The 57501-nt window shown below is 48.2% G+C and carries 57 protein-coding genes, 1 tRNA gene and 2 pseudogenes (1 of these 60 only partly in view); 36 read left to right on the top strand and 24 right to left on the bottom strand.

The annotated features are described in order from the left end of the window. A protein-coding gene (locus tag ACWGOO_RS16110) for a glycosyltransferase (RefSeq protein WP_452485026.1) crosses the window boundary here: on the top strand, positions 1-367 show its 3' portion. Its footprint begins 347 nt before the window's first position; the window shows 367 of its 714 coding nt (coding positions 348-714); its start codon lies off the left edge, out of view; it ends in the stop codon at positions 365-367. Continuing rightward, on the top strand, positions 354-1427 hold the full coding sequence (locus tag ACWGOO_RS16105; protein WP_452485024.1) for a glycosyltransferase: 1074 nt from the start codon (positions 354-356) through the stop codon (positions 1425-1427). The genes ACWGOO_RS16110 and ACWGOO_RS16105 overlap by 14 nt, the downstream gene beginning before the upstream one ends. Here the strand turns inward: ACWGOO_RS16105 and ACWGOO_RS16100 are convergent. Beyond that, positions 1424-1594 carry a hypothetical protein gene (locus ACWGOO_RS16100; protein WP_452485022.1) on the bottom strand — a complete coding sequence of 57 codons (171 nt, stop codon included), beginning with the start codon at positions 1592-1594 and terminating at the stop codon, positions 1424-1426. The two genes, ACWGOO_RS16105 and ACWGOO_RS16100, sit on opposite strands and share 4 nt — an antisense overlap. Positions 1595-1808: 214 nt before the next feature. Between ACWGOO_RS16100 and ACWGOO_RS16095 the strand changes: the two genes are divergently transcribed. The 6 genes from ACWGOO_RS16095 to ACWGOO_RS16070 all read left to right on the top strand — a co-directional run bounded on the left by ACWGOO_RS16095 (position 1809) and on the right by ACWGOO_RS16070 (position 7769). Further along, the gene (locus ACWGOO_RS16095) at positions 1809-2162 is read left to right on the top strand and encodes a hypothetical protein (RefSeq protein WP_452485020.1); all 354 of its coding nucleotides are present in this window, start codon (positions 1809-1811) and stop codon (positions 2160-2162) included. 187 nt (positions 2163-2349) lie between these two features. Beyond that, the gene (locus ACWGOO_RS16090; protein WP_452485018.1) at positions 2350-3009 is read left to right on the top strand and encodes a glycosyltransferase; all 660 of its coding nucleotides are present in this window, start codon (positions 2350-2352) and stop codon (positions 3007-3009) included. Between the two features lie 108 nt (positions 3010-3117). Further along, positions 3118-4047 (top strand): NAD-dependent epimerase/dehydratase family protein, encoded by a 930-nt coding sequence (locus ACWGOO_RS16085; protein WP_452485016.1) that lies wholly within the window; start codon positions 3118-3120, stop codon positions 4045-4047. 140 nt (positions 4048-4187) lie between these two features. Further along, entirely contained in the window at positions 4188-4310 is a 123-nt protein-coding gene (locus tag ACWGOO_RS16080) for a hypothetical protein (protein WP_452485015.1), read from the top strand. Positions 4311-4453: 143 nt separating this feature from the next. Continuing rightward, positions 4454-6181 carry a methyl-accepting chemotaxis protein gene (locus tag ACWGOO_RS16075; protein WP_452485013.1) on the top strand — a complete coding sequence of 576 codons (1728 nt, stop codon included), beginning with the start codon at positions 4454-4456 and terminating at the stop codon, positions 6179-6181. 292 nt (positions 6182-6473) lie between these two features. Continuing rightward, positions 6474-7769 (top strand): arsenic transporter, encoded by a 1296-nt coding sequence (locus tag ACWGOO_RS16070; RefSeq protein WP_452485011.1) that lies wholly within the window; start codon positions 6474-6476, stop codon positions 7767-7769. Between the two features lie 8 nt (positions 7770-7777). Here the strand turns inward: ACWGOO_RS16070 and ACWGOO_RS16065 are convergent, their stop codons facing one another. The 3 genes from ACWGOO_RS16065 to ACWGOO_RS16055 are packed head-to-tail and all read right to left on the bottom strand — an operon-like array spanning position 7778 to position 9157. Then, entirely contained in the window at positions 7778-8068 is a 291-nt protein-coding gene (locus ACWGOO_RS16065) for a hypothetical protein (RefSeq protein WP_452485009.1), read from the bottom strand. A gap of 16 nt (positions 8069-8084) precedes the next feature. After that, entirely contained in the window at positions 8085-8600 is a 516-nt protein-coding gene (locus ACWGOO_RS16060; RefSeq protein ID WP_452485276.1) for a glycosyltransferase, read from the bottom strand. 59 nt (positions 8601-8659) lie between these two features. Then, on the bottom strand, positions 8660-9157 hold the full coding sequence (locus ACWGOO_RS16055) for a hypothetical protein (RefSeq protein ID WP_452485007.1): 498 nt from the start codon (positions 9155-9157) through the stop codon (positions 8660-8662). 524 nt (positions 9158-9681) lie between these two features. On the opposite strand from ACWGOO_RS16055, the gene ACWGOO_RS16050 reads away from it, so the two are divergent. The 6 genes from ACWGOO_RS16050 (at position 9682) to ACWGOO_RS16025 (ending at position 14829) form a co-directional block, all read left to right on the top strand. Further along, positions 9682-10827 carry an ATP-binding cassette domain-containing protein gene (locus ACWGOO_RS16050; RefSeq protein ID WP_452485005.1) on the top strand — a complete coding sequence of 382 codons (1146 nt, stop codon included), beginning with the start codon at positions 9682-9684 and terminating at the stop codon, positions 10825-10827. Then, the gene (locus ACWGOO_RS16045; RefSeq protein ID WP_452485003.1) at positions 10824-11546 is read left to right on the top strand and encodes an ABC transporter permease; all 723 of its coding nucleotides are present in this window, start codon (positions 10824-10826) and stop codon (positions 11544-11546) included. Before ACWGOO_RS16050 ends, ACWGOO_RS16045 begins: the two co-directional genes overlap by 4 nt. A 5-nt stretch (positions 11547-11551) precedes the next feature. Next, positions 11552-12943: a GldG family protein gene (locus ACWGOO_RS16040; RefSeq protein ID WP_452485001.1), complete on the top strand. Its 1392-nt coding sequence runs from the start codon at positions 11552-11554 to the stop codon at positions 12941-12943. Further along, entirely contained in the window at positions 12940-13881 is a 942-nt protein-coding gene (locus tag ACWGOO_RS16035) for a DUF4340 domain-containing protein (protein ID WP_452484999.1), read from the top strand. The genes ACWGOO_RS16040 and ACWGOO_RS16035 overlap by 4 nt, the downstream gene beginning before the upstream one ends. 403 nt (positions 13882-14284) lie before the next feature. Continuing rightward, on the top strand, positions 14285-14647 hold the full coding sequence (locus ACWGOO_RS16030) for a sigma-70 family RNA polymerase sigma factor (protein WP_452485274.1): 363 nt from the start codon (positions 14285-14287) through the stop codon (positions 14645-14647). A 23-nt stretch (positions 14648-14670) separates the two neighbouring features. Then, complete coding sequence (locus tag ACWGOO_RS16025) at positions 14671-14829, top strand: hypothetical protein (protein ID WP_452484997.1); 159 nt, start codon at positions 14671-14673, stop codon at positions 14827-14829. Positions 14830-14910: 81 nt separating this feature from the next. Here ACWGOO_RS16025 and ACWGOO_RS16020 read toward each other — a convergent pair whose 3' ends face one another. Further along, positions 14911-16485, bottom strand: coding sequence for an esterase/lipase family protein (locus tag ACWGOO_RS16020; protein ID WP_452484995.1), 1575 nt, complete (start codon positions 16483-16485; stop codon positions 14911-14913). Positions 16486-16678: 193 nt separating this feature from the next. Here ACWGOO_RS16020 and ACWGOO_RS16015 point away from each other — a divergent pair, with 193 nt between their 5' ends. Then, the gene (locus tag ACWGOO_RS16015; protein ID WP_452484993.1) at positions 16679-17680 is read left to right on the top strand and encodes a YhcN/YlaJ family sporulation lipoprotein; all 1002 of its coding nucleotides are present in this window, start codon (positions 16679-16681) and stop codon (positions 17678-17680) included. A gap of 103 nt (positions 17681-17783) precedes the next feature. On the opposite strand, the gene nagA is transcribed toward ACWGOO_RS16015, so the two are convergent. From nagA to efeO, 6 genes are all read right to left on the bottom strand, one after another. After that, positions 17784-19004, bottom strand: a complete 1221-nt coding sequence (gene nagA / locus ACWGOO_RS16010) for an N-acetylglucosamine-6-phosphate deacetylase (RefSeq protein WP_452484991.1) — start codon at positions 19002-19004, stop codon at positions 17784-17786. Next, positions 19001-19729 (bottom strand): glucosamine-6-phosphate deaminase, encoded by a 729-nt coding sequence (gene nagB, locus ACWGOO_RS16005; protein ID WP_452484989.1) that lies wholly within the window; start codon positions 19727-19729, stop codon positions 19001-19003. The genes nagA and nagB overlap by 4 nt, the downstream gene beginning before the upstream one ends. A 2-nt stretch (positions 19730-19731) precedes the next feature. After that, entirely contained in the window at positions 19732-20598 is an 867-nt protein-coding gene (locus tag ACWGOO_RS16000; RefSeq protein WP_452484987.1) for a MurR/RpiR family transcriptional regulator, read from the bottom strand. 498 nt (positions 20599-21096) lie between these two features. After that, entirely contained in the window at positions 21097-22908 is a 1812-nt protein-coding gene (locus ACWGOO_RS15995; RefSeq protein ID WP_452484986.1) for an FTR1 family iron permease, read from the bottom strand. A 28-nt stretch (positions 22909-22936) separates the two neighbouring features. Further along, positions 22937-24322: an iron uptake transporter deferrochelatase/peroxidase subunit gene (gene efeB / locus ACWGOO_RS15990; RefSeq protein ID WP_452484984.1), complete on the bottom strand. Its 1386-nt coding sequence runs from the start codon at positions 24320-24322 to the stop codon at positions 22937-22939. A 4-nt stretch (positions 24323-24326) separates the two neighbouring features. After that, the gene (gene efeO, locus ACWGOO_RS15985) at positions 24327-25205 is read right to left on the bottom strand and encodes an iron uptake system protein EfeO (protein WP_452484982.1); all 879 of its coding nucleotides are present in this window, start codon (positions 25203-25205) and stop codon (positions 24327-24329) included. A gap of 303 nt (positions 25206-25508) precedes the next feature. On the opposite strand from efeO, the gene ACWGOO_RS15980 reads away from it, so the two are divergent. The 4 genes from ACWGOO_RS15980 to ACWGOO_RS15965 all read left to right on the top strand — a co-directional run bounded on the left by ACWGOO_RS15980 (position 25509) and on the right by ACWGOO_RS15965 (position 28148). After that, on the top strand, positions 25509-25736 hold the full coding sequence (locus ACWGOO_RS15980) for a helix-turn-helix domain-containing protein (RefSeq protein ID WP_007431813.1): 228 nt from the start codon (positions 25509-25511) through the stop codon (positions 25734-25736). A gap of 807 nt (positions 25737-26543) precedes the next feature. Next, complete coding sequence (locus ACWGOO_RS15975; RefSeq protein ID WP_452484980.1) at positions 26544-27026, top strand: hypothetical protein; 483 nt, start codon at positions 26544-26546, stop codon at positions 27024-27026. A 136-nt stretch (positions 27027-27162) separates the two neighbouring features. Continuing rightward, positions 27163-27654 (top strand): hypothetical protein, encoded by a 492-nt coding sequence (locus tag ACWGOO_RS15970; protein WP_452484978.1) that lies wholly within the window; start codon positions 27163-27165, stop codon positions 27652-27654. Between the two features lie 107 nt (positions 27655-27761). After that, a complete protein-coding gene (locus ACWGOO_RS15965) occupies positions 27762-28148 on the top strand; it encodes a hypothetical protein (protein WP_452484976.1) in 387 nt (128 codons plus the stop codon). Positions 28149-28223: 75 nt separating this feature from the next. On the opposite strand, the gene ACWGOO_RS15960 is transcribed toward ACWGOO_RS15965, so the two are convergent. The 3 genes from ACWGOO_RS15960 to ACWGOO_RS15950 form a co-directional block, all read right to left on the bottom strand. After that, positions 28224-29579, bottom strand: a complete 1356-nt coding sequence (locus ACWGOO_RS15960) for a dipeptidase (RefSeq protein WP_452484975.1) — start codon at positions 29577-29579, stop codon at positions 28224-28226. Positions 29580-29767: 188 nt separating this feature from the next. Beyond that, the gene (locus tag ACWGOO_RS15955) at positions 29768-29944 is read right to left on the bottom strand and encodes a YjfB family protein (protein WP_452484973.1); all 177 of its coding nucleotides are present in this window, start codon (positions 29942-29944) and stop codon (positions 29768-29770) included. A gap of 61 nt (positions 29945-30005) precedes the next feature. After that, a complete protein-coding gene (locus ACWGOO_RS15950) occupies positions 30006-31967 on the bottom strand; it encodes a methyl-accepting chemotaxis protein (protein WP_452484971.1) in 1962 nt (653 codons plus the stop codon). A 163-nt stretch (positions 31968-32130) separates the two neighbouring features. Between ACWGOO_RS15950 and ACWGOO_RS15945 the strand changes: the two genes are divergently transcribed. After that, positions 32131-32547 carry a hypothetical protein gene (locus tag ACWGOO_RS15945; protein ID WP_452484970.1) on the top strand — a complete coding sequence of 139 codons (417 nt, stop codon included), beginning with the start codon at positions 32131-32133 and terminating at the stop codon, positions 32545-32547. Between the two features lie 124 nt (positions 32548-32671). On the opposite strand, the gene ACWGOO_RS15940 is transcribed toward ACWGOO_RS15945, so the two are convergent. Further along, positions 32672-33385, bottom strand: a complete 714-nt coding sequence (locus ACWGOO_RS15940; protein WP_452484968.1) for a GT-D fold domain-containing glycosyltransferase — start codon at positions 33383-33385, stop codon at positions 32672-32674. A 211-nt stretch (positions 33386-33596) separates the two neighbouring features. Between ACWGOO_RS15940 and ACWGOO_RS15935 the strand changes: the two genes are divergently transcribed. The 4 genes from ACWGOO_RS15935 (at position 33597) to ACWGOO_RS15920 (ending at position 38105) form a co-directional block, all read left to right on the top strand. Then, a complete protein-coding gene (locus tag ACWGOO_RS15935; protein ID WP_452484966.1) occupies positions 33597-34304 on the top strand; it encodes a glycosyltransferase in 708 nt (235 codons plus the stop codon). A 19-nt stretch (positions 34305-34323) separates the two neighbouring features. Beyond that, the gene (locus tag ACWGOO_RS15930) at positions 34324-35307 is read left to right on the top strand and encodes a polysaccharide biosynthesis protein (RefSeq protein ID WP_452484964.1); all 984 of its coding nucleotides are present in this window, start codon (positions 34324-34326) and stop codon (positions 35305-35307) included. Beyond that, positions 35307-36656 carry a nucleotide sugar dehydrogenase gene (locus ACWGOO_RS15925; protein ID WP_452485273.1) on the top strand — a complete coding sequence of 450 codons (1350 nt, stop codon included), beginning with the start codon at positions 35307-35309 and terminating at the stop codon, positions 36654-36656. The genes ACWGOO_RS15930 and ACWGOO_RS15925 overlap by 1 nt, the downstream gene beginning before the upstream one ends. Positions 36657-36992: 336 nt before the next feature. Continuing rightward, positions 36993-38105 (top strand): glycosyltransferase, encoded by a 1113-nt coding sequence (locus ACWGOO_RS15920; protein ID WP_452484963.1) that lies wholly within the window; start codon positions 36993-36995, stop codon positions 38103-38105. Here ACWGOO_RS15920 and ACWGOO_RS15915 read toward each other — a convergent pair. Then, positions 38097-38975 (bottom strand): DUF72 domain-containing protein, encoded by an 879-nt coding sequence (locus tag ACWGOO_RS15915; RefSeq protein WP_452484961.1) that lies wholly within the window; start codon positions 38973-38975, stop codon positions 38097-38099. The genes ACWGOO_RS15920 and ACWGOO_RS15915 overlap by 9 nt on opposite strands. A gap of 231 nt (positions 38976-39206) precedes the next feature. On the opposite strand from ACWGOO_RS15915, the gene ACWGOO_RS15910 reads away from it, so the two are divergent. The 5 genes from ACWGOO_RS15910 (at position 39207) to ACWGOO_RS15890 (ending at position 43345) form a co-directional block, all read left to right on the top strand. Next, on the top strand, positions 39207-39950 hold the full coding sequence (locus tag ACWGOO_RS15910; RefSeq protein ID WP_452484959.1) for a class I SAM-dependent methyltransferase: 744 nt from the start codon (positions 39207-39209) through the stop codon (positions 39948-39950). 23 nt (positions 39951-39973) lie between these two features. Beyond that, positions 39974-40996, top strand: a complete 1023-nt coding sequence (locus tag ACWGOO_RS15905; RefSeq protein ID WP_452484957.1) for an MBL fold metallo-hydrolase — start codon at positions 39974-39976, stop codon at positions 40994-40996. 53 nt (positions 40997-41049) lie between these two features. Further along, positions 41050-41685, top strand: a complete 636-nt coding sequence (locus ACWGOO_RS15900; protein WP_452484955.1) for an NAD(P)-dependent oxidoreductase — start codon at positions 41050-41052, stop codon at positions 41683-41685. A 128-nt stretch (positions 41686-41813) separates the two neighbouring features. After that, positions 41814-42452, top strand: a complete 639-nt coding sequence (locus ACWGOO_RS15895; RefSeq protein ID WP_452484953.1) for a TetR/AcrR family transcriptional regulator — start codon at positions 41814-41816, stop codon at positions 42450-42452. 107 nt (positions 42453-42559) lie between these two features. Next, positions 42560-43345, top strand: a complete 786-nt coding sequence (locus tag ACWGOO_RS15890; RefSeq protein ID WP_452484951.1) for an SDR family NAD(P)-dependent oxidoreductase — start codon at positions 42560-42562, stop codon at positions 43343-43345. Between the two features lie 191 nt (positions 43346-43536). Here ACWGOO_RS15890 and ACWGOO_RS15885 read toward each other — a convergent pair whose 3' ends face one another. Beyond that, positions 43537-44094, bottom strand: a complete 558-nt coding sequence (locus ACWGOO_RS15885) for a phosphatidylglycerophosphatase A family protein (protein WP_452484949.1) — start codon at positions 44092-44094, stop codon at positions 43537-43539. 151 nt (positions 44095-44245) lie between these two features. Between ACWGOO_RS15885 and ACWGOO_RS15880 the strand changes: the two genes are divergently transcribed. The 3 genes from ACWGOO_RS15880 (at position 44246) to ACWGOO_RS15870 (ending at position 46791) form a co-directional block, all read left to right on the top strand. Continuing rightward, complete coding sequence (locus ACWGOO_RS15880) at positions 44246-45304, top strand: GerMN domain-containing protein (protein ID WP_452484947.1); 1059 nt, start codon at positions 44246-44248, stop codon at positions 45302-45304. Between the two features lie 93 nt (positions 45305-45397). Then, positions 45398-46159, top strand: coding sequence for a ribonuclease PH (rph, locus tag ACWGOO_RS15875; protein ID WP_452484945.1), 762 nt, complete (start codon positions 45398-45400; stop codon positions 46157-46159). Beyond that, entirely contained in the window at positions 46159-46791 is a 633-nt protein-coding gene (locus tag ACWGOO_RS15870) for an XTP/dITP diphosphatase (RefSeq protein WP_452484943.1), read from the top strand. Before rph ends, ACWGOO_RS15870 begins: the two co-directional genes overlap by 1 nt. A gap of 159 nt (positions 46792-46950) precedes the next feature. Here ACWGOO_RS15870 and asnB read toward each other — a convergent pair whose 3' ends face one another. Continuing rightward, positions 46951-48795: an asparagine synthase (glutamine-hydrolyzing) gene (gene asnB, locus ACWGOO_RS15865; RefSeq protein WP_452484941.1), complete on the bottom strand. Its 1845-nt coding sequence runs from the start codon at positions 48793-48795 to the stop codon at positions 46951-46953. 164 nt (positions 48796-48959) lie between these two features. On the opposite strand from asnB, the gene ACWGOO_RS15860 reads away from it, so the two are divergent. Next, entirely contained in the window at positions 48960-49319 is a 360-nt protein-coding gene (locus tag ACWGOO_RS15860) for a hypothetical protein (RefSeq protein WP_452484939.1), read from the top strand. 295 nt (positions 49320-49614) lie between these two features. Here the strand turns inward: ACWGOO_RS15860 and ACWGOO_RS15855 are convergent, their stop codons facing one another. Continuing rightward, a complete protein-coding gene (locus ACWGOO_RS15855; protein WP_044648330.1) occupies positions 49615-49908 on the bottom strand; it encodes a DUF4870 domain-containing protein in 294 nt (97 codons plus the stop codon). A 177-nt stretch (positions 49909-50085) separates the two neighbouring features. Between ACWGOO_RS15855 and ACWGOO_RS15850 the strand changes: the two genes are divergently transcribed. Next, positions 50086-50159 (top strand) — tRNA-Arg (locus ACWGOO_RS15850). Between the two features lie 125 nt (positions 50160-50284). Here ACWGOO_RS15850 and ACWGOO_RS15845 read toward each other — a convergent pair. The 5 genes and pseudogenes from ACWGOO_RS15845 to ACWGOO_RS15825 form a co-directional block, all read right to left on the bottom strand. Further along, positions 50285-50572, bottom strand: a complete 288-nt coding sequence (locus ACWGOO_RS15845; RefSeq protein WP_452485271.1) for a JAB domain-containing protein — start codon at positions 50570-50572, stop codon at positions 50285-50287. 154 nt (positions 50573-50726) lie between these two features. Then, on the bottom strand, positions 50727-51449 hold the full coding sequence (locus tag ACWGOO_RS15840) for a hypothetical protein (RefSeq protein ID WP_452484937.1): 723 nt from the start codon (positions 51447-51449) through the stop codon (positions 50727-50729). 4 nt (positions 51450-51453) lie between these two features. Next, positions 51454-51858 carry a hypothetical protein gene (locus tag ACWGOO_RS15835; protein ID WP_452484936.1) on the bottom strand — a complete coding sequence of 135 codons (405 nt, stop codon included), beginning with the start codon at positions 51856-51858 and terminating at the stop codon, positions 51454-51456. Further along, positions 51836-52684 carry a ParA family protein gene (locus tag ACWGOO_RS15830; protein ID WP_452484935.1) on the bottom strand — a complete coding sequence of 283 codons (849 nt, stop codon included), beginning with the start codon at positions 52682-52684 and terminating at the stop codon, positions 51836-51838. Before ACWGOO_RS15830 ends, ACWGOO_RS15835 begins: the two co-directional genes overlap by 23 nt. An 877-nt stretch (positions 52685-53561) precedes the next feature. Beyond that, positions 53562-54904, bottom strand: a pseudogene (locus tag ACWGOO_RS15825) (6-phospho-beta-glucosidase). Between the two features lie 177 nt (positions 54905-55081). Here ACWGOO_RS15825 and ACWGOO_RS15820 point away from each other — a divergent pair. Both ACWGOO_RS15820 and ACWGOO_RS15815 read left to right on the top strand, forming a co-directional pair. Then, positions 55082-56050: pseudogene (locus ACWGOO_RS15820) on the top strand (LacI family DNA-binding transcriptional regulator). A 127-nt stretch (positions 56051-56177) separates the two neighbouring features. Then, positions 56178-57501 (top strand): helix-turn-helix domain-containing protein (locus ACWGOO_RS15815; RefSeq protein WP_452484933.1); only part of this gene is annotated, 1324 nt, incomplete at its 3' end.

Here is a 57501-nt window from a genome sequence, read left to right as displayed (position 1 = left end):
CATCAATAACTACAGCCAGATTACAAGCCATCAGGCAGCGCCTGTGTTTCCCTCCCTGCCGGAGTTTTACCGTTTTTTCCAGAAAGGAAATCCGGTCAACGGATGCACGGTCATGTTTAAAAAGGAGCTGTTTGCGCATATCGGTCTGTTCGATGAGCAACTACCGTACACGCATGATCTGGATATGTGGTATAGAGTCATGCTGGCGGGCTACCCGTTTCCTTTTTTGAACGAACCGCTGGTCAACTACCGTTGGCATGATGAAATGGGGACGAAAAAGCACTGGAATGCTATTGAACACGAATACCACATCACCCAGTTGCGTTACAAAGATCGCTTCAGTCAGTTGTTGAATGGTCCTTCCTAATAAAGCCGGAAGTCTGTCAGGGGGGGACCCTCGCGTTCAGTTGATTACACTTCCTGAGAACAAAGGAGTACCCCATGTCCTCAACCGGGGGGTTGACGAGTTGTTCCAAGATCCTGCGATCACATATGTGACCTGGGTATCCAGTGACAATGTATATTATCCTTCATTTGTAGAACGATTGCGGCAGGAACTGGTGCAAGGGCCGGATTCGCTCGGCCTTGTATTCTCCACCTTCCGCCAGGTTGACGCCGGAGGGAACCCGCTGTATGACGAGCAGAACCAACAAGCGCTGATCCGGTATCAGAGCCAGTCGCATGAGGAACTACTGAACGCCAGCATTGTTGGGGTTTCATTTATGTACAAGAGTAAATATGCCCGCCGGATCAGCGGCTATCGGTTGCAACCCGTGGAGGATTATGATTACTGGCTGCGGCTGACCGAGACGTGCAGCATGAAATTCATCCCGGAGGTTCTTATGGATTACCGGGTGAATTCCGCTTTTAGTGTATCGGCCAGCTTGCACAGCCAGAAGGAACATCGACGCTGGCGGCACGCATTTCAAATCGCCAAGTATGAGGCGAGAGCGCGCCGGGGTATTCCGCTTGAAATGACCATTTTAATGCCTGTCATAGATATGACTCAAGCTGAGCCGTTGCTGGATAACCTGCTGGAGCAGCACTACAGCAATGGTATGATACGATTGCTGGATCTAACGCCGGAACAGGGAGCCGCCTCTTTCCTGCCAATGATGCTCGATCCTCGGCTAATTGTAACGCCGAGACCGCATTATTCTGTCACGGAAGCACTGGTTCAGGCCATTGGGGAAACGGTGACCCGCTTTGTTGTGTGCTACGGTGTCAAACCTTATATCGCTGTGACGGATCTGCTGTATCTGACCGATTTGCTGCGCCCGCTACAGGATACACATGCCTTTTCCTTTTATACAGATGACCATTCCACCATAGGCAGCAGCCGAGGCGTTCAGTCAGTGCCGCCGGAATGGAATCACGTGTATTACACCCACAGGCTGCATCAGGCTCTGGAACGGGGCTGCTTTTAGACAACTGGAGACAGAGACGGAATCGTGGTCATCTCCGACTGAAGCATACGATGCCCCTGTACGACATTGCCGAATGGGTCCAGTCCGAAGTTGGAAAGCACAACATTTGCGGGTGTAGCGGAGACTACATTGGAGCAGGCAGTACCAAAATCTCTGGTGTTTGTCATATAGCCGGTTGTAAAAGCCCAATGAATCATCCTTTCGAAAACAGAATATTGGAAAAACCCCAAAGGGATGCTCCTATACTATGAATCTACTGAATAGAAAGCTTGTATGCTTGACGGTAGGCTATGCCAAAAAAAGGTGCATTTTTGGAGATACCCATTCCATTATTACCCATTTGCAATGAAAGGAATGTTCATCATGCCTTTTAATTTTCAGATGACACCCAGCGGTTTGCCCGAGTTTGAGCCTAGTGTCGCCGTTAATTTGTTGGATCCCAATATTGTAGTGGCAGTCGCTGCTGACTTTAGTAGCGGGCCCCCTCTCATTGGTCTGTATCGTTCATTGGATGCTGGGGCGAACTGGACCGATACTTTACTGCCGCTTCCGCCGGGATATACAGGAGCTGAGGGGGGAATGGTAGCCTATCTGCTTCCAAATATTTTTATCGTATCAGCACATGTGTTTTCGGGAAATGAAAACAGGGCTGTCGCGATCTACCGCTCTACGGATAATGGAGCAACCTTTGCTCCTCCGGTGGTTTATTTATCTGGGCTTTGGAGATTACATTAGGGGATAACATGGGATACACCCGTGCTGCTTACCGCTGGCTCCAATCAGATTACACGGGGAGAAATCGCGGTGAACATCACGGGGGTTATGATCCGAGTCCGTTGTACGTGCCCGGCGTGATTAAGTTCGTGTACTACCCATCCAATATCCCTCTCTATAATTACACAAGGACCCCTGGGTGCAGACGGTGGAAAAGGACCGATATTGCATGGAACTGGCGGCGGCGTATTTTGGAATTGAACAGTATGACGTCATTCATACACAGGATGTCATTGCGACACGCGCCCTAAGCCGGGTCAAACGTAAGGATAGCGCACTCGTGGCCAATATTCACGGCTCGTTGGCCCGCGAGGTTATGATGGCGCTTGAACGAGATCAGGAGCCGGGATATCGAGAATCGTTGATGTGGAAATATTATTGGGCGCTAGAGCACTATGGCGCTATATCCGCTGATATTACAATTACATCTACGGAATGGATGAAGCAGACGCTCGTTCGTGAGTTTGAAGTGCCTGAGCAACAGCTTGCCACTTTCCAATATGGCCTGGATACTGAACATTTCTGGGAAATCGAGGAAAATGTAACGGACATGACACGACCCGTAGGAAAAAAGGTCATTATTTGTCCTTCACGGCTGGTATATATCAAAAGGCTGCATTACTTAATGAGTGCTCTTGGTTTGCTAAAAGACGCTGTATTCAGCCTGGGAGGACATGGCCTGCCTTCCATTCATCTGGATAAAAACGGACTGCGTCCGTATGCGGGACCGCTGGACTGGATGAGATGTGGCGCTGTATGCTGGCAAACGTCAGGCTGCACGTCTGAGCATCTGGAAGGTATGTCTTAGATTGTCTTTGGTGTCTGTGTTTGTGCCTGCGCTAAGCTGTAGAGCGCCGCATAACATGATGGGAAGGAAGGGAAGACGCTTGCTTCGGTTCAAAAGGAGGGTGCGCTAGTGAAGGCTTTGGTCACCGGGGGAGCCGGATTTATCGGTTCCCATCTGGTACGTGCGCTTGCTGATTCGGGTATCAGGGTGCATGTGCTGGATAATTTGACGACCGGGAATGTCGCAAATGTGGACCCGCGCGCGGTCATGCATATGGCGGATATTCGCAGCTCCGAGACCCGGACGCTGCTCATTCGGGAAAGCCCGGATATTGTGTTTCACTTGGCGGCACAGGCCGATATCCAGCAATCCATCCATCGACCAGATGAGGACGCAGATGTGAATGTGATGGGGACGATTCATCTGTTGCAGGCTTGTCATGAAGCCGGTGTATCCAAGCTGATATTTGCGTCCACATTCGGCGTATATGGTGAACTGCAAAAGCAATGTATTCACGAAGACGATCCCGTGGAGCCAATTTCGGGCTACGGGCTTTCCAAGCTGACCGCAGAATCGTATGTCCGGCTTTTTCATCGGTTATATGGCATAAATTACACGATTTTGCGTTACGGCAATGTGTATGGCCCCGGTCAGGCGGCGAAGGGAGAAGGCGGTGTAGTCGCTCTTTTTATGGATCGGCTGAAAAAAGGAAGCCCCTTACTCATTCACGGCGATGGAACACAAACCCGTGATTTTGTGTACGTCAAGGATGTAGTCAGAGCCAATATGGCGGCTATACGTGCAGCGGATCAACGTACGGTACATGTGAGTACGGGACGAACCACGTCCATCAATCGGCTGGCCTACGATTTGCTAAAGCTGCACGGTTCATTCGTTCGGCCCGTGTATTCAGCAGCGCGGGCGGGAGACATTCACCATAGCTGTCTTAGCAACGTAGTCGCGAGACATTGGCTTCGTTGGGAGCCGCTATATGGCATCTCTGCCGGATTGAAGGAAACGTACATGGGCAGTATGAGTTCAGGCAAAGAAGGCGTGTAGCGGGAGAGCGTGGGATTCAGGAAGGGGCTGGGGGGATCAGCCTCTTTTTTTGTGTATAGCATGGCAGCTACTTTAAGAATAATAGGCATAACACTGGTCACATGTACGTTATTGTTGGATATAGGGGGCCTTTTGCAATCATGACCCATACAGGTGCAGCGTCTTTCAAAGGGGTCAGCGACGATCTGAAAATGAAGCAGCAGTATTACCCGAAACTGGATAAACGCAATTTTTTCAAGCTGGGCTTCATCGCCTTCCTATGAGCCTTATGCTAAAACATACTTCAATTTTGATATGGAATAGGAAATATGGGGCGATTTAACTAAAAAGGATAGGCAAAAAGACATACTTGATATAAAATGATGTGAAATACATAAGTTGGATTATCTAAAGGAGTGTTGGCAGGTTGAACAGTCTGTTGTCACGTATGGTGTTGTTTTTTTCGGGTCTTATTGTCATCGGTGGAGCCATTCTGGGTTTTACCTCGTATCATTCTTCGAGCGAACTGGTGAAGAGCTCCATGGGCCAGCAGGCCAAAGCGGTGGCCGAAAGGGCCGCAGCAATGATTAACGTGGAAAAATATACAGACATTAAACCCGTTGTCGGGGGAGAGAACGTCTATTTTAATGAGCTGCGCGATCAGCTTAACAAGCTGAAGGAAGCTAACGGATTCAAGTATTTATACACCCTGGGTAAAGTGGTAAATGGGGGCCAAACGAGCTATGAGTATATCGTTGACGGCGTGGCTGCTTCCACGGTCAAAGAGGGCTATTCGTCGCTGGGCACTCCCGAAAAGAATGTGTACCCGGGGATGCTGCATACTTTTGAAACTGGCGAGGCTTCCATAGGCGATCTGACGAAGGATGAATACGGAGCGACCGTCTCGGCTTATGTTCCGATTAAAGGCAAGGACGGCAGCATCATAGGAGTTGTCGGGGCAGATTTGGATGCGACAGAAGTATACAAACTGATGGAGGCATCAAGGAGAACAATGCTTATTGTGGCTGGGGTTGTGCTGGCAGTATGTATTCTGCTGGTCTTTGCACTAGCCAAATATTTGACTCGTCCGTTATTAAGGTTAACCAGAGACGTTGCCAAGGTTGGTGAAGGCGATCTGACGGTCGTTATTGAAACGAATCGTAAGGATGAAATTGGCCGTCTGGCTTCGGCGTTCGGGGTCCTTGTAACGGATACAAGAACGGTAATTGAGGGTATCCGTAAAGGCTCGGACCAGCTTCTGTCTTCATCGGGGGATGTGTCCAGTCATGCCCACTCTACAGCAGAAGCCAGTCAGAATATTTTCACGCATATTAAAGAAGCTGAAGTGGGGGCAGAAACCCAGGTACTCCATGCCATGGAGATGAATAAAGGCATGGAAAACATGACCTCCAGCATGCATCGGATTGCACAATCTGCCGCGATTGTAGCGGACTTGTCGCAGGAAACTACCGAGAATGCGCAGCAGGGAAATGAAGCCATTGTCAGGGCTGTGGATCAAATGAAATCCATTGTAGGCTCCACAGCGGCGATGGTCGCCGCCACCAAACAATTGGAGGAGCATTCCGGGGAAATCGGAGAGGTACTTTCCCTGATGACGGATATTGCCGGACAAACCAATCTGCTCGCGCTGAATGCAGCGATAGAAGCGGCCCGGTCCGGAGAGCATGGGCGTGGTTTTGCTGTGGTAGCCGACCAGGTAAGGAAGCTGGCGATTCAATCCCAGTCGTCCTCGGCGGTTATCGCAGGCATCATCACCTCGGTTCAGCAGCAGACTTCCGAGCTGTCCAAACGGATGGAAGGAAGCGCCCTTGAAGCCAAGGCCGGAATGGACATTGTAAATGTGGCTGGACAATCCTTTGGCCATATCCATTCCGGTCTGGAACGGATCACGACACAATTGCAGGAGGTATCGGCTGCCTCGGAGGAGATCACTTCTGTTTCTGAGGAAGTCGCAGCTTCCGTGGACCAGATGGAAGGAATTTCACGGCATGCAGCCGAACACTTCCACCTGATTGCAGAAGCCTCGGACGGGCAGCTAACCTCCATGGAAGGCGTCAGCCAATCGGCGGATAGTCTGAAGGGGATGTCCGCCGAGCTGCGCCAGTTGATTGGACGGTTCAAGGTGACGGGATAATCAATATCAATACACGGAAAGGCGACAGCTTCCTGATGGGAGGCTGCCGCCTTTTGCCATTCTTGAAAGGATGTCTACACGTGTTTTCATTAAATAACAATTTCTGGATTCAGAAGAATTTGCTAATGGATAAGGCATGCTTTTAAATAAAGAAGAAACAAGCTTGCGGACCTGATTCGAATTCTTGCTCCTGCTAAAGACCCGATTGAAAAGTTGTTTCTGTGAGCATATGCTTATAAAATGATTTAATATGATTTAATATGATTATACATCCTGAATTGGAGGTTTGAGCGTGTTATCGGTTTTCTTGGCATGTACTATTTTTCTGTTAACTTTGACACTGGTGATCTGGCAGCCCAAGAATCTGTCTATTGGATGGTCAGCCTGTGGAGGAGCCATTTTAGCTCTGCTTGTTGGCGTGGTTCATATTGAAGATGTATGGGAAGTAACCCGAATCGTGTGGAATGCCACGCTGACTTTTGTAGCTATTATTCTCATTTCATTAGTGCTGGATAAGATCGGGCTATTTGAATGGGCTGCTTTGCATATGGCAAGGGCTGCGAAGGGAAAAGGGATTAGGCTGTTTATGTATGTGACTTTGCTGGGAGCGGTAGTATCTGCTTTTTTTGCAAATGATGGTGCCGCTTTGATCCTGACTCCCATTGTGCTGGCGATGGTACGGGCGCTCAAGTTTGAAGAAACAAGGGTGTTCCCTTTTATCATAGCCAGTGGCTTTATTGCAGATACGGCTTCGCTTCCGCTCGTCGTCAGCAATTTGGTTAATATCGTGACGACCAATTTCTTCAACATCACATTTATGGAGTATGCAGGCCGCATGATGATTCCGGATTTTTTTTCAATAGCTGCGAGCATGTTAGTGCTGTATCTCTTTTTCCGTAAAAGCATTCCAGAGAAGTTTGATGTTGCTCATGTAACGGCTCCTGCTAAAGCGATTAAGGATGCGAAAATGTTCCGGCTTTCCTGGATCTTCCTGACCCTCCTGCTTACAGGTTATCTGATCAGCGAATTTTTCAACATTCCAGTATCTGTAATTGTGGCAATCATTGCTGTGATTCTCTTATTTATAGCTCGTAAAAGTCCTGTCGTACCTGTCAAAGAAGTCTTGAAAAGCGCGCCATGGGCCATCGTATTTTTCTCCATCGGGATGTACGTCGTAGTATACGGGTTGCGTAATGTGGGTTTGACAGATTTGCTGTCTCATCTTATTCAAGCGGCAGCAGACGAGGGGATGTTTGTGGCTACGATGGCTATGGGTTTTATGGCTGCGGTCATTTCTTCGGTGATGAACAACATGCCTACGGTCATGATTAATGCACTGGCGATCCATGCTACGAACGCAACGGGAATGATCCGGGAGGCACTTGTTTACGCCAATGTAATCGGGTCAGATTTAGGGCCCAAGATGACACCCATTGGCTCCTTGGCTACGCTGCTCTGGCTGCATGTGCTTACTTCTAAAGGCATAAAGATTCGTTGGGGAACCTACTTCAAAACAGGTGTACTTCTGACCTTGCCTACGCTTTTTTTCACGCTTTTGGGTTTGTATTTGTGGTTGAAGATATTATGATTTAAACACTAAAGGATACGATCATCATGGATAAAAAGGGTACCGAAGAAGAAAAATGATGTGGAAAATACCGATTGCGGCATGGCCGCTTTTCTGAGAGCCGGGTTATCCTTTGGATTGAGCGGCTTCACGTAGCTGGAGCCACGATATTGGCGGTTTTGCAAAAAAAGTCCGAAAGAGCCGTGGCAGGCATCCGTACCCGTGGTGGCGGAAGTGGTGTTTGAAGCGGTCAACGGACGTATTGCGGCAACTGCTGATGGAGTACAGACGGCAACATGGAAGGTGACTTTTTCGGACATTCATTAAAATAATAGCTTACCTCACGCCCAGCGCATTCATCATTTGCCGGAAGGATTGCACATATTTATCCGGTGCCAGCAGGTCGACGATCCTTGTCAGCCCCTTCTGGCGAATGGATTCGCGGTGGGGCACGTTGTTCATCAGATCCAGTCCCTCCAATACCGCCTGCAAGATATCTCCTTGTGCATAAAATTTACCCGTTATGTTGTGGTCGATGAAGGCTCGGACTCCGTCAGAATCGGAGCTGAGTACGGGACAGCGGCAAGCCATGGCCTCAGCTACGGCGTACCCAAATCCCTCTACCAGCGAAGTGGACAACAGATACCCGCCTGAATCGCCAATCATGGAGTAATACATAGGCATTTTGGCATGAGGCACGTTGTTGAAACGTTCTACAATCGAGGACAAGCCAAGCTGTGTAACCATGTTCTCGAATTGTATCTTATCCTCTGGCTGTGAAAGAGTATCATCATAGAACATCCAGATGCGAAGATCCGGTCGGTTTTGCAGCATCCAGTAAGAGATATCGATAAAATGCCTCCAGTTTTTGTTCGGCTCTAGTCGCCCAATCCATGCAATGACCGGGCTGGTCAGGTGGGAACATAGTGAAACACGCTGGTATCCAGCACATTGGGAAATACATAACGATCAAGCCAAGGGCACATGCTGGAAAATAGTTCGACCAGATGGGTAGTGGTGGGTAGCAGCACTGCATTGGCGTATCTTTGAAGAAACGGTGTGGCTTCGCCTACAACCAATGCAGCTTCCACGTGCAGACCGAAGCCCTGTGATTCATAGATTAGCACACCCTGATAGCCTAACATGCGCAGTTTGGCAAGCATCTGGTAATCTGACGAGACGACGATGGCATCGTAACAGTGAGTGTGTATCAGACTACGAATATCTCCCTCGGAGGACGTCATAAACACCGGAATATCTCCATGCAAGTTTTGCATCCCCGAACCCTGCTGATAGTAGAGAAGATGGCATTCAATCCCGTCTTGGCTGAGCACCTTGCAGCGTTGGCGGTTCAAAGGTTTCCACGCCGCCGCTGGGTATATAAAAGGTAAATAGAACTTTGATAGCAATAACCCCCTTCGGCAATCGAAAGCTGCTTATATACCAAGTCATTCCAGAAAAAGGACGGGGTGTGGGTATCTATGGAGGCCTGGATTGAATCAGCATATAATTGTGGCTGAGGCGGGAATCCTCGGGGGAGCGCTCCACTGCTTCTCTGGCAAAACCACATGCTTGGCGCAGTAGTCCCAACTCATAACAGTAAGGCTCATGCAAATGAATATTTGGACAAACCGTACAAGTTAACGAGTATAAAAGCACATTCTCTCGTTCACATTTTAGACATATTTTCTTAAGCTTATATTTAAGTAACTTTAAGCTGGAGTTATATGTGAAGGATTAACATTAGAGTTCAAAAGTGTTGCGTGAGGCGCATGAGGGGTAAGCTGAACTAGAGAAATGAACATTAAAAACGGAGTAAACGGAATGATGCTGTACAAGCGAAGCACCATCTGTCTGCGTAGTGGCGTTATATGTAACTTTTTTAGTTCAGGGACGAATGGGTAGTTACAGTGAAAGACTATGATTTTGCCATATGATAAAAGAAAGGGTGAAGCGTGTGCTCAAGGTGCAGCAGGTGAGCAAGTGGTATGAGGGCAATCGGGGCGTGCATAAGCTGGATTTTGAAATGCAGCGTGGTGAGATTGTCGGGTTTCTGGGGCCAAACGGTGCAGGCAAAACGACGACGATGCGCATGATTACAGGGTATCTCCAGCCGAATGAGGGAGTGATTACGATTGACGGCATCCCGATTCAGGATCAGGGCAGACAGGCCCGTTCCAAAATCGGTTATTTGCCGGAAACGCCCCCTCTGTATGGAGATATGTCCGTTCGATCCTATTTAAAGTTTGTGGCGAGCATTCGAGATGTGCCTGCGAGAGAGCAAAAGCTGCGCATTTCCGAGATGATTTCCCGGCTTGGGCTGAACGGGCGTGAAAAGCAACTGGTACGCAGTCTGTCCAAAGGTTATAAGCAGCGTTTGGGGCTGGCGGGAGCGATTATTCATAACCCGGATTTGCTGGTGCTGGATGAGCCGACATCAGGTTTGGACCCGAATCAGATTTTGGAAATTCGCCAGCTCATTCAGGAGATTGGAGAGAATCATACGGTGCTGCTCAGCACGCATATTTTGCCCGAGGTGGACGCTTTGTGCAATCGGGTTCTTATCATTCATGAGGGTGAATTGGTGCTGGATGGACGGCCTGACGCGCTCGGGGGTTCGATGGAGGACGGATTTAAGGTGAAAGTGGAGGTAAAAGGCAGCCGTGAGCAGGTGTTGGACGTTCTTGGTGCCTGGGGAAAAGTAGAGGTGGAGCTATTAACATCTGGCTTGCCTCAAGCTGACACAAAGCTGACTGCAACGGAGCGAAATTTGACCGGACTGTTACTGACAGGCGCTTCCAGTGAGGATTTCCGTGAGGAGCTTTTTTATGTGCTGTCTGGTGCGAAGCTTCCGATTTTGGAGTTGAAAAAAGAAAGCCTTAGCTTGGAAAATATATTCCAGCAGTTAACCACTCGCGAGTCGAAAGCAGGTCAGGCCGATCAAGTGAATGTAGTGGAACAAGTCGAACAATCGACGGAAAGTGAAATTTCCGCAGATGTTACGGAGGACAGCGAGAAGGCTGCGTCCAGCAACGACAAGGCCGGGCAAAACAAAAGTACAGGAGGTGAACGGCCATGAGGCGTTTGTTCGCGGTCTGTCAAAAAGAGCTGCAAGCCTATCTATGGACGCCGACAACGTATTTTGCGCTTGCGGTGTACATGCTGCTGACGGGACTACTCTTTTACACGAATTTTGTCATGTATCAGCCAAGCATCTTGGATTACCGGCTGGTACTCGGTGATACGCTGTCCATGCTGGTGTTTGTCGTCCCACTGCTCACGATGAGGCTGGTTGCGGAGGAATTCAGGCAGGGTACGGATGAGCTGTTACTTACCTCGCCTGTGAGTGTGACGGAAATGATTGTGGGTAAATTTTTGGCATCGCTGGGCATGCTGCTCATTTTGGTGCTGTGCAGCCTGGCCTATCCGGTCGTAATGTCCTTTTACGGGGCGTTGGATTGGACACTGGTATTTACGTCTGTGATCGGTCTATTTATGCTGGGTGCAGCCATGATGGCCATTGGTCTGTTCGCTTCGACGCTTTCGCAGCATCAGATGATGTCCGCGGTCGTCAGCTTTATTATTTTGCTCGTGTTTTGGATGCTGGATTCGTTTGGTGGCCAAACGGGCGCATCTGCGGCCTTGCAGCAATGGCTGGAGCCTTTTTCACTAACCGCACGGTTTGACAGCTTCACCAAAGGATTGCTGAACGGAGCCGATGTGCTGTATTACGTGACGGTGGCGGCGCTCTTTTTGCTATTCAGCATCCAGGTGGTCGAACGGAAACGGTGGAGGTGATGAACATGAAAAAATGGCTGGGTCATACAAACAGTGTGGTATTGTCGGTTGCTGCTATAGGTATTTTTATTTTGCTGACGCTGTTTCTGCGTTCGCTGGGAGGCTTTCAGCTGGATTTGACGGCAGGCAAGCAGTATACGTTGTCTGATCAGACATTGACGGCCATTCAGGGAGTGAAGGAAGACGTGCGGCTGATTGCTTTTACTGTATCGACTTCGCAAAATCAAAAGCTGAACCGGGACGTTACGGATATGCTCAGTGAGTACGCCAAGCGTAACAGCAAGCTCAAGGTCGAGCAATATGATCTGAATCAGGAGCCGCTGCTGGCCAAGGAATATGGTGTCACCGAAGCATCCATCGTGCTGGTTCAGGGTGAGAAGAAACGTGTTATTGATATAGGTAGTCTGTTTACGCAGGCACAGGGAAGTAGCGAGGGGGCGTACCAGTTTACCGGAGAGGAAAAGCTGACCAGCGGACTGCTGGGGCTATCATCTACCCGTCAGGGAAAAGTCGGTTTCCTGACCGGGCATGAGGAAATCCCTTTGTCCCAAATGACCGGATTGAGCAACTCACTGGCGCAGGATAATGTAAAAACCGAAGAAGTGCAGCTCAATCAGGCCGGTAGCGTGCCTAAAGATGCATCGGTGCTGGCTATTGTGGGGCCACAACGAGATATCAGCGTGACGGAGCTGAAAAGCATTCGCACCTATTTGGAGGGTGGTGGAAAGCTTTTTCTGGCGTTGGGCTTTCATCCGAACATGCAATCGGACTGGAAAAACCTCGACGCACTGGCGGCTGATTACGGTGTGAAGGATACACATGCGATCGTGGTGGATCAGGAGCAGACGAATACGCTTGGGCCTCTGTTTACAGTGCCTACCTTTGGTAGTCATGCGATTACGGATAAGCTGGCGGCCTCCAATCTGTACCCGGTTCTTTCGCTGTCTATTGCTTTGCAAGCGGGGGAGCAGAAGAATGGGAAGACTACGGCCTTGCTCAAATCTTCTGCCGCCAGCTATGGCGAAACGAATATTCAGGGGCTGCTGAACAACGAAACACAGAAGGATGATAAGGACCTGCAGGGGCCGCTTGATCTGGGGTACGCGGTAGATGGCAAAGACGGCAAGCCCAAAGCGATTATTCTTGGAACGTCGGCCCTTCTGAGCGACACCGAGATCAGCACAGGAGGCAATCGAGATTTTGTGCTGAATAGTCTGAATTATGTGCAGGAACAATCTGACGGGCTTACCATTCGCCCTCGTCAGGAGCAGGATTATAAGGTGGTTTATTTAACTCCTGCGCAAGCGAAGGCTATATTGACCCTATCCGTGATCGGATTGCCGTTGTTGTTCACGGCGGCCGGAATCTTATTATGGTGGAGGCGAAGAAGAGCATGAGAAAATGGATACCCACCGTGCTGCTGTTAGTTGTATTGGGAGCGGGTATAGTCTATGCCAAGAGCCAAAACTTTTTTCGTGAACAAGCTCCTGCGGCTCGCCAACTGGTTCAGCTTACGCAGGGGGACATTACGTCATTCGCTATAACGGGGAAGGACGGCAAGTCAGTGGAGCTTAATCAACGTGACGGCAAATGGAGCATGAGCAAGCCGCAGTCTTATCCGTTAAACGGCTATACGATTGACAATTGGTTAGCCGCTATTCAAAACGTGAAGCTCGGTGAGGTGGTGGAATCTTCTCCAAAAGACATAGCCAAATACGGAATCAGCGCCACCAACAACCAAATTCAGATCAAGAACAAGGATGGAAGCGTGCATACCTTTGCTTTTGGCGAAACGTTGCCTTCCGGCGATGCTGTCTATGTGCTGTCAGATAAAAAAGAGGTAGCTTCCGTACCTGTGGATACCCTTTCCGGGTTGCTACTGGGTACGGCCGATTTTACGGATACGACGCCGTTCGACTGGGATGATGACAAGCTGAGCGGACTGGAGTGGGAAGGCCAGTCGGCATCCTGGATGCTTAAGTCATCCGGTGATGGGCAAACCGGGGAAAGCTCTTCCACAGCTTGGACGCTGAATGGAAAGTCGGTAACCAGTGATACGGCGACCTCCTTATCGCAGCAAATCAAAAATTTGGCCAGCAGCCAGTCCTTGCGCAAAGCCTCCGAGCTGAACAAACCTGTTCACCGCTTTACGCTAAGCGTATCGCTGGGCCAGCAGGATGAGTCGCAGCAGGTGTATCAGGGCTGGACGGTGAACGGTGACCCGGATACCGTATGGGTCGTGCCTCCGCAAAGCAACTGGGCGTATGGGCTGTCGGCATCTGATGTGAAGCGTATTGAACAGGCTGGACATGACCAAGCTCAAACTAGAAAATGATTTACAGAAATATAAATACGCGAATGAACGGAAAAAAGGCTCCATCGGCGGATCATCGTCGATTGGAGCTTTTTTGTGTTCGTTATTCGTCAGGCTTGCCGCATCGAGCTTATCCAGCTTTTCTTCCATAGTGTGCAGGATATGCCGCAACAAAATAAAACAAAGTCCAGCCGGAAAGCCTACGTTGGTAACTAGAGAAAGAGCGTCATCCATTTGCGATGGTTTCCCCCTTTTCAGCATATACGAAGGAAGGTAAATAAAAATCGTCGTATACAACCGGTTCAAAAAATTGTATAATAAATAAGAACAAATGTTCTTTTTTTGGTTGTAACATGTGTTCTCAAATTACCCTATAATATGAGGATTTCGAAAAGCCAAATCCAAAGAGAAAGGGTAGTTTATGATGAATAAGTCTCAGCTAACATTGGTCGAACAATATCGTAAGAAGCTGTACCGCATTGCATGGAGAATCCAGTATCGTGCCCGGGTGCAAACCAATCATGAATTTGTCATGGAAAAGAACGAAGCCGTCGCTACTCCATCTTTTACAGACTCTGCAAACTCTAAAATGTACACTCTACAGCTCATTAACTCTCTACCATCTGAGATCGGAAAAGCCATCATCTTTGACCTTTACATACTAGACAAAACCGAAGCACAGATTGCAAGAGAGCTGAAGCTATCCCAACAGGCGGTGAATAAATGGAAAAAGAAAATGCTGAATCAATTATCTCAGATGCTGAGTTCATCAAACTGCTCCAATTAGCACGAGGCGGAGATCAGGAAGCCATGAGCAGGATACTTCGTCTGTTCGAGGAAGATATTCAGAAAACCAGTCGATATATCCGTATGTCCCGGGAAGATGCCGTTCAAAGTATTGTGACTGATTTTATAGAAGATTTGAAGCGTGACGATATTGAAGTAATTAAAACGGACGCCATTATATGATACAGAAAAGAGAAGGTGCAGGCTTTTAAGAGCCTGCACCTTCTCTTTTATAAAATGATATCAATGAATACGTGGGATGATTTAATTCACATACTTATTCCCGTTAGCGTCAATATAGACGGATTGAACCGCTGTACGGCGGTATGGATAGCCAGCCTCTGTGGTGCCGTTAATTTCATAGGTTACGGAATAGATGCCAGGCTTGTCCGCTTTGGACAGTTCGATTTGTCCAGTGGGGTTAACGGTTTTTTGCTGTACCGTCAGACCTTTGGCCGCAGGAGTAATTCCTTGCTGTGGATCACCGTAATATTGAACCTGATACGTGACTTGTGTAACGCTTTTAGGGGAATCCTGTGGTTGCAGATTCAGCTTCGGACCTACAGCATTTAGATTATATTTCAGCTCAGGAACCTGAGCGGCCTGATAGCGGGCGATCAGGAGATAGGCTCCTTCGCCGGGAATCGTGGCATTCAGTTTATAGATGCCCGGTTTTGGATTTTTAATAACTGCATTATGATGCCAGGTTCCATTAAAAATTTCATTATCATAGCTCGCTTTCAGATTTAGATCCTCGCTGGTACCGTCCGGCTTGGTCAGCTCGAGTTTACTCACACGTTTATCGCTGATCCAGTCCAGATTAATGGATTTAACACTATTTTCAACGGTAAGAATTTCTGAGGCTTTTCCGTTATAGTCGCCACCTCGGATAAAGTAGGAGTTGTCGATCTCACTATAGGTGGATTGTACAGCGGAAGCAGTCAAGGAAGATGCTGAAAGTGCCTCAGTTTCCTGATTCAATGCTGGAGTGTTCGCTTGGAGGTAGGGTTGGATCAGGGAGAAGACGTAAGAGCCGGTACGAACCTTGGCATGATCCCAGGGTCCGACTTTAACTACACGTCCACCGGGAAGCTTTGCGTTGTCGACCGTGACCACTCCATCATTCTTGCCAAAGGATGAGAGGTAAAGGCCGCCCATTATGTAGGAAGCGCTACCATCAGACCAGTTATCACCGGCAAAAGTGAAAAAAGGAACGGTAGTTGCATTGCTGAGTGAATCAGTCTTGGATCGGAAATACTTCATATAAGATGTTTGTAAAGTAGAGGTACCGGGATTCTGTGAGCCGACGAGATCTGCCAACCATCCGGCCCAGCTGCTGTAGGCGAGATCTGCAAGTTGTGAGCCATGATGGGGACTGCTGAGGGTAATGACACGTTGTACATAGGGAGCGGCTCCGTTATATACGAGAGCGGTTTGAGTGTCCACTCCACCTTTGCTGTGGGCGATGACGATGAGCTTTTTTCCAAATTGTTTACTAATGACCTTGATTTTGTCGGCTAGAAGCTTACCATTTTCCCACATATCCTGTGATGTGCCATTTGCATCGTAAAGATTAATGGTGGCCGTCTGGTATCCTGCATTACGCGCAAGTTGGAGTATGTCGTTGTTTTTGGTCCAAGCCTCGGAGTTGCTGTTCAGACCATGAACAAATAGGAGTGCGGGTTTAGCAGGATCAGTGCGGTCGGGCAGAGGGCCTTCTGACCAACTTCCGGCGGCTTCTTTCGGGGGTTGGGGTGTAGTGGAGCCTGCAAAAGCACCAACGGGGACGAGAGTGACGGATAACAAAAAAATGAGCATCAAAACGGTGATCTTTTTCAAGCTTGAAATCCTCCTTTTGTAAAATAAAGTATTTTTCAATCTTATTATACATGACATCTTGTGGTAAATCATCAATTGCATTTTGTATTTACATTAAAATTTTATTTTTAGTCATTTTTTAGTCAGCATAGCCCTGAGAATCATAGTGCATCCTAACCTCGTCACACATTTTATATGTATGGAGGATGAGTTCATGCCAGGGACTAAGAAGGTAATCAGTTTAACGATTTCTGCTGCTTTGCTCGCCAGTATGGCTGCTTTGACAGGGTGTGGGAATGCAGATCATAACGTTCGCACGAACAGTACCCGCTACAACGCACAAAGCACACATCATATGGATGGTGTGAACCGTATGGATGGTATGAACCGTATGGATGGTGTAAACCGTTATGGGGTTAAGTCCAACGGTATGGACGGGGTGCCATTAAACCCGAGAACCAATGTTACCGGACATCCAGTTCGTCATTTGCAAGTCGATCGTAATTTGTCCAAACGCATAGCCGAACTGCCAGGGGTAAAATCTGCGACAGTGCTGGTCGGTGATCGTAATGCTTATGTAGCGGTTTCCTTGAAGGACCAAGCCAACGGAACAGGGACTGGCACTTCAGGCGTTAAAGGTACTGGGCATTCCATGAATACACATGGCACGACTACACATGGCATAACTACGTATGGGGTGGATGGTACAAGAGGCAACTATACCACCGATGGCATAGCGCCAGGAATTACAGATAATGGAATGAGCCGACCCGCAACACCTCCGCGTCGTGGCGACGGATTGTACGGCACGATGGGTACTGGTTCTTATGGTATGATTCGTGGCTTGACGGACGGTACCGGTACGAATATCGGACGCACGGATGGAACTACAATGGAAGGCGCAAGAACTGCATATGAGCCTAACACGCTGACGGAAGCTGTCAAAAGTCGTATCGCCAACAAGGTGAAGCAATTTGCACCTTCGATTGAACAAGTGTATGTATCGGCTAACCCCGATTTTGTAAAGCATACCACTGATTTTACACGCAGTGTGCAAAGCGGTCATCCGATCAAAGGAATGAGTGCCCAATTGGTGGATATCATTCACCGGGTATTCCCGACTCCTGCTGCGGGTGCAACTCATCCTTCACAAGGATCAACAACGGCACCCACTCGTCCACAAAATCATACCCCTGCACCTATGAATCATCGCTAATTCACCACATCTGTGTGTAATGCCAAAGAAAGAGCTATCCATCTCGGCGAAATCGCTGAGGGATAGCTCTTTGATTTGATTTAGGGGTAATCATAATACTGAATTATGTTCGTACTCCTTTGATCCATACGCCTTGCAGCTTCAAGTCTGCATCCAGTAACAGAACGTCTGCTTGTTTGCCTGCTGCAAGCGAACCTGTCCGATGCGCAATGTTCAGGGACTTAGCCGGATTCAGGCTGGCGGCTTGGGATGCCTCGGGAATGGTCAGACCCACATGATGAACCAGATATCGGAAGCCTTCAATCATTGTCAACGTGCTTCCTGCCAGAGTGATGCCATCCTCCAGCCGTGCCACGCCGCCCTTCACGATTACTGGTAAATCGCCGAGTGTGTAATGTCCGTCCTTCAGCCCGGTGGCAGACATGGCATCGGTGATGAGAATGAGATTGTGCTCCCGTTTCAGCTTGGCGAGCAGGGAGACAGCAGCGAGATGCACGTGGATACCGTCAGCGATCACCTCCGCTTCAATGCGCGAATCAGCAAGCACGGCTCCGGCGGCTCCCGGCTTGCGGTGATGCAGCGGAGTCATGGCATTGAACGCATGCACCGCATGGTTCAGGCCCGCCGCCGCTGCGCGCTCCACCTCTTCATACGTGGCATCCGTATGACCGAGAGCCGCAGTAATGTTATGGCTGCGCAGCCATGCAATCAGCTCCAGTGCGCCTTCCCGTTCGGGCGCAAGCGTTAACTGGCGGACAAGGCCCGGGTAGCGCTGCTCCCATTCCTTTGCCCAGTCCAGATTCGGCGGTTGAATGTGCTCCGGGTTTTGCGCTCCCGGCCAATTCGGGCTAATGAACGGCCCTTCCAGATGTACGCCCTCCAGTTGTGCGTAGGGCATAGGCTGCGCCATGTAGGCGTAAACCTCACTTAGCACCTGGTCGATTCGCTCTTTTGGTGCGGTCATGGTGGTAGCCAGCATTGCGGTTGTTCCTTGAGAGCCGTGAAAAGAGGTAATCGTATCCAGTACCTGCGGATTGGCGTCCATAAAGTCCTCGCCGTTACCGCCGTGAACATGAATATCAATAAAGCCTGACAGCAGGTAGCCGCCTTCCAATCGCACGATGTTTGCCCCCACCGCTACACCATCATCCTGATTTTCCGCTACTGCTGCAACTAGATCAGCAGGCAAATCATCCTCTGCACCAGCATATACGATGGATTGTCCCTCAATAGCGACAACCCCTTTTTCAATCATGTGATCCCCAATGACGACTTGTCCATACAGTAGTTGGGTTATATTACCATTCGTTTCATCCGAGTTCAATTCAACCAGCCTCCCGCTTCCTGATCCAGTAAAACCAGCACGTTGGGATGGCATTGCAGCAGGGAAGCCGGGCATTCTGTGGTTACAGGTCCGGTGAAAGCCTGCTTTACAATGTCTGCCTTATCCGCGCCAAAAGCTACCAGTATAATTTGCTTCGCCTTCAGAATCGTGCCTACTCCCATCGTGACTGCTTGCTTGGGTACAGCATCTATATTGCCAAAAAATCGGGCATTCGCTGTGCGCGTTCCCTCTTCCAAATCTACCACATGTGTGGCCTTGGTCAGGCTGTGCCCAGGTTCATTAAAGCCGATATGGCCGTTGTGACCAATGCCGAGCAATTGGAGATCGACGGGCCCGTGATCTAGAATTGCCTGCTCGTGGGCCGCACATTCTGCTGCCAGATCGGCCGCATTACCGTCAGGTACGCGTGTATGGGCAAGAGGAATGTCGATATGCTGAAACAAGTGCTCATTCATAAAGCTGCGGTAGCTCTGCGGATGTTCCGGGGGAAGACCAATGTATTCATCGAGATTCACGGAGTAGGCTCGTGCAAAGCTCACCTGTCCCTTACGGTACATTTCTGCAAGGTGACGGTAAATGCCAAGGGGTGAACTTCCGGTAGCGAGTCCAAGCATGGCCCGTGGCTTGTTCAGCAGTAAGCTGGCGATCACAGCCGCAGCGGTAGCGTTCAGGACTTCACGGCTGTTCAAAATACGTATGTTCATCTTCAGTGACCCCCTGGTTGTTTTTTGAGCTTGCTTACGTGTTGATACGAACCTTCCAATCTCGGAATATATTTGTCAAAATCCGCGCTGACCATACCTGTAAACAGGATATCAATGATATGAAGCTGGGCAATGCGGGACGCCATATCTCCACGCCGCATCCCTTCTTCCAGCGAGGAGGAAAATAGCGCAATATCCGCAATACCTGCCAGCGTGTTATTTCCGAAGGAGGTCAGGGATAATGTTCTGGCCCCCTGTTCCTGTGCGCAGCGCAGTGCCGCGATGGTTTCCTGTGTTTCCCCCGAGTAGGAGACGGCAAAGGCAACATCTCCCGGCCCGAGCGAGGAGGCAGAGGTAATCTGCATGTGCGAATCCGCGAAGGCGGTACTATTTTTGCCAATACGAATGAGCTTCTGATAAAAATCTTGTGCCACAATCGATGAGGTCGCCATGCCGTACAGATCAATGCGACTTGTGGCGGCCAGCCATGCAATCGCCTGCTCCAGCTTGCTGAAATCCAGTAGTCGGGTCGTATCTGCAATGGATGCGGTATGATTCGCCTCAATAGCTTCCACGATTCGAGAGAGCGAATTTCCGGCGACGATGTCCTGATAGGAGGCTTCACCGTCACCGTTCGAACGGGGCAGCTCGGCGGCCAGCTTCATTTTGAAATCGGGATAGCCTTTAAAATGCAGTGATTGGCAAAACCGCGTAACGGTCGCTGGACTCACGCCACAACGCTCCGAAAGCTTCCGAATCCCCAGATGCAGTACATCTCCCGGGGATTGCAGAATGGATTCCGCCAGCTTGCGCTCTTGGACGGGAAGTTGCTCCAATCTGTGGGTTAAGGTATGAAGAATGGGGGACATGAACTGCGCTCCTTTGGTTATAGAATATTTTGTTTTGCTTGAAAATAAGTATCGTTAAAATAAATAATATAAAGAAAAATATTTTCATATGATTTTATGTGTATTGTAAAATAATCCTGTCGCACATGCAAGAAGATGGCAGCAAGATGATGTGAGCTATATAAATCGAACTCGAAAAATGAACATCAAAACGGAGTAGGCGGAATGGTGCTGTACAAGCGAAGCGGTCGCTTTAAAAGCTTTCCGTAGGAAAGCTCGCTTCGGAAGCGTCACCTCCCCGGATTTCTACCTGTAGCTGTCGAGCTAAGATTAGGGAAGGCCGCAGACCGGATAGGGTAGCTTCCGCCGATTCAGGAGGGGGATTATATTGTCATTCCGAATGCGGGAGCTTATCGTGACTAAAAAAAACGCCAAAACCGTCGGAGCCGATAGAGATCGGACCTGCGTTTTGACATTTTTTTTCGTTATTTTTGCATTATATATGTTGCGGTTTGGACTTTAACGTTGTTTGGAGCTGCGTATTTCCTGACGCACAAGCTGCCACACCATGAAGATCAGCACAGCGACTTGTGGGATAAACGTTTCCCAAGTAGGATACATGCCCAGCCAGCTAATGGATGGCAGCGAGGAGGCCGTGTGCCCCGGAAGCTTGCCAGCCACCTGAAGCGAATGAATACTTTCGCCCAGAAACCGGAATACGATATAGTAAATCAGTACAGTGGCCGTCAGGAAAAAGGCGCGAATCGGCAACCGTACGCTAAACTTGATGATCGCAAATGCCAGTACAACCAGCACGACAGTTGCCGAGCCAATACCAATCAGCAATTGAGAGGTTTCGATGGCCGGGGCCATACCGATATAAAAGATAGCCGTCTCAGCGCCTTCACGCAGAATCGCGAGCGCAGAAACTGCGAACAGCGACCACAGACTACCACGCGCCAGCGCGCTGTCTACGCTGTTCTCAACAAAGCGGTTCCACGCGGCAGCATTGGATTTGGAATGCAGCCAGCTACCGACAGTCAGCATAAGCACAACCGCGACCAATCCAGTCACACCCTCTAGCAGCTCACGTATGCTACCCGATGCGGCGGCCGCGACCAGTGTGGTGAACAGCACTGCCAGGATTCCGCTCAGTACCAGACCCGTTCCGGCACCAGCCCATATCCAGCGACCAGCCACAGCTTCGCCGCTTTTTTTGGCATATGCCAGCAGAGCCGCGAGCACGAGAATGGCTTCCAGCCCCTCACGCAGCAAAATCAGTGCCGCATCCCAAGCGGTGTAGGAACGTTTTTCCGTCAACGGACGGAGCCTTTCCAGCATCTGATCAAGGGTCTGGATGGCTTTGACTGTGTTGGGTGGAGAAGACAGCAGATAACCGGAAGTCTCGGTCATTTCATTTTCAATCGCGGTATAGGACGCCGGATCGGAAATTTGCACAGGTCCTTCCACCGAAGGCCACAGGGCGATAAACTGCCCTACCTTGTCAGTCGCTTGCTCAGGCTGATTGGCTGCCACATCCTGCCGTGCGAATTCGAGGAGCTTGACCGCATCACTTAGCGAGCCTACTGAGCCCTTCGCCGCGTTGTTTGCTCCAGCTTCTTGACCCGTATTTACCCGTTTGCCTTGACTGTAATCCGACAACAAAGTCGTTAGCTCCTGCATTTCCTTGAGAGCCTGCTCTTGTCGTATGGGCTCGGATTGCATGGAGATGCGAATCAGGCTGATTTTAGTTTCCAGCGCACTGTATACCGGAAAATGGTCGGAACGAATCGGTGTCTCCACCTGATACCATGCTTTTACGATCCGGCCGTAATCAGCGCGGGCCGCAGTCCAGTCGCCTTTTTGCATGGCAGCGAGACTTCCCTTGGCCATGGGGAGCAGCTTTTCCGCTGCTTTGGCTCCAGCCGGGACGGGTTTGTCGCCTTCGGCAGCAGTCACGAATTCGTTGACTGAGCGAGCCAGCACGGACAGTGCGGCCTTTGCTGGTTCTCCGCCGCCAGCAAGTGCTTGATCTGCATCCGCGAGAGCCTTGTCCACCGCTGCGATATGGGCTGCATCACCACCTTTTGCTTTGGCGGCTTCCCACAGCTTACGGAATTCTTTGACGTACCTGGAGGCTTCTGCCCATTGGGATTGTCCCGCCTCCACCAGTGCGCCACCCACCACAGGCATGAGCTGATCCTTGGGAACAGCCTTAGCATCTGTTTGTGCGAAAGCGACCGACCCGGAGCCGGATATGAATGGAGTTACAGTCAGCAGCAGAGCCACCAGCAGAAACATCCAGCCTAAGCTTTTATTGTGCCGATTCATATAAATCCCCTTTCTTCCTGGCCTGCTGCTAAAATAACGTATCCCCGATGTAGCCGCCTTGCGATACACCTGGAAAGCAGGCGAACACCGCACTGCCTTTGTGTACAATGTATTCGTTCAGCTTGTCATTACGCGCAAGTTTTTCCTGAATATGGACGAACTGCTTGAATAGATCACGTTGGTAGCTGATGAACAGCAGTCCGGCATCGAGCTGTCCTGTTTGCTTGTCCAATCCGCTCGAATAAGAATACGACCGCCGCAAAATATTAATGCTCCCGTCTCCGTGAGCCAATGCCACATGAGAGGTGGGGGGCGTAACCGGCTTGCCATTCGGACTTGTGGCTGCCAGATCGAGCTTGTCGAACTCCTTGGCCTTGCCCAGTGGGGCCCCGCTGCTGCGATGGCGTCCAAAGGTATCCTCTTGGTCGCCCAGTGTTGAGCGATCCCATACCTCTACCCGCATGCGTACACGGCGTACCGCCATATAGCTGCCGCCGCCCATCCACGCGGGGCCATCACTGGCCTGTGTCCATACCAGTCGGTTCATCTCGTCTGCCTTGGACGTATCCGGGTTCCCCGTACCGTCCTTGAAGCCGAGCAAGTTACGCGGCGTGCTTCCCGCCGGATCGGCCTGTGCTGTCCGCTGGAAGCCTTCCTGTGTCCAGCGAAGCACCGCTGTTCCTCTGGCGATACGCGCCAAATTACGCAGGGCATGGAAAGCTACCTGCAAATCATTGGCACATACCTGTACCCCGATATCGCCGCCGCACCATTGATCGTCCAGCGCATCCCCTTGAAAGCGGGGCAGCTCACGAAGTCCGGCAGGTTTAAGCCCTGCCAGACCGAAGCGCCCATCAAAAAAAGACGGACCCACACCAAACGTAATCGTCGTCCGTGACGGCGACAGCCCCGCCGCTTCGCCCGTATCGGACGGAGGCAGATGGAGGTTTTCGTTATCGTTGCCGATCAGCGCGCCGGAAGTCATCGTAGCGGTGGCTTCTGTCCAGGCTTTAAACAGGCTGCGCACCCGTTCCTTGTCACTCGTCGTCAGATCGAAGGCGGCGAAGCAGATGAAATCCTGTGCCGGAGTCACAATACCCGCCTGATGTTTCCCGTAAAAAGGAACCACATCCTTGGTATCCGCATCCGTCATCATGCTTTCGAGCCGTTGGCTGGCTGTCAGCACAGCCCCCACGCCACCGCCGCCGAGCAGGAGACCCAGTCCCCCGACCCCGGCCAGCTTCAATAGATCCCGGCGTGATACAGATTTACTCTTTTCCGACAGCACATCATTTTCTAGCAGAACATCCTCTGACTTAGCATCCTTTTTGACCAGATCAACCTGTTCTTTACGGGCATCTGTGCGCTGCTGCGGTTCCTGTCGCGTTCCCTTTTGCCGCTGGAAGCCTTTCATATCGTTACACTCCTAACCATTTTCCCATTTGGGACAACGGCTCTGCCAGGGCATCAAGGTTTTGGCTCAGCTTTTTAATTTCTTCCGGTTTCAGCTTCGTATAAGATACATAGCCTTCGCCTTCTTTGAAAGGAGCCAATTCCTGCTGCAATGCCTCAAAGCGCTCGCCAATTTGCGTTTCCAACGCCGCATCTTTTTGGTTCAGATCTGTTTTCAAAATCTCATATATTTTTTGTGCGCCCTCTACATTAGCTGCAAAGTCGTACAAATCCGTGTGGGAATAACGTTCTTCTTCACCCGTCACCTTGGAGGTGGACACTTCGTTCAGCAGCTCGACTGCGCCCGTTACCATCAGGCTGGCGTCAATGTTGACCGTCTCCACCTTGGCACGCAGCAGCTTTGCATCACTCAATAGGCGGTCGGAAACCTCGTCCAATCCTTTGGTGGTGTTTTCATCCCATAATGTCTTTTCAATACGGTGAAAGCCGCGCCAATCCGCTGCATCTACATCACCGTCACGCGCATCAATATTCGGATCAAGATCGCCCAGCGCTTCTGCAATCGGTTCAATCCGTTCATAGTACATACGTGCAGGAGCATACAGCGCCTTGGCTTTGTTCAGCTCGCCAGCTTTGACCGCGTTCGTGAATTCTTCTGTCTTTTTCACAAACGTATCGCATTGCTGGGTAGCATAGGCACGGTAAGCCGCTACCGCTTGATCAAAATTGGGGGCAGAGGCTGCAGGGGTCGTTGTCCGTGTTGTTGCTCCTGCAAATTGGGTCGTTGCAGCGGGCTGCTGAGTAGCAGTTCCGGTTTGTCCACAACCTGCGAACAGAATAGAAGAAACCAGCACTCCGGCCGGTACAGCATAACGTAATTTCATAATGAACACCCTTTCTGGCCAAGCAGCCGATGAACAATAATCTGTTGCACGATATTTATATTGAAATTATTATTTTGATAATGATTATCATTCGCGCTTTTTCTTATCATAAGGGTACCCCATATGCCTGTCAATACATAAAATTAGACGTAGAGTCTAACAATTCAGCAAAGGCTGAAAATAAGTGCCTAGGCCCATTTTTATCTGCATATTGAACCATACCTGAGCACATGACATAAAATGTGTTGACTGTATCCCTTAACCTTGTTACACCACACAAAACCCGAGCAAGGAGGGGTGAAATTGACGAAGGGTAACGACCACAAAAACAAGTTTTTGTTAACTCACCGTGAACGTGAAGTATTTGAACTGCTCGTGCAGGACAAAACAACACGTGACATCGCCGGACAACTATTTATTAGTGAGAAGACGGTGCGTAATCATATTTCTAACGTAATGCAGAAACTGAACGTAAAAGGTCGTTCACAGGCGGTCGTGGAATTAATCAGGCTTGGAGAATTAAAAATTTGACCTCTTGTTCCTTGCGGGGTGCAAAGTCTTCTCGATGATCCTTCAACAGTGAGGATGGTTGGGAAGACTTTTGTTTTGTAGGTTAGCTATTCTTGATAGCTCCGATTTGGGATAACCTAGTCTTTTTGTTTTTCTACTGCACATCCAGCAGGAACAATGGATTTTTCCTTTGGAGAATGCACCATTGAATTTGACGATCCATCCCCGGTATGCTGATAGACGTTTTTTACGGCGAATAACCCGTTTTCTGGAAAGTGGGGAGTAAATCTTCATTAAATCAAAGTCAGCTGTTAATTTCGCTTTTAGCATAAAATCAATGCCTAATATGCAGTCAAAGCCATACGGCTCTTAGAGCTTAGTTGAATAGGAAAGGATGAAAAATCACCTGTGATTAATTACGTTACCAAAATGCAAAAAATCCTTAGCACTTATACGTTCAAGGATTTTTTTGTACTTCTATTTTATAAGTAAGGTGACGAAAAAAAACGCTTAATCGCTGAAATATGTGGGAATTTGTATTCAAATGTTGTATTATATATAGGAGGAAGAAACTACCATTAGATTATGAGGGAACTCACATGAATAATCTATGCAGAAGGCTGTATCACAAAGTTATACAAGGATAGAAATGCATTTAGTGGTAGTGTAAGAATGCAAATGTCAATATTACAGGTTTTGAGTTATACTTATATAAGGTGTTGAAGAAGAATCACAAGGCAGAAAGGCTCGTTGCTCCAGGTAGCAGTAAGTAACTTTTCCTTAGATCTACCTGTGGTATATTTTTGATCGGAGGTGAACGGGAGACATATGACACAAAACCAACACTTGATGACGTATACGCTGAACAGCGGCATAAAGGGAACAGTCGACCTATCCAGTAAGCAGGTTCAGGAATGGATAAAAGCATATCGAATTGGCAGCAAGTTTGTAACGGTAGTCGGTAAACAGTATTTTGGTTTGAATCCTGAATTGGTAGCAGATTTTAAGGTACATAATGAATACTCGGAGCAGCGGGATCATATATCCATGATACAGCCTGCAATGCTAAGTAGAGCTGTAGACGTAGACCCGTTGGTAGAGGCGTACAGTCAGTATAAAACGTTAATTCAGGTAGAGTGCAAATGCGGAGCTTCCTATATAGAAGAGTCGCCGCACAAAAGAACCAAGTGGTCATGCAAGGAATGCAATAACATTGTGTTTCTGGATCGTAAAAAGGGCATGGTGGATACGGAAAAAGGTAAGGCGTGGTATATGACCAACAAATATTATGTGGAAAGACAAAGCAATTGACCTAGGTCAGTTGCTTTTATTCTATATGTCCATTCCCTGAACTTTATAAATCAGCTATAACCTTTTGCCAAATAATAAAATTGATGTTTTTTGCGCTTTGTAGTACATTATCAAGTGTATTATAAGGAGGCTTCTCATGTACGGACATAGACAAGATGATACTTTATACATCATGACTTACACATTGAATAGCGGTATCAAGGGCACAGTGCCTTTGTCTAATCAACAGATACAGGAATGGCTTGAGTGTTACAGAATCGGTAAGAAATTTGTAACCGGGATTGGCAAAGAGTACTTTGGGCTGCATGCGGAACTGGTGGCTGATTTTAAAGTTCATAATCAATATTCAAGCTATCAGGAAGTCATTATCCCGGTTCAACAGCCGGATACTGGCTTGAAAGAGCTGTCCCAAGCTTATAAATCAACAGAAACCTTGATCAAAGTAGATTGCAAATGCGGCACCTCGTATGTAACGGAATCTCCCTTTAAGCGGACCAAGTGGTACTGCACCAAATGTCGGGAAATTGTTTTTCTGGACAATAAAAAGGGAATGGTCGACACTTCCAGAGGCAAGGCTCATTTTATGACCAATAAGTATTTTGTGGAACGGGAAACAACTGGCGTATAAGCCGGTTGTTTTTTTGTACATGATTGAATCATACTCGATAAAATGATAACGATCGTCAGGTGGTGAGCGTCATCCGGGAAAATCATATGAACGGCGGAAGGAATCGCATGAGCACGAACGGTGTGTACATAAACGAAACGCGTCATCTGGAACAAATCATAAGTGACCTGCGGGTGATGGGCTATGTGGCCTTCCATCATCATCCGCAAATTACAGGTGAGCTTGAAAAGCTGAAAGAACTGAAAAAGCAACTATTATCGTTTTTTCAACAGCATCATGTATTGTGGATTGAGCTTGACCCGCTAACGCAATATGCGGTGGTAAACAACATGGGGAAGGCCACGGTGTTGAAACTCATGGGGCGGAAAATGAACCCGCTCCGTGATCTGAGAGCGAACGCTGCTTTGGCCGGGCAACCGCTTCACGAGTTGGATCGAGAAATAGAGCGGTTGAATCGACTGGTTCACCTGTTGCGCTATACCCGTTTTTCTTAAGCGACGGCAGCTACATAAAAAAGCATTCACGAAGCATGGTTGATCACATGCCGTGAATGCTTTTTGGGTATCAGCTTACACAGATTTCAAAAACTCCACGATGGTCAGCAGACCCTTATCGAAATTATCCAAATTAAAATGCTCGTTCGGCGCATGCAAGTTCTCATCCGGCAAGCCGAAGCCCATCAGTACGACTGGAGCAGTCAACACACGGGAGAAGGTTTCCACAATTGGGATAGAACCGCCGTCCTTGGTAAACAGGGCGCGTACACCGTATACCTTTTCAAAAGCATCCGCCGCTGATTGCAGAAATGCGTGTGACGGGTCAATGTTAAAGGCGTTCGCTTTTTCACCCTGCTGGATATCCAGCGTGGCACCAGCCTGAACATGAGCGCGTAGATGGCGCTCGATTTTATCCAGAATGTCCTGCGGATTCTGGTTGGCAACCAAGCGGCACGTAATTTTCGCATGAGCTTCCTTCGGAATGACCGTTTTCGTGCCTTCGCCCTGGAAGCCGCCATACACGCCGTTCAGCTCCAGCGTCGGACGTGCCCCGACACGCTCGACGAAGCTGAATCCTTCTTCGCCGTACAGGGAATCAAGCGCAAGGTCCTTTTGCAGCTTGCTCTCATTGAAATCTTGCTTGACGAATTCTGCTCTCATCTCCGCCGATAGCGGCGCGACATCGTCATAGAAGCCGTCGATGCTGACGCGTCCCTTGTCATCATGCAGTGTTGCCAGCAAGGACACGAGAGCATGTAGCGCGTTCGGTACGCCGCCGCCGAAGGAGCCGGAATGCAGATCCGTATTGGCAGTGTGAATCGCAACTTCCAATGAGCATAATCCGCGCAGTCCTGTGCAAATGGCAGGCTTGCCTTTTTCGATCAGGGAGGTGTCGGATACCAGTACAGCGTCCGTAGCCAGACGGTCGGCACCTGTTTGCAAAAACTCAAGCAGATTCGGGCTGGACACTTCTTCTTCGCCTTCGATGCAAAATTTGATGTTCAGCGGCAACTTGCCTTCTTGCTCCAAAATGGCTTCGACCGCCTTAATGTGCAAAAATACCTGACCCTTATCGTCTGTAGCTCCGCGCGCATACAGCTTTCCGTCACGGATCGACGGCTCGAACGGTGGCGTTTCCCACAGGTGAAGCGGGTCGACTGGCTGTACATCATAGTGACCGTAAACGAGAATTGTTGGTTTACCGGGGGCATGCAGATAATCCGCATACACCAGCGGATGGCCTTTAGTCGGCATGATTTCAACGTTTTCCAATCCGGCAGACGTCAGTTTGGCAGCAAGCCAATCGGCTGCTTTGTTAATGTCTCCTTTGTGCTCGGATAATGCGGAAATACTTGGAATGGACAACCATTCCTTCAGCTCATCAAGCTGCTGCTCTCTGACCTTTTCGAAATATGCGGAATAACTCATGTTCGTGCATCCTCCTCTTTCATTGTGCGGTTTTTGCTCTATCCTCTGAACCAAAGCCGTGGACGATATGTATAGTTTACTACGTTTTGTGCTGAACGAAAAATCATGATGGTAGATGTGTTAAAAAATGGGCGATCTGTTCGGGTCTAAACAGACCCGAACAGATCGCCCATCGAATAGCGGTGAAGCTACGCTCGAAGGTCCAGTTGGCCTCCGAGATGAGGCTGTACGCTTTTTTCCATCATCTGGATCAGTGCTTGCCCCTGTTCACCAGCTTGATCCTTAGCCATAGAGGCGACTTTCACACTCACAGCTTGAGCCAGACTAGCCTGATTCATAACTGTTGATAATGCCGCGAAATCCATGTGTTCATTCCTCCTTTGTCGTGAAGACTCTTACTATTTATCGGTCAGAATCGTTATTTGTTTAATCCAATTGGAATTGTGTCAGCAAATCTTGAAGCTGTTCTGCCAGACGGGTCAAATCTGCGGCAGACGAACCGATTTCTTCCATAGAGGCGAGCTGTTCCTCGGCTGCTGCGGATACCGTCTCGGTATGGGACGCTGCTTCTTCGGCAATACGTGTAATTTCCTCCATGCTGCCAACGACTGCATTCGTTCCATCGGCTACTCCGGCTGTAGAGGCTGCCACGTTGTCGAGTTGCTTCGCCGATTTGACGATCGCTCTACGGATACGGGAGAAGGAGCGGCCGGACAGATCCACGGAATTGATGCCTTCGCTTACGCGCTCTTTGGCAGATTCCATCGCGTTCAGGGCCTCGGATACGCCGTTTTGAATCCCTTGAATCTGCTCACGGATTTGTTGTGCCGAATGAGCTGAGTTTTCCGCCAGTTTGCGGACTTCAGTCGCTACGACAGCAAAACCTTTGCCATGCTCTCCGGCGCGTGCTGCTTCAATAGAGGCGTTCAGGGCGAGCAGGTTGGTCTGGCTGGCGATTTCGGTAATGACCGTAACAATGTTTCCAATTCGTCCGGATCGTTCACTCAATGCGCCGATAATCGTGTCCAGCTCTTCCACCGTAGTACGAATGCCGTCAATGGAGACGACGCTGTTACTGATATGTTCACTGCCTGCATCCGACGCTTGAATGGCCTGAGAAGAGAATGCGGTCATTTCAGTCATGACCTCGGTCATAGCCGCGATATCTGTTGACATACCTGACACACGATCCTGATTTTCTTTGGCGCTGTGGGCTTGTCTTTCGCTGCCTGCGGCTACATCCTGAATGGCTACGGTCACATGCTCAATCGCGCGGGTTGTTTGTTCTGCACCTGCGGCGAGCTCTTGCGAGGATGCCGACAGATTGCCTGTCATAGCTTGGATTTCTCTAATCATGTTACGCAGATTATCTACCATTTGCTGAAAATATCTCGATAAGTCGCCAATTTCATCCGTGCTGGTCGTAGCCACATTAATGGAAAGATTGCCTTGGCTGATGGCATCCATAGAATTACGCAATCTTTGGATCGGTTTGAGTATACTGCTGATTAACCACAGCGCCAGCGCACCGATGATGATAACTGAAATGACCAGCACCACGATGGTCGTGATGAGGATCGGTTTGGCGGAGGCGCTCGTTTCCGACTTGTCCATCGTTCCGGAAATTTTCCAGCCTGTTAGCGCGTTGGTTTTGAAAATCAGGTTTTTGGCTACGCCATCCAGTTTGTAATCAAAGCTGCCTTCCTTGGAGGCAAACAGTTGTGGCAACATTTCTCCCAATTTCGTACTTCCGCTGACTTCTGTCGGGTGGGTAACGATATGTTTGGTGCTATCTAATATGGTGACATAGCCCTTTTGTCCGATTTTTAAATTCGTAATTCCCTTTAAATTATTCAGGTTCAGGGAAAGACCGATAACACCTCTATTGTCAGGAAGCGTACATGAAATGTACACAACGGGTATCTTGTTGGGATTCAGTCCGACCGGGCTGATTACCGTTTGTCCGGGTTTCTCCATAGCCTGTTTATACCACGGGCGCTCACGAGGGTCGTTGTTCAATCCAATGGCTTTACCAATGATGAGCTTTCCTTCGGGAGTACCTACGAATATATCGAGGGCTTCCGCATGCATTTTCAAATAGATTTGCAGCTCCGTCAGGAGTGCTGCATTTGCTTCTGGAGTGTTGTCACTGACCGTCAATGTAGTAGCGTAATATTCGATATCTGCAATTTTGGCTTGAATCGTCTGGGTGATTGCGCGGTCGGCTGCGGTAACGCTAGTTGTCGCACTGTCCATTAATTGATGGTCTGTCTGATTATATGCTGCCTGATAAGAAAAAGAGCTGACAATAATGCTAGGAACAAGCATGACCAGTAGGAATGCTGCTGTCAATTTTTTTCGAAGCGTTAAGGTTTTTAGTCGTTTCATCAAACCCCTACTTTCTTTGTGCATTTCAATTCCGAAATTTATATCGTATGCATTTACTATCGGTTATTTTAAGCGGATTTAATAGATTTATTGCTAATTTGTCCAAGTCAGTCAAGAATTTTTTGCATAGTATGGAGTATCTTGCAATTTGGAGGGATAAGCAATGGGTTTTTTTCTGGATATGAGAAGTTCAACAAATTCATCAAAAACAGGTGAGGGTCCCCATATCCAACTGGGTCCTGAACCGGAGCGGTTCGGCCTGATCAGGCTGCGAACCTATCTCGTACCGGGCCCGGTAGTGACCTTTAGCGGTTCCATTGGTCTGATCGGTGAACTTGGTGATACGTATGCGATTGAAATCGTGCGTGGCGCCGATTACGATCCGAATGAGGTTATCTACCGGGCAGAGGGTGTGCTTGGTGTCACAGGAGTCAATGAAACGCAAGCTTTTAATGCACAGGATCTTTCCGCGCCATGGGCGATACAAACGGTGTATTCCTCTTATATTTCGGGGGTATCGACGACCGTTCGTAACGGTCCGGAGGTATTTAGCGGCATCGCATCGACTCCTTTTTTCTAAAAGATTGAGAGAGTATTGCTGAGCACGAAATCATACACACGTATGAACCAAAGAACCTTCAGCACCACAACCATGTGGGTTGAAGGTTCTTTACATTTTAAAGACTATCTTTATTTCTTACTCGTCAGTTGGCCTTGCCGAACATGACGATGTTAATCGCTTTTCCGAAGTCTATCCCTGCCTTGCCCGTTAGCTCTGCCGTTTGTTGTGCCAGTACGACCGCATTGACCCCGCAGGAGAATAGCGCAATATCAAAGTCATCTCTATGCACTGCGATCCACTGGAGCGTTGCATCCATTTGTTCATATTGATGAAATGCAAGCGTGTACGGGATATGCAGTTGATACGGCTCGGCTTCAAGGACGGGCTTCACTTCGGCGGCTATTCGGGTGACGAGCAGTATGCGCCGATTTTTCAGCATGTCCCAGAAAGCGGGTGTCTCAGCCAAATACCGGTTCAGGCAGGCATGGCAGGTCAGCGCGGGAGAGAGACCGTAATGGTTCAAAACCTGGTCGGTCAGCTCCCGCTTCATATAGGATGGCGCTTTGATAGATTTGTCATCATAAGGCAGGATGCCAACAATGTTGGCTTTGCGTACCGCCTCGGCCACCGCATCTCGCAATTCCGTATTCGGTAGAAACAGTCCCTTTTGTCCGAGATTGGCTTTGACCGCCCATCGTTCCTGCAACACCTTTTCTATAGGCCAGACGGTGTCCTGGGACAACACCAAATTTTCACCATCCCCGATACGAATGAGCGAAAAGGGATACTGTTGATCCAGTGCCAGTTTCAGGTGATTCAATACCTCGTCGATCTCCAGATACTTTGGCTTAGACATATATGTTTCCTCCCTGTCTATCTTTCTTCAGTGTTTAGAATGGTACAAAAAACTCTGTATTCTATCATATGTCGAAAGCGGCAAGGTTTTTGTATGATCAGCTATTCTTTTTAGATTCTACCTATTTTTGAAAGAGTTGATGCATTTGTACGTGCCGTTTCCCCGGCAGTTCCATAACTTGTGAGGAGACGGTTGAAAGGGAGGAAGATGAATGAATCGCAAGATTGTTATTGAGATTAATTTTAATAACTACGGGATGAATCCCAATCGACTGACACGGGAGTGGATCAGCGAGCGGCTGGATGTATTCAGAACCTTTACGCTGCGCAGCTTGCTCAGTCAGACGAATGCGGATTTCTTGTCTGTCGTCAAGCTGGCAGGCGGATGCAGTGACATCGTGGAAGAGGAGCTGGCCCAACGTGAGCCCATTCCCGACCACATTCGCTTCGGCACGAGCATCGAAAGTAAACGTCGTATTCATGCGTACATCGAAGGCGCGGACGAATTGCTCCTTGCTCGAATTGATTCCGACGATCTGTATCACCAGTCATTTGTACAACAGTTGCATGATTACGAGTTTCAGTCGGATACGGTTGCGCTGGTGAACCAGATAGGTTACCTGTGGGATGCGGTTGAGGGCCAGATGGCACCGGTATTTCACCGTTCGCCATCCTTTTATGTGTTCCGCTATCAAGTGAAGGATTTTCTGGATGATTATCGTGTCGTCATTCCCGGCAAGGGTACGCATGGTTATGTAACGGAGCTGCCGCATGAGGTCATTCCGCTTCGTAACTATGTGAACGTCATTCACGCCGCAAATACCTCGGTGAAAAAAGTGCCGGCGAAGGATCGGCTGACAGAGGATGACATGAAGGCCGTGCTGGCTGAATTTCTGGGAACGGGCACTGCCAATTCGTAACGGTCAGGAGGAGATTATATTGTTCAAAGGAAAAAAACTGCTGGTGACTGGAGGAACGGGATCTTGGGGGCAACGCCTAACGGCGGAATTACTCAAGGAAGGGCCAGCGGAAATTCGTATTTTTTCACGCGGTGAATTTGCACAGATTGCCATGCAGCGTCAATTCCAGTCTGATCCCAGATTGAATTTCGTTATAGGTGATATTCGGGATCTTCAGGCATTACAAGAGGCATGTCGCAGGGTGGACTATGTATTCCATCTGGCGGCGTTGAAGCATGTCCCTGTATGTGAGAGACAGCCGGAAGAGGCTTTCAAGACGAACGTACATGGTACGCAAAATGTAATCCGGGCCAGCATTGAGCAGGGAGTCGCCAAGGTTATTGACGTCTCTACAGACAAGGCAGTAGACCCGGTAAATGTATATGGCATGACGAAGGCGATTGGCGAAAGGCTGATGATTCGTGCCAACGCTCTGAGTGAGCGCACCCGTTTTGTGTGCATTCGCGGCGGCAATGTGCTGGGTACGAGCGGAAGTGTTGTCCCGCTGTTCAAGCGCCAGATTGCGGAAGGGCAGGACTTGACGCTGACGAGTCCCGATATGACCCGCTTCTTCCTCACGCTCGGAGAGGCTATTGGTTTGCTGCTGAAGGCTTCTGTCACGGCGATTGGTGGAGAGACGCTGGTTATGAAAATGAAGGGCTGCAACATTGCAGATCTGGCGGAAGTGATGAAGGAGCAGACAGGTCAGCCAGCGCTGAAGGTGAAGGAAATCGGCATACGCGGTGGGGAAAAGCTGCATGAGGTGCTGATTTCACCCTATGAGGTGCCGCACACATATCGCTACGATGATCGTTATTTTGTTATTCTTCCCCAGCAAGCAGACGAGCGCTTACTAAGCCAATATGGTGGGCTGGAACGAGTGAGCTTCGAGCAATATCGTTCGGACGATGAGTTGATGGATCGTGCGGGGATTGGTGAGCTACTTCGAGGGATGGAGCAATGATGAAAGAGGTGGGTATTTTGCAACTTATCGAAAAAATAACTAAAGGAACTGTAAAGGTTGCGGTAATCGGCCTCGGTTACGTAGGGCTGCCCATGGCAGTGGAAATGGCAAAGGCCGGTTATGATGTATATGGTGTGGATTCCGATCCGGTCAAAGTAGCCAAGCTGCTTCAAGGACAGTCGTACATCATAGACATTGGCGATGATCTATTGGAAGGTCTGATCGGGCAGCAACTGTATCCGGTTACGGATATCAAGGTGCTGGAGCATGTGGATATCGTCGTCATCTGCGTGCCTACGCCGCTGACAGACGGACATCAGCCGGATACATCCTATATTAAAACGGCTATTGATCAGGCGATACCTCATTTACGTAGACAAACGCTGTTGATTCTGGAAAGCACCACCTATCCGGGAACGACCGAGGAACTGATCCGGCCGGTGATTGAACAGCGCAGGGGCTGGACGGTAGGTAAGGATTTTTATGTGTGCTTTTCACCAGAACGTGTCGATCCGGGAAGTGTTCATTTTAATATTCGCAACACACCAAAAGTGATCGGCGGCTGTACGCCGGATTGCCTGGCAGCAGGAGCAGGCTTTTACCACTCCTTTCTGGATCAGATCGTCCCGGTTAGCTCGACAACAGTGGCGGAAGCCGCCAAGCTGTTCGAGAATACGTTCCGTAGCGTCAATATTGGAATGGTCAATGAGCTAACAACAGCCTGTGAGAAAATGGGCATCAATATATGGGAGGTGCTGGATGCGGCAGCGACGAAGCCCTTCGGCTATATGCCTTTCTATCCGGGACCTGGGATTGGGGGGCACTGTATTCCGGTCGATCCGCTGTATTTGTCATGGAAATCCGAGCAACATGGGCTTGAGCTGGAATTTGTGGATTTGGCAGACCGCATGAATCGGCGTATGCCGCTGTATATTGCGGAGCGAATTGAAACCCTGCTCGCCCAGGAAGGTAAAGCCGTGAACAAGGCCGAGATCGTTCTGGCGGGCGTAGCCTACAAAAAAGACATTGACGATGTTCGGGAATCACCTGCCCTTGCCCTGTTTGAGCGCTTAAAGGAAATGGGCGCTTCGGTGAGCTTCACTGACCCGTATGTAAAGAGCTTTAAGCTAAATGGCGAGGTCATCCAATCTCGTATAGCGGATACCCGGTTGTGGGAAAGGGCAGATATCGTCGTGATCACAACGGATCATTCTGTGCTGGACTACCAGCGGTTGGTCGACCATGCCCCGCTGGTGTTCGATACACGCAATGCGACTGGGCATTGCACAGGCGGGCGTGTCGTGATTCTGGGGCATCCCGGTACTGGAGGGGGCGCCGCTGTTCGCTAACCGTGATCAGGTGAATGAGCGTTATTACGGGCAGATTCATTCGGAGGAATCCCATGAGGCTATTTGTAACAGAATCCACTGAATTTGCCGCCATGTGCAGGCCATGCCGTGCTGGATGTAGTCAGGGGATAATGTCCATTTTACTCGGGCGAGAAGGTTTGTCCGCAAAATGAATCGCGCAAGGCAGCGCTCGACAAGGCAGTACAGCGAATCCCACATATGGAGGAACAGGTAGGCAAGGAACAGGAAGAAGGGAGAGGTGCATATACTGATGGCGGGTTCTAACAGGAAATAGACCGGGAATACAGCCAAAGTAAAAGGAGATGGCGTGAAGTCATGACTGAACATCTGACGACCATCAGCTTGTGTATGATTGTGAAAAACGAGGAGCAGACGCTTGCCCGCTGTCTGGATTCGGTGGCGGACCTGATGGATGAAATCATCATCGTGGACACAGGTTCCACGGATCAGACGAGGACCATTGCAGCCCGTTATACGGATCGGGTATACACATTCGACTGGAACGACGATTTTGCCTCCGCCCGCAACGAATCGTTCGACAAAGCGACTTGTTCCTATATCCTGTGGCTGGATGCGGACGATGTGCTACTGGAGCCGGATCGGGAGCGTATGCGTTCCTTGAAGCGGCGTTTGTCTGCGGACATCGACGCTCTGATAATGCCGCTCCACCTGGCGGAAGGCGAGCAGAGTGAGCCATTGTTTACCTCGCGCCGTATCCGTCTGGTGAAGCGGGAACGGCAATACCGCTGGGAAGGGCGTCTGCATGAGGATCTGGTGATACCCGAAGGGCGAATCGTTCATTCAGATGTGGCTGTAACGCACCGCCGCATGGAAGATCACACGCTTCGTAATCAACGTATTCTTGCCCGCTGGATCAGCGAAAGCGGCAAGCTGGAGGGGCGTCTGCTGTATTTTCACGCGAACGAGTGCTTTGATCGTAAGGAATATGCCGAGGCGGCAGAGGCGTTCAATCACCTGCTGGGGGAGCCGAGCGGCTACCGGGAGGACCGGATTACCGCTTGCGTGCGGTTGGCCGAATGCTATCTTCATCTCGGGGAGCCGGAGCAACAACTGGATAGTTTGCTGCGCTCCTTCCGATATGATGTGCCGCAAGCGGACTTGTGCTGCATGATCGGTGACTGGTTTGTCACACGAAAAGAGTGGAGCACAGCCGCCTACTGGTACGAAAAAGCACTGGAGCAGCAGGGCGTATCTGGCTTGAGAGCTGTTCCGCTGCCTTGCTACTCCTGGCTGCCGCATGTACGACTCAGTCATTGCTGCGCCAATTTAGGCAAGCTAGACGCTTCGTATAAGCATAACCAAAAAGCTTTGCGATACTTGCCTGAGGACCCGCATTTGCTGGAGAACGAACGAAAGCTCAAGAAGGCTATTCAAAACCTTTCATCCTCAGCCCGTCCTTCAAAATAGTTCAAGCTGTTCCGGTCCATTGTCCTCTTCGGGTGGCTTGTGAGGTGGAAACGGCTTGGGCTCCATGCCAAGCATGGTCATGAGCTGCTTGGCGTTGGCGGCGGCATCTCCACCTGAGTTGTTGTTGAAAATAACGCACACCTCGCGGCTTTGCTGTTCCAGTTTCAGCAATCGGTCTTTCCATTCGGCCAGCTCGCTCTCATTATACCGATACAGATAACGAACCTCTCGCCAGTTGGGCGCGGAGCTTTGATTCCAGCCGGACACATTTCGTCCGTGGAGGCGTACTACCGTCAAGTTGCTGTCTGTAGCTTGTGGCACAATCGGGACGGACCCCAGCCCCGCCTGCGGCTCGTCGCATACGCTGTGTATCCAGCCTTCCTCACGCATAAATGCCAGCGTTTGCTTTCGAAACTCAGGTGTGAACCAGCTTTGATTTCTGAATTCAAGTACGGAGGGTACATCTCCCATCCTTTTTTTCGTGTCACGCAGCACGGCGACGTTCTCACGTGTACAGTCGAACCAGGGCGGGTACTGGAACAGCACAGCCTTGAGCTTGCCTGCTTCGCGGAGAGGCTGTATGGATGTATGTAATGCTTCGTACATCGCATCGGTTGTTTTGAAATAAGGCTGTTTGCCGCGCGTATGCCCGGTCATGCTCTGATAGGCTTTGACGAGAAATGAAAATGAGTCAGGGGTTTCAATCGCCCAGCGTGCCATACGATCCGTGGGCTGCACGGCATAAAAAGAACTATCCATCTCCACCACCGAAAAATGGCTTCCATAGACGCTTAATTTTTGATTGGCTTTGGTGCCGACCGGATACAGGTCATCGTGATCGCCCCAGCCCGTCAATCCGATTTGAATCATAACGTTGCCGCTCCTTTCCTTCATGAATAGCATCAAAATGCGTTCCCATGATTCATTTTAATGGTAAAATGGGGTGAACCGCATGAAGCTGGTATGAAGCTCCTATGAATATTTAAGCATAAATATGGTTATTGTAACATGTTCCTTAATCGTAATGTTTTTGAGTTTCCAGTTTAAAAAAGCTAATATACTATGTAATAGAGCAAAATGAGTTCCTGGAGGAGAAACAATATGGCAGAATGGTATGAGCAGAGCTTTGGGGAAGATTACTTATTAGTATACAAGCATCGCGACTTTCAGGGAGCCTATCAGGAAGTACAGAAAATGATCTCCTGGCTCCAATTGCCGCAGGGCTCCAGCGTATTGGACTTATGCTGTGGTATGGGACGTCATTCTCTTGCGCTCGCGGATGCGGGTTATAAGGTAACGGGTGTGGATTTGTCCGGTGTGCTGCTGCGTGAGGCACATGCTGCTGATCCCGAAGGACGAGTGAGCTGGCATCAGGGCGATATGAGAGAGGTGCCGCTGGAGGGTAGCTTTGATGCGGTGGTAAATTTGTTTACTTCCTTCGGTTACTTTGAGGAGGATGCGGAGCAGCTTAAAGTATTAAAAGAGATTTATCGGCTGTTAAAGCCGGGTGGACGTTTTATTATAGATTATTTGAATCCTGCGTACGTAGCCGCTCATCTGGTGCCGCATTCGTCACGGGAGGATGAAGGAAATCAGATTGAGGAGCATCGGGTCATCGAGGATGGATTTGTGAAAAAACAGATCGCCATTCGTTCAATAGCAGTAGCAGATGAAGAGCCTGCACGTGTGTATCATGAACGCGTCAAGCTGTACTCATATGAAAAATTCCGTGCTTTGCTGGAGGAAGCCGGACTGTCTGTAGAGCAGGTACACGGAAGTTATAACGAAGATGAATATATCGACCATGCATCGCCCCGAATGATTTTTGTCGGCGCGCGGGTTTGACACGGAAAGGTGGATGGGAAGCCATGAAGATGCCGGAGCTGACACCGTGTGAACGAATAGATGGAGGCTTTCAGGTCAAAATATCCATGTCCTTTCCGCTGCGCTGGGTGAACAGCTATGTACTGAAGGGGCAGGACGGCTTTACGATCGTAGACCCCGGCCCGCGCAGTACGGATTCGGAGGAAGAATGGGGGCATGTCTTTCAGGAACTGGGGATGTCCTTCGGTGATATCTCGGACATTGTTGTAACTCATCATCACCCGGATCATTACGGCTTGGCGGGCTGGATGCAGCAGCAAGGTCAGGCTCGTGTACATATGTCAGCGCGAAGCCACAAGGAAGCGATGATGATGTGGGGCCACCCAGATTCACTAGCGGATATCTCTATGCCGATGGAGCAGAGGCTTCCGAGCTTTTTTGTCCATCACGGATTTCCTATGGATCAGGTATCGTCCTTGGAGCTGCACATGCAGCGGGCTCATTTGCAAGTGAATCCACAGCCTGACATCACCGTTATTCCTGCCGGGGAGGATGCCCGTCTGGAATGGGGTGGACGTAGCTGGCTCCCCATTGAGACAGGGGGACATGCGCCCGGACATGTCTCTATGTATGAACCGAATAGCGGGGTTATTCTGTGTGGTGACGCAGTTTTGCCGAGGATTTCGCCTAATATCAGTTTGCTGCCGGGAAGTGATACCCAGCCCTTGAAGTCTTTTTTAGACGGCTTGCAGCGTCTTGGCGAGCTGGAGGTAGCGTGGGCATATCCGGGGCACCATAATCCGTTTGGTTATTTTCGTGAACGGACGCAGGCGCTGATGGAGCATCATGAAGAACGGCTGGACAAGTTTCATGAGTTGATCCAGCCAGAGGGCAGTACCGCCTATGAACTGTGTATTGCTGTGTTCAGCGACAAGCTGGGTATTCACCAGTTGCGGTTTGCCTTGTCCGAGACACTGGCTCATCTGGTTGAGCTGGAGCGACGCGGTCGGGCCTCGATGAGTGAGTCAAACCATATCGCACGTTTCTATCCACTTCGCGGGAAATAATAGCGGAAAGTAACAGAAAGACCAACGGCATCTATGCCGGGAAAGAGGCTTTTATGAATTTGCTGCTGCTGGGGGCTACCGGACGTGTGGGATGTTTTATCCTTGAATATGCGTTGGCAGACGGTCATACCGTTACAGCCCTTGTTCGTTCACCGGACAAGTTGGAGGAATACAAATTAAGATATGGAACGCAGCTTCGGATTGCACAAGGAGATGCTACCAACGCTGAGGATGTAGCGCAAGCGCTGGAGGGTGGGGCGACGGCTGTCATCAGCGCGCTGAATACGGATGGAACCACCACCTTATCCGTGAATATCCGTTTGCTGATCCGGCTTATGCAGGAGCAGTCCATTCCCCGGCTTATTACAGTGGGGACGGCAGGGATTTTGCAGAGCCGGACGGAGCCGGGCTTCTATCGGTATGAATCTTCCGAGACCCGGCGGCGCAGCAGCCGTGCGGCTGAAGAACACCGCCGGGTGTACGAACTGCTGCGCGATTCGGCGCTGGACTGGACGATTGTCTGCCCGACATGGTTGCCGGATGGAGCGCGGACAGGCATATATCGCGTGGAAAAGGACCTGCTGCCTGAGGGCGGCACACAAATTACGACCGCTGACACGGCCGATTTTACCTATCGTCAATTGAGTAGTACCGACTTTCTACACACACGGGTAGGCATTACCTATTAATGCTGTAGCGATTTTAGTATTTGACAAAAATTCAGAATTAGAATACTATGATTCTCATTAGTAACATTGTTTCCGAAAAGATTACGTTCAAACTCTATGTTAAAAATAGTAAGGAAGTGCATTAAAAGATGTCCGAGCCATCTCATCCCTATAAAACCTACTCGGAAGTGAAGCTACAGCAGCAGCAATTGCTTCGTAAAAATGTCATTGATGCCGCATGTATCCTTCTTGCGGAAGAAGGGCCAGAGTCCGTGACCGTGCGACGAGTTGCCCAGAAATTAAGCTGTTCCACTAAAATTATTTACAGTATTTTCGGCAGCAAGGATGGTCTTGCCAATGAAATGTACTTGGATGGATGTCGGATATTAGCCGAAACTTTTCAACAAGTTCCGAAGACTGATGACGTACTCGCTGATCTGGAGGCGCTAGGCTGGGCCTATTGGGAATTTGCACAGCTTCATTCCGGTTATTACAGAATGATGTTTGGCGGAGAGGTATCTGATTTCAAGCCGACCGAACACAGCTTGGAGGGCACAACAACGGCCCTGTCTCAAATCCTGCAAACCGTCATACACGCTATGGAGCAGGGTGAACTGGAAGAACATGATCCGCTGCTGGTTGTTCGGATGTTTTGGTCTGCTTTACACGGAGTCATACATCTTCAGTTTGCTGGTCATTTTTCAGATATAGACATGGCTCAAGAGGTGTATGCATTTACACTAAAGAATACGCTCCCAGCATTTAAAACACCCTCATCCCAATCTTAAAATATGAAGTGTACTGAGGTCGTCATAGTAGATGACTTCAGTTCATTTTGTAGCAATGGTAACAACGTTTCTAAAATAAAACAACGATACTATGGAGGTTCATAATCATGTTTATGTACGCAAACAAAACAGCTTTGATCACAGGTGCATCATCCGGTATTGGAGAAGCCTTTGCCTATTCGCTGGCAGCTCAAAAATGCAATCTCATTTTGGTGGCACGTAATGAAACGAAGTTGAAGGCATTGGCTAAAGAGCTTTCTGCTAAATACAATGTAAAGACAACAGTCATCGCACTCGATCTTTCCGCGACAGGAGCGCCGCAAACATTACATCAGGAGGTTCAAAAACATCAACTAAAGGTGGATCTCTTAATTAACAACGCAGGCTTTGCCACCTATGGATACTTTGAACAGGTTTCAGGAGAACGGCAGCATGAGGAAGTTATCCTTAATGTGGCTGCTTTAGTCGATATCACGCATGCATTTATGCCTGATTTATTGCGTAACCGGGATGGCGGATTAATCAATGTTTCTTCTACAGCCGCATTTCAGCCCGATCCGTATATGGCGGTGTATGGAGCAACCAAAGCATTTGTACTTTCTTTTACTGAAGCGCTATGGGCCGAAAACCGGAAACGGGGGCTTAAAGTTCTGGCCCTTTGTCCAGGCTCAACAGAAACTCCGTTTTTTGATATTGTTGGCGCAAGTGAAGCGTCAGTTGGAATTAGGGAAACTCCCCAAACCGTTGTGAAGAACGCGCTGAGAGCATTTGAAAAGGGGCGTAGTCACATCATTTCCGGTCGCCAAAACTATTGGGTAGCTCAGGTGTCCCGGTTCTTCTCTCGTCAATCCATGCTGGGAATTGTAGAACGTACACTGCGCCCAAAAAATTAAATTTAGATTGTATAAATCACATTAGTTTTCCCCATGCGCCGGGTCTGATCGCTTCTCATTTGAAGATCAGACCCGGCATTTCTGCTTACATAGATCAAACGCACAGACGCTACCCCAGCCATGTCTTGTTCTCCTCTTACCCTGCATATATCTGTTGTATTCTATCGCGTCGTTATTTAGCGTGTCGTTAATTAACGAGTCGTATCCGGGGCGCTTTCCTCCCCAAGCTCCTGCTCGCGTTCTGCCTGCTTGCGATGCGCGATACGACTGCTGGCCGAAGCAGCGATGGCCCCGACAATATCGTCCAGAAACGTATGGATCGGCCCCAGACTTTTATCGTTCAGCCGTTCCAGCACACCCGGTTTAAGCTTATCGACATAACCGTAATTCGTGAATCCAATGCTGCCGTATACATTCACAATGGAAAAGGCCAAAATTTCATCCACTCCGTACAGCCCTTCATCATTTTCAATCATATCCTGCAATGGGGGAAGGAGAGCGCCTTGCTCGGCAAGGATATCTAGTTGGATGCCCGTAAGCACCGCATTTTGAACTTCGCGCTTCATTAGCACCTTTTCCACATTCTCCATACATTCTTCCATCGTTAAATTCGGGTAATATTTTTTTTGTAAAAGCATGACTAGCTCTGCGATCTCCGTAATGTTTACGCCACGTTTGTGCAGCCATTCGCGGGTGGCATCGGCTACCTTTTTACTATTCAGGCTATAAGGTGCTTTTTTCTTGTCCATAAAGTTAAAGTTTCCCTCCTCGTATGGTTCCTGATTTCTACTGCAATATGACCAGTGTGTCCAGTTGGCTGAAAAAGTAGTTATTTTTTACGCGAGGCTTGTATACATATTAGTACAATCTGTACAAAATTATTAGGGAGGAACTTCATTTATGAACATAAAACATCCATTGCGCGTGACGTCCGTAGTAGGACTGCTGTCCCTGCCGTTGTTGTTATCCGGCTGCAGCCTTTTCGGCAACGAATCGGCATCTATTGACCCCCCGCCATCCACGACGGAGCAGTCCATGATCAAAGCCGTGACCGGAGAAGCTCCCGTCAGTACTGGACAGCTGAGGGCTGTATTTTTACAGGATCATAACGGTTTGCTGGCCCCGGTATCCTTGCCGATTGCTACAGGTGATGTGCAGGCGGATGCCAAGTCCGCGCTGGAAACGCTAGTAGAGGGCGGGCCGTATGCCGGATTATTGCCGGAGGGCTTTAAGGGCGTGCTGCCCCAAGGTACAGAAGTGAAGAGTGTGACGGTGGACAAGAAGAACAAGCTGGCAGTCGTCGAATTCAACAAATCGTTTGGCAGCTACAAGGCACAGGAAGAACGCAAATTAATGGAGAGCTTGACCTGGACCCTGACTGACCGTCCCGATATTCAAAGTGTACAAATCTGGGTGGATGGCAAAAAGCTGAACGAAATGCCTGTTGGCGGCACACCCCTGGATCATCCGCTGACCCGCGCAGTAGGCATTAATCTGGAGATTGGTCATGGCGTAACGCCGCTGGATTCCAGTCCGGTCACAGTATATTTCTCATCATCTTCTCCTGCTGGAGTTCAATATTATGTGCCTGTAACACGATTGGTCAGCCCGGAAAAAGATCGTGTTCAGTCCGCGCTGCATCAGTTGATCCAGGGTCCGCAGACCCAGGACGGGTTACAGGAAGTCATGACAGGGGAGACGGCTCTGAAATCCGTGGAACGCTCCAAAGATAACGTGATTACGGTATCGCTCTCGGATGACATGTTTGCCAAGGGAGAAGCGTTGCCTGCCGAGTTTCTGGAATCGGTGGTGCTGACGGCGGCAGACAATTCAGAGGATGCGGTTAAAACCAAAATTCGAATTGAGCTGAACGGTGAAAAAAGTGTGATTGGACAAAATAATCAGAATTATGGAGAGCCTGTAGCCAAGCCGCAGCATATTAACGAAATTCCTCTTTAAGGGCGTCGAATCGTCCTTGGGGTGCTTTTGCCTGCACACTTTGGTAAAATAAATGTATAAGAACAGGTTGCATACGACGTAGGAGGAAAAAGCATGAGTAGATCTAACGGACGAAACGGTGATGAGCTGCGCCCGATGAAATTGACAGCAGGAGTAAATAAGTATGCGGAGGGCTCTGTTTTTATAGAGGTTGGCGAGACGAAAGTCATCTGTACGGCTTCTGTGGAAGAACGCGTTCCACCCTTTATGAAGGGACAAGGGAAGGGCTGGGTGACCGCAGAGTATTCCATGCTTCCGCGGGCGACTCATACGCGTAATCAGCGAGAAGCTGCACGTGGAAAGCTGACAGGCCGGACGATGGAAATTCAACGTCTGATCGGAAGAGCGCTGCGTTCGGTTGTGAATTTGCAGGCGCTGGGTGAACGTACGATTACACTGGACTGTGACGTGATTCAGGCGGATGGCGGCACACGCACGACCTCAATTACCGGTTCTTTCGTAGCGCTGGCGATTGCTGTGAATAAAATTGCATTACAGCACAAGCTGCCTGTTTTTCCAATTACTGATTTTCTGGCATCCGTCAGCGTGGGGGTTGTTGGCGGCAAAGCGCTGCTGGACCTGAACTATGAAGAGGATTCCAAGGCCAAGGTAGACATGAACCTCGTGATGACGGGTGGCGGCAAGTATGTCGAGCTGCAAGGTACGGGTGAAGAAAGTCCGTTCGACCGTCAAGAGCTGGATCAACTGCTTAGCTTGGGTGAACAAGGAATTCTGCAAATGATCGAGCGTCAAAAAGAGGTGCTCGGACCGATTGCAGACAAGATCGGAACAGGCCGTGCGGGGGCTGGAGCCTGATGCTATTGGAGGGTCCGGTTGTTATTGTCGCTACGAAGAATAAAGGGAAAGTGCGGGAGTTTGCGCATGCCTTTGCTCCGTTTGGCAAGGAAGTCAAAAGCATGTACGACTACCCCGATATTCCTGATGTCGTTGAGGATGGTAAAACCTTTGCCGAGAATGCGTTGAAAAAGGCCAAAGCGGTCGGAGATGTGCTCGGACTGCCTGTGCTGGCTGATGATTCCGGTCTGTGTGTGGATTTGCTGGACGGTGCGCCGGGCGTATACTCGGCCCGTTATGCCGGAGAAGGTGCCAGCGATCACGAAAACAATATCAAGCTGCTCGACGTTCTGGAATCGAAGCAGCTTGGTGATGATACCGGACAGCCTTTGCTAAGCCCGGCTCAATTCGTCTGCACCTTGATTCTGTATAATCCGCAGACAGGGGAGACCTTGGAATCGACCGGATCGGTGAAGGGCTGGATCACAACGGAAACCGCAGGCAGCGGGGGATTTGGCTATGATCCGTTGTTTTATTTGCCAGAGTTTGAAAAGACGATGGCCGAGCTGACGCTGGAACAAAAGCAAGCCATTAGCCACCGTGGTGTAGCATTGCGGGACTTGGCGAAAAAGCTGGGGAATTCACAGGCATAGCTTGATATAAGTAGCAGGCCAGACACATAACGATCAAAAGGCTATCCGCCAGTCATGAGCTGCGGATAGCCTTTTTGACATTCACTTTTCCCCGTATACGACGAACAAATCACCGTTCTTTGCCTCGAAGCCTACTTACTTTAGCTATTGGCTTAATCCTTACCGAATCGCTACCTTGTAAGTGCGCAGCCAGTTATCCACTTGAGCCAAATACGCAAACAATTGAGGCCCTGACATCAACTGACCAAACCAGGGCAGATGGGTGGATGCTTCCGGTGAGGCCGCGATATCCCGCACTTTTTGTGCATCAATCAGCTTGAGCAGCGGGGAAGAGGAATCATCCAGCAGTTGCAGCGCCTGCTTTTTCACAGCAGCAAGATAGGTAGGGTTATGCGTTTTGGGATAGGGGCTTTTTTTGCGATACAGCACATCATCCGGCAGTACACCCTCCAATGATTTGCGCAAAATCCCCTTTTCACGTCCGCCCGTCATTTTAATGCTCCACGGAATGTTCCATACATACTGTACCAGCCGATGATCGCAATACGGCACCCGCACTTCCAGTCCGGCCCCCATACTCATCCGATCCTTACGGTCCAGCAGAGTAGGCATAAAGCGGGTGATGTTCAAGTAGGACATGACGCGCATTTGCGCAGCTTTACCCGTTTCCCCCGGCAGCTTCGGCACTTCTCCCACCGCTTCCGAGTAACGGTCATTTAAATACTCCAAAGGCTTAATCCAGTCTCGCACCTCGGGAGATAACAGACTGGCTCTCATGTCGGGAGCGACTGCCCACGGGAACGTACCCGAATTGAGCATTTCCTCACGATGAAACCACGGATATCCGCCAAACACTTCATCCGCCGCTTCACCGGATATTGCAACAGTGGCTCCTTTTTTAATCTCCCTGCAAAAGAGATACAGCGACGAATCCACATCCGCCATACCGGGCAAATCCCGCGTTAGCGTGGAGTTGTTCAGCGCTGCTACGACCTCGGGCGTATCGAATTCGATCCAGTGATGGTATGTGCCTAACTCATCGACCATCCGCTGAATCCAGGGAGCATCGGCTCCGGGCTGAAACGCGTGGGCTTTAAAATGCTTGTCGTTATCCACATAATCGACCGAATACGTATGAACTTGTCCCTGCCCGGTGCGCTTGTAATAATCGACAGCCAGCGCGGACAGTGCGCTTGAATCCAGACCGCCCGACAGCAAGGTGCATACCGGAACGTCTGAAATCAGTTGCCGCTCCACCGTATCCAGCAACAGCTCGCGCACCTTGTGCGCTGTTTCTTCGGTGTTATCCTCATGCGCAAAGCTCTCCAGCTTCCAGTAGGCTTGAATGCGCACACCGTCGCGGCTGTATGTTAGCGTATGTCCGGGGCGCAGCTCCTTCATGGACGAATAGACGCCGTGCCCGGGGGTGCGTGCAGGCCCAATGATAAAAATTTCGGCCAATCCCTCGGCGTCGACTGCGGCTTCTACCGCAGGGTGCTGGAGCAGTGCTTTGGGCTCCGAGCCAAATACAAATACATCTCCGGCTTGGCTGTAAAATAACGGCTTAACCCCCAGCCGATCCCGTGCCAGAAATACCTGCTCCCGCTCACTGTCCCAGACAGCAAAGGCAAAAATGCCGTTTAGCCGATCCACACAATCCGGGCCCCACTCCATGTAGGCTTCGAGCAATACCTCTGTGTCGCATTGTGTCCGGAAAAAATGCCCTCGCTGTTGCAGCTCTTTTTTCAGCTCAGGCGCGTTATATATTTCCCCGTTATATACAATCGTATAAGTGATATCCTCAAGCTGCCGGATCATGGGTTGGGCGCCGTTTTCCGGGTCCATAACGCTCAATCTTCTGTGTCCGAAGGCACACGGGTTGGATATCCAGGTGCCTGCAGCATCCGGTCCGCGATCGGAGAGCGTTTGCGTCATATTGAGCAGCAGCTCCGATTGATGCATTAAGTCTCCGTTCCACTGTATGAAACCAGTAATTCCGCACATGTCTGTTCATCCTCTCTTTGTCGTGTTCATCCAGTGTTGGGATGAAACAAAAACTAAATCCTCAGTTCATCAGTATATATGCCGAAAAGGAGCATAAAATGTCTGTCCGTTCCGAAAACTATAAATGGGGCAACCCGTGTATTCGCAAGGAAGGAGGAAGGCAAATGTACTACATTAAGGATGCTAAAATCCGCCGCTTCACCGAACTTGACGGAGTACGCTGCGCAGAGGTAGAGGTACGGCCCGGCGCGGCAGATGACCCGGAACTGCTGGTCTACATCACCGCCATCAATCAGCAGGACGGTCAGGAAGGCTATGACGTGGTACGCATCATTCGTAATGACGCCGATCTGGCGCTGGATTGGTACGACAATAACCTGCATTCCGCGTTTGAGGAAGTGACGGACAAGGCTTTTACCGACTCCACACACATTACGGCCGGGGAAGAACGGGAAAAGTTTAAAAGGGAGTTACTTTCCTATGGGCAGCTCAGCACAGAGTTTGCCAAGGAGTTCGGGGCATGAGGATATGGTGTGCTATGCCTCGGCTTCTGTTGATTTGGGCTCCGGCTCCATCGCCGGATCAGCGTGAAAGGAGGGGGAAATCATAGACGGCAAAGCGAAATACAAGAAGAACAAGGGCAGCAGTTATATTCATAACAATGAGTTTGCGGAAGAAATGCTGGAGAAAAACGTAAGACATGAGGTACGTAGAAGTCCTAGACGTTTCGGTAATAAATAAATTTGTCCATCAAAAATTCTTAAAGAAGCCTCCGTATCCCGCTTAACTCGCGGAATGCAGGAGGCTTCTTCTTCAGATTTATGCGGCTTCACGGAGCGTCATGATCCCTTTGTAGATGTTGTAGACAAATACCCCGAGATAGACCACAGCGAATAGCAGCACAAACCCGATTACAGAACCTGCATGATTCGCCGTTGCAATAAAATACAATAGCGGAATCGCCGCGATAATGGGGAAAATGTGCGATAAAATGGCCTTTTTTGCATGTTCACGAACATACTCGTCCCGTACTGCAATCCACACAATGACAGGCAACAGAAAAGGGGCGAAAAAAATACTGAAATAACAAAGTGACGACAATAGACCTCTCACGGATTAAATACCTCCTTCGTAGCATGGCCTTTTGTACATAATACCCCGTCAGCGTCCAAATGATTCCTTTTGCAGCCTGTTTACTTGTACGATGAAAAAAATGCTTTTGACAGTTACCAAAAATATGATATAATCATTAATGCGCTGAATACATAAGGTTACACCAAATACCATTTTGTCCCAGTAGCTCAGCTGGATAGAGCAACGGCCTTCTAAGCCGTCGGTCGGGGGTTCGAATCCCTCCTGGGACGTTTTCTGTGCGCGTCTGGAAGCCTGTGTCTACGGGCTTCTTTTTTGATTTGAATGGATATTTAAAGTGCTAAAGCGTTTGGTCTGTGGTCGTCCATTTGAAGATAATTTGGATAGTAGTCGTCTTCTAACATAGAAGGCGTTTTTTTGCATTTAAAGAAGAAATAAAGGGGAATTTAGTCAAAGGAATGTACCGCCGCCAAGAAATAAAATATATAAATGATAAAACGGATACTGAATATTCAATGAATGAACTCACTTTTGAGACTGGTGTAACTGGAACGGCCTTATTATTATGTGTTCTAAAAAAATCAATACCAATGCTATCTCCTGTTTGTTCGAGTCTACGGGTTATACGAATATCTTCTTCATTTTGACTTGGGTTCCCGCTCGGGTGGTTATGAGCGTAACTGATACTTGTGCAGAATATAGAATGGCTGGACGCAATACTTCACGTGGACGGACAAAGGATAAGAAAGTATCATGTGCTGACTATCAGAAGTTAACAAAATAAAGGGTTCTTAAGCCAGCACAATTACTTTATACGTGAGTTGACCATCATTTGATTACTAATTTATTCTCAGAGCAGTTAACTTCTTCATTATGGATAATCTACTCGGATCTAATTTTTTTTCCAATCTTATAAGAGAGGAGCGAGTGATTTCACTAAATTTAAAATCCAATGTTTCACAAACTAATTCTATGAAGAGATTAATGAGGTTTATTGTATCTTTGACACTAGTATTAATTTTTTCAAAGTAATTATTTGTATAATAATTTATTGTACCTAATGAATTTTCATTATTAGTAAGATGTGCATGTATTTCTTTTGAATATTTTCCATACAAATTAAAAAGTTGTGATAATTTATCCTTGATTAGAGTATCTTTTTGTTTATAAGCGCTTTTTAATTCTCCCTTTAAATTTCTAAATGCAGTACGAGATATTACGTCTTTGTCTATACATGGATAGGAAAATGAATATAGTAATTTAAGAACAGATTCTACAGAAGATCTAATGAGGTAACCGATAAACCCGACGTGATTAACGGGCGTAGCAATTAAAACAGAATTTATATACTCTTTAAAGTCATTTAAAAATTGAGTGTGGCATTTGGATTTATGCTCTGTAATCCAATCGTTAAATATTTCATGTATCAATAAATTATCGAAGGCAGCAGAATGTAATGAATGGACTATTGATAAACGTTTACTTTTTGATAACCATACAGTAGTTGGGAAATTCTCTTCAAGGAATTCTTTGTATCTTTCGAATTCATAATCTTTTGACATATAGTTATTTACTCCTACTATATTTATTTATTATTTCTCCAACATAGTCTTCTTCTACTCTACTGGAGCCTCCTTTTTTTGAAGTTGGTTTTGAATTGTTTAGTTCCGATTCTACTTTTGGAAGTAAGAAATCCATTGCCTCAGATCTTATTTCTATCAGTCGTTTTATATCCATCTTTTTAAGCTTACGTATTGTCATGGCAATGAGTAAAGTTCGACTAGAATAAAGATAATCTTTATGATCTATTTTAAGAGTAGCAAAAAATTCATACAATTCTTTATTGTTTCGAAAAAGCTCTGTTGAAAGAATGATTTCAGATAAATATCCATATAGATTAATTCTTAGCGTCTGTTCATTTTGGATTTTTTCAAGGTCACTGAATTTACTAACTAGTAATTTCTTGTCCATTTTGATCATGTATTCTCCCTTCAAACTCTTCACATATGTTCTGGATGGTTTGTAATAGAGAAGCATCACTTCTATCGCTTACAAATGTGTCCATTTTGCTAGTAGCGATTTTAGGCATATATTTGAATTCCTGTTTGAATCTATATATATTTTTCTTCTTGGCAAAACTATCTATACTTTTGATTATTTTAGTAACACCTCCGTCATGATCAACCTTTGTTAAGACTATACCTAGACAAGTTAAATCTCTCTCTTTCATTAAAGCAGGTTGGTCATCAGTTTTAAAGTCTTCAACAACATTATTTAGTAAATCGAGGCCCAGTATAGAGTACAGATCAGGTTGAGCAGGTGCCAGATAAAAATCAGAAGAAAGCAAAGCAGAAACAGTATAGAAAGAGTAAGTTGGAGGACAATCAATAAAGATATATTTATACTCGTCTTTTAAGTTCCATTGATTTATTAAGTTGAGCAATCGTTGCTCATTTTTACTGTTAGGTTCTCTCTCCATAAAAACAGTAGAAAGATCGCCTGGTATAATACTTAGATTTTCACTCAAAGGCAATATTACGTTTTCTTTTTTTATGTCAACTAACTTAGATTCATAAATATTTTGTATAGTTGGCATGCCAGCTATACGATCACCATTTTCGTCTATAGTTAGGATTGAAAACTTTTCAAATAAAGATTGAGTACAATTCGATTGAGGATCGACATCAATTACTAAGATTTTATTATCCTTCCCTTGCAAATAATACGCTACTTCTCTACATAAAGTTGTCTTACCCACTCCACCCTTCATGTTAAGAAAAGAAATTACACTGCCCATGTTTATCCCCCTGTATTTTTAATGATATTCTTATTACCAAAGTCTGTCTGGATCCGAAGATTTATAGGTCTATTTATTCATATTTGTTGAGTGAGTATGATACAAAATATCCTATAGATCGACCTTAATACCTATAATATAGCATATATGAGGAAAAGTTTGGAATACATAATATATATAACATTACTAAAGACTTATTTTGGCTCTTCGCTATACTGCGTGGTTAATGACACGTTTGATTGGTTAATAGGGCGATTTGACATGGAGCCTCTGCGGGCATGACTACTCGCGAAAGCCGCGAAGCATAGGGACTTCGCGATGCTAACCAGCTTATCATGCCCGCCCCTCCATATAAAATCGCAGTCTATTTTACCCATGCCGAATAGCGAGGAGGCCTTATTTTATCATTATCCAATTATTCGATTTTCGACTGAATATTACTAGTTGTTTATATTCTTAAGATGAATCTTTTCAATACTGATTACGGGAACCGGCAGCGGATTCGGCAAAGGAGCAGCTCTGGAGCTTGACCGCAAAGTCCACAAGGTTATTGCCACGTTAGAATAAGCGCACCATATTACCGATCTCAAGGATATTGCTCGTACTGAGGGATTGAATCTGGAAAAATTCGACTTTGATATATTTGTTGCCGACGCGGGTTTATCCTCAGCAGTCGGAAGGACAAGCCAAGCAGTCAGAAGCGAAGCTCTGGGACCAGACGATCTAGGCCAGAATAGATGGGAAAATCAAAAAAAGGCTGTTTTTCGTGCATTCAGCATGTATACATGAGAACAGGGACGAACCAAGATCGGCACGTCCCTAATTAACTATTTAATTATGAAAGCTTGCTTTCAGCGTAGACATAATATCTAAAGCTTTATACCGCCGCCTTCGCCTTATGAGCAAAAAATTGTGGCAAATGCTCCTTATGCGCTTCCCTCAATTCATCCAGCACCGTTTGGGAGATGTCACCGCTTGGTACGAGCGGATTCAGGGTAAAGGCTTGCAGAGCTGTTGCGTAGTCGCCCGTTACTGCCGCTTCAATCGTCAATTCTTCCATCGCCTTCATCACTTGCAGCAAGCCGCGCTGTGCAGGCGGGAATTTGCCGAAGTTCACGGGTTCTGCACCATGTGCGCGAATCACACTGGTAATTTCAATCGCGCTGTCATAAGGAACATCATCAATTGCACCATTGTTACGTGTACTAACCACCATTAATGTGCCTTTGTTGTTATAGATGGAATTAATGATTTCACAGGCTGCATCGCTGTAATGCGCACCGCCGCGTTTGGATAGTTCCTCCGGTTTGTAATCCAGACTCGGATCTTTATACAGTTCAAACAGGCTTTCTTCCAGACGTTTGACGACTTGACCCCGAGTTCCTTCATTTTTGGCTTCCTCTAGTTCTTCCTTCAGCATGCTATCCGTCATGTAGTAATAACGATGGTATGGACAAGGCAGCATTTTCAAATGACGCACTTGATCATACAGGAAGCGCATATTCTTAATATTTTCAACGACTTTCTCTGGCTTTGCGCCGGGAGCGTACAATCCTTCAATGACTTGCTCTGTTAATTCGGCCCCGGTTTTGTCATAAACTTTGTGCCAATGAAGGTGGTTAATTCCTGCAAATTTAAAGAACAGCTCGTCTTCCGGTTTGTCCAGCACAGCCGATGCACTCTTGATCGCGCCGATTGGAACATTACATAATCCGATGACTTTGTCCCACTGACCATAACGAAGTACGGCTTCGGTGACCATACCCGCAGGGTTGGTGAAATTGATAAGCCACGCATTCGGACACAATTCTTTCATATCTTCAACAATGCTCAGGATGACAGGAATGGTACGGAAGGCTTTGAACATCCCCTCGGCACCATGGTTTCCTGACCGATCATGCCGTGTTTTAACGGAATACTTTCATCCTTAATCCGGGCTTCGAGCAAGCCTACCCGAAATTGGGTCGTTACAAAATCAGCATCGACCAAGGCTTCCCGGCGATCCAGCGTCAAATGTACTTCACAATCAATGCCTGCTGCCTTCACCATCCGTTTAGCCATGGCTCCCACGATCTCCAGCTTTTCGCGTCCTGCCTCAATGTCTACCAGCCACAATTCCCGAATGGGAAGCTCTGCATAACGTTTGATAAAGCCTTCCACTAATTCCGGAGTATAGCTGGAGCCGCCGCCGATGGTTGCTATCTTTAAGCCTTTTTTCATGATTGTTGCCTCCCTGAATACGTTTTTTTAAACCGCTTTCTCAAGCTTCTATTTCACTGTAATCTCTGTAATGCATTACAGGTCAAGGGCTTTGAAAAAACATATTTAGAGCGTGCCGAGAGATCATAGAGGCTTAGCCCAAGGACATGCTAAAATAGAGAGAACGAGGTGAGGACTGTGGCGAATATTCATGAAATTGCAAAGCTTGCGGGTGTATCCTCGGCAACGGTGTCCCGTGTCATTAATAACCACCCGTATGTGAGTGAACCAACAAGACAGCGTGTACAGGAGGTCATAGACCGACTGGATTACGTTCCTAATTTAAATGCGATTTCTTTAAAAACGGGCATGACAAAGCTCATAGGAATTATTTCAATTTCTTTTAATGACTCATTGAATTTATTTGTGCGTGGTTTTACGATGTATGCTCAGGAGCATGGCTTTAATATAGCGCTTTTTATTACGAACGGAGATAAGGAACGGGAGCTTGAAGCACTGGAAATGTTGCGAAGAAAGCAGTTGGATGCCTTGGTTTGTATGATTCGCGTCAATGAGTGGAGTGTGATCGAGCATTATACCAAATATGGTCCGATTGTGACATGGCAGCGTGTGAGCATAGAGGCAATCCCGTCTGTATTTATGGATCAGTATCAGGGCTACACGCTGGCGCTGGAGCATTTGTATGCAAGAGGATACCGGAAAATTGTGAATGTTTTGGCAATATGCGAGGGCTTAATTACGAAGGAACGCATTCGTGCTTACCGTGATTTTTGAGAAAAATATGATTTGGATGCTGAGGCATTCACGCATTTTTATAATTTGAATACCATTGAAGCTGGTGAAAAAATGGCTCATTGGTGGGGAGAACAAACGGACAAACCGAATGCCTTCGCTTGTTCTACAGATTATTTGGCAGCAGGGCTGCTGACCGAAGCACGAAGGCTCGACGTTTCTGTGCCGGATCAATTTGCGGTGGTCGGCTTTGATAACACAGAAATTTCGCATTTGCTTGATTTAACAACGATTCATTACCCGATTGATAAACAAGCTGAAAACGCGTTCACCATGATTCGAAATACCCTTGAAGGGCTGGATGAATCGTTACATCATTTGGAGTTCAAATTAGTGGATCGAGCGACCACTTGATTTGGGAAAGATCTCCAATTTGATATGCGAATATCGAGAAAAGTGTATTGACACATGCCAATATTTGGACAATAATCTAAGATGGGATTATAAAATTTGGATTTTTTGTATGAAGGGTGGCTATGACATGAAGCATACACCTGAGATTTTAGCGGAATTGGAAGAATATCTAAAACAAAATGGCATGACATTGGCAGAATTTGCGGAATATTCGGGTGTTCATCAAAGAACGCTTAATAATTGGATTCTTAAGCATCGTCCTGTTGCTATACATCAGCTTGATCGAATGGCGCTGGCTATGGGATTACCGGAAGGTTATTTTTACGAACGATACATAGAACATTACATCATCGGCCTTTCCCCGGATTGGCGGCGAATCGAGCCAGTATTGTATCGGTGTGCTGAACTGGATAAGCTGGAATCGATTCAGCGTATAGTTGGGCATATCATGGACAATCTGCTATATTCCCCAAAGTTATTTGATGTGGCAGAAAAGCTATTCGCACAAGATCGACATGCTGCTGCGCTGTTCCTCTATAACGGGGTTGCAGAGGCCGAGAAGTACCAGCACTCTGAACGCTTGGCAATCTGCCATTATCGTATATTCACGATTCAGGTTGGAGACGATCAAAACCAAAATCTCAATGCAGCTACAAAATTTGAGGATTTTGTCGAACGTCTGGACGAAATAGATCAGCTTGACGCATTGAAGGATTTGGCTAACGTGTATAGGTCTTTGCGTCTATGGGACAATGTTGATAAAACAGCGAGAAAAATGAAGGAGAAAGCGAAAGTTCAATATTCAATGAAACATCAACAGAAGAAGCGAGAGTATGACGAGTCTAAAAAGAAGCTAAGTCGTCCCATGTTTGCGTACATCACCTATGCCGATTTGTTGTGTGCAAGTGTCTGTGAAGCCCAAGGCGATTATCAACAAGCTTTAGAATATACATATGCCTATGCTGATCTGAGTTGGGTCAAAGAGACGGATGAAGACACGCGGCATTGGATCAAACTGTATCAAGATTGGGCAGAAGGTAATACTTACGTATATAAGCTTTTGTCTGGAGATATAAGTGTGCTTCAAGATTATGTTGAATATATTGCAGCAACATCAGGCTCTAATGAACAAGAGGAAATCTCTAAATTGTTGAATGTTATAATTGCAGCAAACCGATTTGAATTGGAAGTGGATGATATACTTCAACGGTTTGAAACGGAGATTAATTCGTTTTCTGAACATTCGCCATCCGATGATATGTATACCCAACAGGTGATACCGGACTATATCGCGTGGTTTGGTTACGAGTTAGCTTATTATTATTTACATCGAGGTTCTTACAGTGATGGTTTTAGACATTTGATGTATGCAATGGTAAGTTATCATACACTAAATAATAAGGATTATTTTATAAACTGTATGGGATTGTTTGTTCGTTTTCAAGCCCATG

This window comes from Paenibacillus sp. NPDC055715, assembly GCF_053617595.1.
This window is presented reverse-complemented; position numbering and strand designations above follow the sequence as displayed.

Bases quoted from the DNA above. Each gene is read 5' to 3' on its own strand.
- ACWGOO_RS15905 (WP_452484957.1), top strand. From the start codon at position 39,974: ATGAAGATGCCGGAGCTGACACCGTGTGAACGAATAGATGGAGGCTTT.
- ACWGOO_RS15835 (WP_452484936.1), bottom strand. From the start codon at position 51,858: ATGGACAAGAAATTACTAGTTAGTAAATTCAGTGACCTTGAAAAAATC.
- ACWGOO_RS15830 (WP_452484935.1), bottom strand. From the start codon at position 52,684: ATGGGCAGTGTAATTTCTTTTCTTAACATGAAGGGTGGAGTGGGTAAG.
- ACWGOO_RS16050 (WP_452485005.1), top strand. From the start codon at position 9,682: ATGATAAAAGAAAGGGTGAAGCGTGTGCTCAAGGTGCAGCAGGTGAGC.
- ACWGOO_RS15895 (WP_452484953.1), top strand. From the start codon at position 41,814: ATGTCCGAGCCATCTCATCCCTATAAAACCTACTCGGAAGTGAAGCTA.
- ACWGOO_RS15920 (WP_452484963.1), top strand. From the start codon at position 36,993: ATGACTGAACATCTGACGACCATCAGCTTGTGTATGATTGTGAAAAAC.
- ACWGOO_RS15870 (WP_452484943.1), top strand. From the start codon at position 46,159: ATGCTATTGGAGGGTCCGGTTGTTATTGTCGCTACGAAGAATAAAGGG.
- rph (WP_452484945.1), top strand. From the start codon at position 45,398: ATGAGTAGATCTAACGGACGAAACGGTGATGAGCTGCGCCCGATGAAA.
- ACWGOO_RS16035 (WP_452484999.1), top strand. From the start codon at position 12,940: ATGAGAAAATGGATACCCACCGTGCTGCTGTTAGTTGTATTGGGAGCG.
- ACWGOO_RS15915 (WP_452484961.1), bottom strand. From the start codon at position 38,975: ATGATTCAAATCGGATTGACGGGCTGGGGCGATCACGATGACCTGTAT.
- ACWGOO_RS15860 (WP_452484939.1), top strand. From the start codon at position 48,960: ATGTACTACATTAAGGATGCTAAAATCCGCCGCTTCACCGAACTTGAC.
- ACWGOO_RS15970 (WP_452484978.1), top strand. From the start codon at position 27,163: ATGTACGGACATAGACAAGATGATACTTTATACATCATGACTTACACA.
- ACWGOO_RS15925 (WP_452485273.1), top strand. From the start codon at position 35,307: ATGAAAGAGGTGGGTATTTTGCAACTTATCGAAAAAATAACTAAAGGA.
- ACWGOO_RS15975 (WP_452484980.1), top strand. From the start codon at position 26,544: ATGACACAAAACCAACACTTGATGACGTATACGCTGAACAGCGGCATA.
- ACWGOO_RS15950 (WP_452484971.1), bottom strand. From the start codon at position 31,967: ATGAAACGACTAAAAACCTTAACGCTTCGAAAAAAATTGACAGCAGCA.
- ACWGOO_RS15995 (WP_452484986.1), bottom strand. From the start codon at position 22,908: ATGAATCGGCACAATAAAAGCTTAGGCTGGATGTTTCTGCTGGTGGCT.
- ACWGOO_RS16065 (WP_452485009.1), bottom strand. From the start codon at position 8,068: ATGTCCGAAAAAGTCACCTTCCATGTTGCCGTCTGTACTCCATCAGCA.
- efeB (WP_452484984.1), bottom strand. From the start codon at position 24,322: ATGAAAGGCTTCCAGCGGCAAAAGGGAACGCGACAGGAACCGCAGCAG.
- ACWGOO_RS16100 (WP_452485022.1), bottom strand. From the start codon at position 1,594: ATGACAAACACCAGAGATTTTGGTACTGCCTGCTCCAATGTAGTCTCC.
- ACWGOO_RS15940 (WP_452484968.1), bottom strand. From the start codon at position 33,385: ATGTCTAAGCCAAAGTATCTGGAGATCGACGAGGTATTGAATCACCTG.
- nagB (WP_452484989.1), bottom strand. From the start codon at position 19,729: ATGAACATACGTATTTTGAACAGCCGTGAAGTCCTGAACGCTACCGCT.
- ACWGOO_RS15900 (WP_452484955.1), top strand. From the start codon at position 41,050: ATGAATTTGCTGCTGCTGGGGGCTACCGGACGTGTGGGATGTTTTATC.
- ACWGOO_RS15945 (WP_452484970.1), top strand. From the start codon at position 32,131: ATGGGTTTTTTTCTGGATATGAGAAGTTCAACAAATTCATCAAAAACA.
- ACWGOO_RS16025 (WP_452484997.1), top strand. From the start codon at position 14,671: ATGAGCAGGATACTTCGTCTGTTCGAGGAAGATATTCAGAAAACCAGT.
- ACWGOO_RS16030 (WP_452485274.1), top strand. From the start codon at position 14,285: ATGAATAAGTCTCAGCTAACATTGGTCGAACAATATCGTAAGAAGCTG.
- ACWGOO_RS16045 (WP_452485003.1), top strand. From the start codon at position 10,824: ATGAGGCGTTTGTTCGCGGTCTGTCAAAAAGAGCTGCAAGCCTATCTA.
- ACWGOO_RS15965 (WP_452484976.1), top strand. From the start codon at position 27,762: ATGAGCACGAACGGTGTGTACATAAACGAAACGCGTCATCTGGAACAA.
- ACWGOO_RS15840 (WP_452484937.1), bottom strand. From the start codon at position 51,449: ATGTCAAAAGATTATGAATTCGAAAGATACAAAGAATTCCTTGAAGAG.
- ACWGOO_RS15960 (WP_452484975.1), bottom strand. From the start codon at position 29,579: ATGAGTTATTCCGCATATTTCGAAAAGGTCAGAGAGCAGCAGCTTGAT.
- ACWGOO_RS16105 (WP_452485024.1), top strand. From the start codon at position 354: ATGGTCCTTCCTAATAAAGCCGGAAGTCTGTCAGGGGGGGACCCTCGC.
- ACWGOO_RS16000 (WP_452484987.1), bottom strand. From the start codon at position 20,598: ATGTCCCCCATTCTTCATACCTTAACCCACAGATTGGAGCAACTTCCC.
- ACWGOO_RS15880 (WP_452484947.1), top strand. From the start codon at position 44,246: ATGAACATAAAACATCCATTGCGCGTGACGTCCGTAGTAGGACTGCTG.
- ACWGOO_RS16095 (WP_452485020.1), top strand. From the start codon at position 1,809: ATGACACCCAGCGGTTTGCCCGAGTTTGAGCCTAGTGTCGCCGTTAAT.
- ACWGOO_RS15910 (WP_452484959.1), top strand. From the start codon at position 39,207: ATGGCAGAATGGTATGAGCAGAGCTTTGGGGAAGATTACTTATTAGTA.
- ACWGOO_RS16015 (WP_452484993.1), top strand. From the start codon at position 16,679: ATGCCAGGGACTAAGAAGGTAATCAGTTTAACGATTTCTGCTGCTTTG.
- ACWGOO_RS15955 (WP_452484973.1), bottom strand. From the start codon at position 29,944: ATGGATTTCGCGGCATTATCAACAGTTATGAATCAGGCTAGTCTGGCT.
- ACWGOO_RS15935 (WP_452484966.1), top strand. From the start codon at position 33,597: ATGAATCGCAAGATTGTTATTGAGATTAATTTTAATAACTACGGGATG.
- efeO (WP_452484982.1), bottom strand. From the start codon at position 25,205: ATGAAATTACGTTATGCTGTACCGGCCGGAGTGCTGGTTTCTTCTATT.
- ACWGOO_RS15890 (WP_452484951.1), top strand. From the start codon at position 42,560: ATGTTTATGTACGCAAACAAAACAGCTTTGATCACAGGTGCATCATCC.
- ACWGOO_RS16080 (WP_452485015.1), top strand. From the start codon at position 4,188: ATGACCCATACAGGTGCAGCGTCTTTCAAAGGGGTCAGCGACGATCTG.
- ACWGOO_RS16040 (WP_452485001.1), top strand. From the start codon at position 11,552: ATGAAAAAATGGCTGGGTCATACAAACAGTGTGGTATTGTCGGTTGCT.
- ACWGOO_RS15885 (WP_452484949.1), bottom strand. From the start codon at position 44,094: ATGGACAAGAAAAAAGCACCTTATAGCCTGAATAGTAAAAAGGTAGCC.
- asnB (WP_452484941.1), bottom strand. From the start codon at position 48,795: ATGTGCGGAATTACTGGTTTCATACAGTGGAACGGAGACTTAATGCAT.